We start from the raw sequence: 57671 nt of genomic DNA, 5'->3' as shown, positions 1-57671 counted from the left end.
AACCACCGCCGCATAAATATAGAAAAGAGCAACCTTGACATTCAGATAACTAATGGATTGTTTGTGTTTCAATTATTCGCACATTTTCTGAACAATAGATGTCCTGCAATTTCTTTTCTCTGATATTTCCTAATTGATACTCTTTCGTCTCCAATAATTTGCAAGCAAAGATATCGCCAACTGGATTAATCGCAAATTCGCCGAGCCCCAACCCGCATGATTCTTTTATAGTGAACGGCTTTAAAAAAGAAGAACGCCACTCATTTTTTTCTCCGCATTCTAAGCGCTTTCTTTCTTCAAAGGTCAATGAAACTTTCGACATACTTCCCCGACCAATTTCGCTAAACCCACCCAATTTATAAGAAATCCCATTCTTTTTGAAAAATTGAATAGTTTGTTCAACGGAATCTATATTATGATTCGTAATAGTCGTATTCACTGAAAGCTGAGAATAATTAAGCGCCAAAAGATGCTTAATTCCTCTCATAGCGATTGAGTAGCAGCCATTTCCACGATTTTTGTCATTTTCTTCTTTGTCGATTGAATCTAAACTAATGGTAATTGATTGACACTTTTCTGCTAAAAATTGCGCATTGCTTTTTTTCCCCAGCAAAGTACCATTTGTAATTATTCCCACTGCTAGACCAATTTGATGAGCATAATCAATATATTTTAATGAATCATGCGTTAATCCGATTTCTCCTCCAGTAAACACTACTTTTTTAACACCACAATCTTTTAATTGGTTTAATACATGAATCCACTCAATAAATGTAAGCTGATTAGGATAATCTTTTGCCATATCTGCTTCTGCATAACAATAAACACATGCTAAATTACATTGATGTGTCAACACTAGATAGACTGTTTGAGGAACACTTGCTTCAAATCTTGTTATATTTAACGGTTTATCTAAAAACAATTGAAATGTTTTAATTTTCTTTTTTGTTGTCTCGGATAATTCATCGTAGTTTTGTGATTGAATCATCTCAAATTCTTTTTTTGAAATGACTATCCAACTGCTTCGCAAAACATTATGTAAAATAAATTCGTCTAAATAAGGATATGCATATAAATTTTCCTTAATTTTCACTTTTAAATCACCTCTTTTACCAGTCTGAACAACAAGTGATTTTGTTTGTTGCATTTTAATTAGGGAAACAAAGCTGTCATTTTATAAACGTATCACAGGGGAGTTTGTACGACAACCTTATTTCCCAATCGTCATCGGAAGACTTTATTAAGAACCATTACCAATAAGTAATCCGCAAGAACATGGGGATAAGATACTTCCAGAAACTTTTTTTAGCACGGGTTTAACAAACATAATAAGTCTCCTTTCAAAACATTTAGGAAAATTTTACAATATATTCATCGTTTTTCCTAACATTAAGTATAAACTTTTAAATAAAATATTTCAATAATGTTTCTACTTAAAAAAATTAGGAACGTTAGTTATAAAATAAAAAATTTTAAAATAATGAGGATTTATTCATCGATTATATAACGAAACAAAAATTTAATAATAATTTCTTCTTTTTTCGTAGCATAAATTTAATTCTTTTGCTAAATTATTTAATTTTAATCTCTTTCAATGAATGCTTCATTTAGTTCAATTACCGTTATTTAAAATAACAATTTTTAATAAAAAATAATTATCAACCCAGTTATGATAACAAGATAAATATATACACATAACGTTTATTTATTAAACAAATCTATTTTTTTAGCGTTGTTTTTAGTATAATCTATTGGTAGAGTAGAAGAAATTACTTATTCATTTGCAGATTGCTTTGAAAACTATAGGAATTTTTTATCAATTCCATGCCTTTAGTTTCAAATGAATGGTTATCAGTTAGGAGGGAGCTATTGAAAGGGTATTATTCAGTGCAAGAATTAGCTGAACAGCTTGGTGTTACAACGCGGTCAATTAGAAACTATCTACGTGAAGGAAAATTAAAAGGAACAAAAGTCGGAGGAAAATGGAAATTTTCTGAACAAAATTTATTTGATTTTCTCTATGGTGGCAAAGAAAATGCAGTGATCAAAGAAGAGAAACAACTAGCATTTGATGCACCAGTCATCCTAAAATTTTCATTTGTTGTCAATGATTTCCACAAAATGAACGAATTAAAAGAAAAGATTCTTAATTACCATTTAGATGTATATGCAAACAAAAAAGATCGGTTACTTCAATACATTCATTTTAAAGAAAACGAATACGAAATTCTAATTGGTGGCAATTTTAACTATGTAACGAATTTTGGTACTTGGATCAATAATTTATTACAAAATCAAACAGCTGTTTCATTTAAAGATTAAATGACTTACCTAACACAAAACAAGACGAAAGAACAACTATCTATCGCCTTGTTTTGTCTGTATTTTTACCATTTTTCACCTTGAAAAGACAGATAAAGTTTCACTCCGCCATCAAAAAAACGTAATGCCTTAATCATCAGAAGCTAACCAAGCTGCTGCTATTTCATCTGATCGTCCAACGCGTCTAATAGGTATCATTTTTTCAATGAAAAGTATTCTTTACTTTTGTCCCCCAATCTTTAAATTATTTTTTCGAAATAATTTAAAGATTTTTTTATTCCTAAAAATACCCCAATTAGATTTACTTTTAAAAATTTTTTCCCATCTTCAAAAGGGCGTTTATGAGTTGAATGTTGATTTTCCATTCCAGCATCACCCAAAGAACTAATTTCCCAAATGTTTCAACAGCTTGCGTTAATAAACTTTCCATCCCTTCTTCTGTACTGATATCAGATTTTACTACAACTGCTTTTCTCCTTGTTTCTTCAATAGTTGCTACAGCTGCTTACGTTCCTTCTTTATAACTACAGCATTCATTTTTTCTTTACCTAAGCGTTAACAACTGGCTCTATCCCTTTTGCACCGCGAGTTACTAAAGCTGTTTATTTCTTAGTTTTTTGTATATTTGCTTTTCTTTTGTTTTCATTTGCTCTTTAGATTAAGGATACTACAGGTCCTCATAATTGAGACAAATAATACGATTTTCTTTTTTTATGGCTAATGAAAAGTCAAATATTTCCTTTTATTACTTAATAAATACCGTTATTGTCTTTTTCTTCAATATTTTATTCCTCTTTTTTAGATAAAACATCGACCTATAGCTGCTTTTAAACACTGACATAACTATACGAATATCTAACTACGTAACAAAAAAATTTCTCGTTATAATTAATTCATTCAACGCTAGAAAAATCTGCTTCAATCACTACCTTTTAGAAAAAATAAGCCCAGCTTTGCTCAATAGACTGAGGATGGACTTGTGAGTAAAAATACCGATATTATTTTATTAAGCAAAATAGTCGATAGTTGCTTTCTCATCTGATTTTAACTGTTCAATTAGCGTCTCCATGTTTGGAAACTTCACTTGATTTCTCAAAAAGTGATGCCAACGTACTTTTACGTGTTCGCCATAAATGTCTTGATCAAAATTTAAAATATATAACTCAACGGTTAATTCTCGATTTTCTCCGAACGTATCGTTATGACCAATCGATCCCATAGCTGGATACCAATTTTCACCAACCTTAATTTCCGATACATAAACACCTTCTTTAGGAAGATAGACTGTACTTTTTACCTTAATGTTTGCTGTAGGAAATCCTAAGAGACGACCGCGTGCATCTCCATGCACAACCACACCTTCTACTTCATAAGCAGCTCCTAATAAACATACGACTTTCTCAATGGCTCCTTCATCTAATAACCGGCGAATACGAGTGGAACTGATCTTTTCACCTTGATCTTCTTCTTTTGGTACGGTCACGATTTCAAACCTTTTTTTTGCATATATTGGCAAGTGTTCAACATTTGCAATTTCTTTTGGTCCATAGGTATAATCAAATCCAGAAACAGCAACTTTCGCATGGAGACCGACAATATATTGATCTACAAATTCTTGGGGAGTCAAATGAGCAAAAGAAGAAGTAAAATCAATTTCATAAAGGTAGTCAATTCCTAATGAAGCCATTTTTTTTTCTTTTTGCTCCAATGTTGTCAAATATTTTACTTGGCTGGGATTAATTTTTTTAAATACGATCGCAGGATGCTGGTTGAACGTCATTAAAGCTAGTTTTAGTCCTTTTTTTTTGGCAATTTCTTTCCCAGTATTTATTACCTGTTGATGCCCTAGATGTACCCCATCAAAAAATCCCAAGATGAGTACTACATTTTCTTGAGGGATTTGTTTCCTTTGATAAGGATGTCTCATTTTAATAATTTTCATTTTTATACCCCATTCCTCAGTACTTTGCTTGGTTTTAATTTGTTTTTTTCTTTAGGATTTGGTTGGTAAATACTCACTACTTTCCCTTGGTAAAATAAAGCAATTTCTTCTGTAGGCATTTCTTCTAAGGCAAATACTTCATAGGCCAATCTCATTCCATTTTTAACTTTTTTCCAAACTTGTTCATCAATATCTACTCTTTTAAAACGAGCTACTCCAATTTCTAAGGGTAATAAATATTTTTCAAAAGTTCCTGCCTCAAAATAATCTGCGACTTGCTGTAAAGTAATGGCTTGGTTTTTCTCCATTCCAGCACTAGCTAAACGAACCAAATCAGACATATGCGCTGGATATCCTAATTTTTTCCCCGTATCAACAGCTAAGGTCCTAACATAAGTCCCTTTCCCACAGGCCACTTCAAATCGCCAAGATAATAATCCTTTGTCTTTGTCCCAGTGAAGCTTACTGATTCTTTTAAAACGATAAATTTTTACTTTACGGACAGGACGTGTAACGATTTGATTGGTTCTAGCATATTCATAAAGACGCTTTCCATTTACTTTCACTGCGGAATACATGGGAGGTATTTGTGTGATTTCACCTACAAAGCTCTGCATAATCGAATCAATTTTTTCTTCAGTAAGTAATTTCTCTACTTTTTTACTTTCTACTTTTTCACCTGATTTATCCTCTGTCGTTGTGCTAAAACCTAAAGTAATCTCTCCTTCATATATTTTTCCTGAATCCGCTAAATATTCAATCACTTTTGTTGCTTTTCCAATACAAATGGGTAACACGCCCTCAACGTTGGGATCTAATGTACCACCATGCCCAATTTTTTTGGTATGTAAAATTTTTCTTAATTTAAATACACAATCATGGCTCGTCATTCCCCGTTCTTTCCATAAAGGTAATAATCCATCCATTCTTTTTCTCCTATCATTTAAAATATTAACTGTATAATTATAACACATATCAAAAAAATACTGATGTCCTTGAACATTTTTTCTGCGCTTCTTATGGTTCAGTAATAAAATAGTTAGAAACCTTTATTATCTATTAATACGAAACATCCATTTGTAATTGCTATAGCTAGAAAAACTATTTTTTCTCACCATTTCTATCGCTAATGGGGTCGCATTTTCAATGATAAATTTTCTTCTAATTTTAAACAAACTTTAAATAAATAAACCGACCCAACCATTAGCTATCCTAATTTTTGGGATCGGTTTTTTTCTCTTTTTACTCTTTATTCAAATTACGCAGCAGTTCATCAATATGATTGCCATACCCAACAGATTCATCTAATTCAAAGGTTAGCTCAGGTGTCTTATATATACTTAAATTATGTCCTAATTCTCTTCGAATCAATCCACTTGCTTTCGTCAATCCTTCTTTTGCCTTTTGTTTATCTGACGCTAAATCAGAAAGAATACTGTAATAAATTGTTGCTTGCTGTAAATCTCCGGTAACATGGACATCTGTAATTGTTACGTTTTCAACACGTGGATCACGAACTTTTTTACGTAAAATTTCGTTTACTTCTTTTAAAATTTCTTGACCAACTCGACGGTCTCGATAATTTGCCATGTTGAGTGGCCTCCTTAAAATTAATTATTTTTGATTTCTTCCATGATAAATCCTTCAATTATATCATCTACTTTAATATCATTGAATTTATCAATCATTGCCCCACATTCATAGCCCATTTTAACTTCCTTCACATCGTCTTTGAAACGTTTTAAGCTCGCAAGCTGCCCTTCATAAATGACAATACCATCACGAATCACTCGGACGCCGCTATCTCGACGAATAAAACCTTCTGTAACATAAGCACCCGCAATAGTACCAACTTTAGATACTTTAAATGTTTCACGTACTACCATTTGCCCTGTAATTTTTTCCTCAAACTCTGGATCAAGCAATCCTTTCATCGCTGTTTCTATTTCTTCAATTGCTTTATAAATAATACGATGCAAACGAATATCTACTTCTTCATTATCGGCTTGAACTTTTGCTTGCGGCGTTGGACGAACGTTAAAACCAATGATAATCGCATTACTTGCAGCTGCCAAAGTGACATCACTTTCGTTAATGGCACCAACTGCTGAATGGACGATTTTTACCCTTACGCCTTCTACATCAATTTTCTTTAATGAAGCTGCTAAAGCTTCCGCCGAACCTTGAACATCTGCTTTAATAATCACATTAACTTCTTTTAATTCGCCTTCTTTCAGACTTTCAAACAAGTTATCCAATGTCACACGGCTAGTTATCGCTCGATGTTCGAGTAACGCACGTTTGGCGCGTTCTTCTCCAGCTGCACGAGCTGTTTTTTCGTCTTCAAACACAACAAAACGATCTCCTGCTTGTGGAACTTCGTTTAACCCAGTAATTTCTACTGGTGTTGCTGGTCCCGCAGATTTTTCGCGACGGCCTAAATCATTAACCATCACACGAACACGACCATAGGTATTTCCTACTACAATAGGATCTCCCACATTCAAAGTCCCTTGTTGAACAAGTAATGTCGTCACAGGACCTTTTCCTTTATCAAGCCGAGCTTCAATCACTGTTCCAATTGCACGTTGTTTAGGATCGGCTTTTAAGTCTTCCACTTCTGCCACCAGCAAAATCATTTCTAGTAATTCATCAATATTTTGCCCGAATTTAGCAGAAATTTCAACAAAAATGGTTTCTCCACCCCAAGCTTCTGGAATCAATTCATATTCGCTTAACTCTTGCATGACATGTTGCGGATTTGCTCCCGGTTTATCAATTTTATTTACAGCAACAATAATTGGAACACCAGCAGCTTTGGCATGGTTGATTGCTTCTACAGTTTGCGGCATCACGCCATCATCCGCAGCTACTACTAAAATAGTGATATCGGTAATGCTGGCGCCACGCGCACGCATGCTTGTAAAAGCCGCATGTCCCGGTGTATCTAAGAAAGTAATCGGCTTTCCATCAATATCAATTTGATAAGCACCAATATGCTGTGTAATTCCTCCTGCTTCACCACTTGTAACACGTGAATGACGTAACGTGTCAAGCAAAGTAGTTTTCCCATGATCTACATGCCCCATAATTGTAACTACCGGCGGGCGAGAAATAAGATTTTCTGGATTTAATTCTTCAGATTCAAAAAATTTATCAATATCGGCTATATCGACTTGTACTTTTTCTTGCGGTTCCATTCCATAATCAGTAGCCAACAATTCAATGGTATCTTTATCCAGTGCTTGATTTTGATTAACTATGATCCCTAGCATGAATAGCTTTTTGATAATCTCAGCTGGCTCACGATGGATTTTCTTTGCAATATCCGCCACATTCATCCCTTCTGTATATTCTAATACATCCGGTAGCTCACGGAATTTACGCGGTGGTACTGCCGGTTTAGCTGTTGATTGCTGTTTTCCTTTTTTCCCTTTTTTGTTAAAACGGTTGCGGTTGTTGTTGAATTTTCCACGATTATTGTTATTGCTACGATTCTGGGTGCCACCTTGATTGGCTCCTTGACGACTTTGGTTATTGTTTCCCCCGTTTTTTCGATTTTGATTTGTTGGTTGTTTTTTTCCTTGATTCACTTGACCGCTCCCTTGACCGCGATCTTGATAGCTGCGGTTATTTTTTTGTTGTTTTGTTTCATTTTTATGTGGTTCATTTGGCTGTTTTCTGGCTGGTTCTCGGCTTACTTGCTGTGCTGTCTTTTTATTCGTTTGTGTTTGATTAAACGCTTGTTGCAACTTTTTAGTCTCGCTGTCTGTGAGTACTCCCATATGATTTTTTACATTAATGCCAAGTTGCTGCGCTTTTTCTACCACATCTTTACTAGGCTTTTTCCATTCTTTTGCTAGCTCATAAACTCGTTTATTGCTCATGCAATCACCTTCCTAACCTTCAATTAGCTCCTTAGTTTTTTTCGCAAAACCGTCATCTACGATTCCAAATACTTTGCGAGGTCTCCCAATCATCTGCGTGATTTCCGCTTCAGAAAATAGTTCAAAGCAAGGAACTTCATAATATGAACTCTTATCTTTAATCTTTTTCTTTGTATTCTCACTCGCATCATTTGCTACAAACACGATTTTCACTTTGTTTTTACGAATATCTTTAAGAGTCAATGCTTCACCAGTAATTAGTTTACCAGCACGCATTGCTAATCCAATGAGATTCATGGCCTTTTGCCGATTCGTTTCGTTCATTGTCCAAATAACTCTTTACGTGCTTTTTGATGCGTTACATAATCTAACAATTCTTGATAAAATTCATCGGTCAAAGTTGTTTCCAATGCTCGGTCAAGAATTTTCTTTTCCCAAGCTTGTCTCACTTCATCCGGCTCTAATGAGACATATGCCCCACGGCCTGGCATTTTCCCAGTAGGATCAATCGATACTTTACCTTCTTTTGAACGGGTAATTCGAATCATCTCTTTTTTAGGCTTCATTTCACCTGAAACTACAGATTTACGTAAAGGAATCTTCCTTTGTTTCACCTCTTCGCCCTCCTATTCGTTAAGCCTCTTGATCTGTTTCTTTAAGCTGCTCCTCATTAAATGCAATCGTTTCATATTCATCATTGGTTAAATCAGCAGGAAGACTTGATTCATCCTGTACAGCAGTTGCTAATTCTTCGTGATTTTGCGCTTGTTTTTCATAATATTCAGTCATATCTGACTCTGGTTTAATATCAATTTTATGGTTCGTCAACTTAGCAGCTAAGCGAGCATTTTGACCACGTTTTCCAATGGCTAAAGATAACTGATAATCTGGTACAACGACTGTACAAGCTTTAGGATTTTCTTCATCAAAAATTACATCAATCACTTGAGCTGGATTTAAAGCATTGGTAATAAATACCGCTGGATCTTCATTCCACTCAACGATGTCCATATTTTCACCTTTTAATTCATTGACGATCGCTTGAACGCGTTGCCCTTTAGGTCCCACACAAGTTCCCACTGCATCAATATTTTCATCATGTGAACGAACCGCCACTTTTGAACGATCCCCTGCTTCTCTGGCTATGCTGACAATTTCAACAATTCCATCATAAACTTCGGGAACTTCTTGCTCAAATAATCGGCGTAAAAGATCCGGATGACTACGGCTAACAAACACTTGAGGCCCTTTTGATGTATTTTCTACTCGAGAAACATACACTTTAATTCGGTCGTGTGGTTGATAAAATTCATTAGGCATTTGATCTTGCTTTGACAAAACTGCTTCAATTTTTCCAAGGTTCACATAAATATAGCGTTTATCTTGACGCTCAACGATCCCTTGCATGATATCTTTTTCATAGGCACTGAACTCATTATAAATAATTGTTCTTTCTGCTTCTCTTACACGTTGTAAAATAACTTGCTTTGCTGTTTGTGCAGCGATTCGTCCAAAGTCTTTTGGTGTCACTTCAAATCGAATCCTATCCCCAATCTCATAGGCTGGATTAATCAAAAGTGCTTCCTTTAACGAAACTTCTAGTTGTGAGTCCATCACTTCTTCTGTAACTTCCTTTACAGCATAAACGTGTATTTTCCCTTTTTTCTGATCAAATTCAACTTCGACATTTTGAGCCTGACCATAATGGCGTTTATATGCAGAAACTAAAGCCGCTTCTAAAGCATCAATCACGATTTCTTTTGAAATCCCTTTTTCCGCTTCCAAGGCATCTAACGCGTTTAGCATTTCTTTACTCATTTTTCTGTTTTCCTCTCCGTAATTAAAATTGGATTGCTAAGCGAGCTTTGGCAATATTTTTTCGGTCAAGAGTCAACTCTTTTTCCCTTGTTTTTATACGTATTTTCAATATAAGCTGGTCGGCATCAACTGATTGAAGAATCCCTTCAAAGTGCTTTTGTCCCTCTACTGGCTGATAAAAAGAAAGGTGAACGTATTCTCCAAGAGCTTTTTCATAATCTTTTTCTTTTTTCAACGGCCGTTCTGCTCCTGGGGATGATACCTCTAGAAAATAAGCTTGAGGTATAGGATCTGGCTCTGCTGTATCCAGTTGTTCACTCAGTCGTTCACTCACCCACGCACACTCTTCAATATCGATTCCACCCTCTTTATCAATGAATACTCGCAAAAACCAATTTTTCCCTTCTTTTACAAATTCAACTTCGACAAGTTCAAAATTTTGTTCATCTAAAATTGGAGTCACCATTTTTGTGACTGTTTCAACGACGCTACTCAAAAATTTCGCCTCCTTCATATTGGATCCGTCATTCCATTAAAAAGAGTGAGCGAAAATTCCGCTCACTCACAATTAGTATCATTACCTACGAATAACTATACCATATTTTTCTTGCCATGACAAGTCTCTCCCTTATGCCTTAAAACATATCAAAAAGCGAAAGTTGATTCTCATCCGGTAAATCTTTTAAAACGCCATTATCATTCATGTATTCAATCAATGTTTTAGAAACTTTTCCTCGTGTAGCAAGATCCTCCTTTGATAAGAAAGGTCCTTCTTTTCTTGCTTCAACAATTTGTTTTGCTACATTTATTCCCAAACTTGGAACTGCACGAAAAGGAGCAATTAATGTCTCTCCATCAATCACAAAATTCACCGCATCCGATTTATAAAGATCAATCATTCCAAAATGAAAGCCTCTTTCTAACATTTCATTTGCCAATTCTAATACTGTCAACTGGTTCTTCTCTTTTACTGAAGCGTCTAATCCTTTATCAGTAATGTCTTTCATTACTTGCTTGACTGCATCTTTTCCTTTACACATAGCAACTAAATCAAAGTCATCTGCACGGACTGAAAAATAAGCACAGTAATACAAAATAGGAAAATATACTTTGAAATAGGCTACACGTAAAGCCATTAATACATAAGCCGCGGCGTGTGCTTTAGGGAACATATACTTGATTTTAGAACAAGAATCAATATACCAATCCGGCACATTATTTTCTTTCATCGCAGCTAAATAGGTTTCTCGTAGTTCATCAGGAATTTTATTCCATTGACCTTTGCGAACCGTTTCCATGATTTTAAAAGCCATTCCGCTATCTAATCCTGCATGAATCAAATAAACCATGATATCATCCCGACAACCGATTACTTCTGCGAGCGTTGCATCACCGCGTTTAATCAATTCTTCTGCATTTCCTAACCAAACATCTGTCCCATGAGACAATCCTGAGATTTGCAACAGCTCAGCAAATGTTGTTGGATGAGTTTCTTCCAACATTCCTCGAACAAAACGCGTGCCAAATTCAGGAATGCCGAGAGTCCCCGTTTTAGAGTAAATCTGCTCACTTGTTACATTTAATACATCCGGTCCCGCAAAAATTCTCATTACTTCCGGATCATCCGTTGGAATGGTCTGCGGATCAATTCCAGACAAGTCTTGCAACATCCGAATAACAGTTGGGTCATCATGGCCAAGAATATCAAGTTTCAACACGTTATCGTGAATGGAATGAAAATCAAAATGCGTGGTCTTCCATTCTGACTCTTGATCATCTGCTGGATATTGAATAGGCGTAAAATCATAGACATCCATATAATCAGGAATAACGATAATTCCTCCCGGATGCTGTCCTGTCGTCCTTTTTACTCCCGTAGCTCCTTTAGCTAGTCGATCCACTTCTGCACTACGAAGCTGTAAATTGTAATCTCGTTCATATCCTTTCACAAAACCATAAGCCGTTTTATCCGCCACTGTACCGATCGTTCCTGCCCGATAAACATATTCTTCTCCAAACAAGACTTTCGTATAATTATGCGCTTCTGCTTGATAATCCCCCGAAAAGTTTAAGTCGATATCCGGTACTTTATCACCATGAAACCCTAAGAACGTTTCAAAAGGAATATCATGTCCATCTTTATTCAAACGTGCCCCACACTTTGGACATTTTTTTTCAGGCATATCAAATCCTGAACCATAAGTTCCATCTTCAAAGAATTCTGAATACTGACAATCTGGGCAATAATAGTGAGGAGCTAACGGATTCACTTCTGTAATTCCTGTCATCGTAGCCACAAAACTAGAACCAACCGAACCACGTGAACCAACTAAATAGCCATCTTTATTACTTTTATGCACGAGTTTTTGCGCAATTAAATAAATGACAGAAAAACCATTGCCGTTAATCGAATTCAATTCTTTTTCTAATCGTTTTTGGATGATTTCTGGTAACGGATCACCGTATAATTGTTTTGCCCGCTCGTAACTCAATTTAGAAATTTCTTCTTCTGCCCCCGGAATTTTTGGCGTATACAAGTCATCTTTGACAGGAATGACTTCTTCACAAAGATCGGCAATTTTGTTCGTATTTTCCACTACAATTTCTTTAGCCAACTCTTCACCCAAAAAGTTAAAAGCTGTCAACATTTCATCGGTCGTTCTAAAGTAAACATCGGGCAAGCTGTGACGATTCAATGGATTTGCTCCACCCATTGAATGAATCAAAATCTTACGATAAATTGCATCCTCTTCATTTATATAATGAACGTTACCCGTCGCTACTACAATTTTATTTAAATCTTGACCGATTTCAACTAAATTTCTGATAATTTCTTCTAGATCCTGTTCGTTTTTGACTAACTCCTGTTCAAGCAAAGGGGCATAAACTGCTTTTGGCATCACTTCAATATAATCATAAAATTTTGCTCGATTTCTTGCTTCTTCAATTCCTTTTTGCATCATCGCCTCAAATATTTCACCTTTATCACAGGCAGAGCCAATAAAGAGATTTGCCCGTAATTTCTTCAGTTGAGATCTTGGAATACGCGGAACACGTTCAAAATATTCAACATTTGACATAGAAATCAACTTAAACAAATCTTTTAAGCCAGCTTGATTTTTCGCTAAAATAGTCACATGAAACGGGCGAGCGCGTTTATACGAATCGCCTTCGCCAATATGAGCATTCAATTGATCATGAAAAAGCATTTCATGTTTTTCCATCGCTTCTTTGACAAAAATCCATGCCAAGTGACCAGTTGCTTCTGCATCGTAAATTGCTCGGTGATGTTGTTCAAGACTTACACCGAATTTTTTTGATAAAACCCCCAAACCGAAACGTTTAAACTGCGGATAGAGATATCTAGCTAATTCAAGCGTATCAATCACTGGATTTGTGGCTTCTGCGATTTTATATTTTGCATAACTGGTATTTAAGAAACCCATATCAAATGCCGCATTATGGGCAACGAGAATCGAATCTTTTGAAAATTCAAGAAACAAACGTAAAACTTCTTCTTCTGACTTAGAACCACGTACCATTTCATCCGTGATACCAGTCAATTCAACCGTTGTTCTTGAAAGAGGATGACCCGGATCAATGAATTCATCAAAACTTTCAATAACATTTCCTTTATACATCTTAACAGCCGCTAACTCAATAATCGTATCATAAACAGCAGACAATCCTGTCGTTTCTACGTCAAAAACAACATAAGTACCATCATTTAAGGAAACATGCGCATCGTTGTAAGCAATTGGCACACCATCATCTACAACATTAGCTTCTACACCATAAAGAATTTTCACGCCTGCTTTTTTCCCAGCATTATGTGCTTCTGGAAAGGCTTGTGCACCGCCATGATCGGTAATTGCGATCGCTTTATGTCCCCATTTTCCAGCTTGAGCTACAATATCAGAAATACTATTTGTAGCATCCATTGTACTCATGTTGCTGTGAACATGTAACTCTACACGTGTTAAACCTTCCGGGGCATAATCTTTACGAGGCGAATGTTTTACCTCTACAATATCTTGCGCATTCATAACAAGATCACGTACGAAAGTATCTTCTTGAATACTTCCTCTAACTTTTAACCAACTTCCTACACGAATCGCTTCAAAAATTTGCTCCTCTTTTTCGTTGTTGGAAAACTTTTTAACAATAAAAGAAGAAGTATAGTCCGTGATTTTTAGTGTTAAAATCTTTCGCTTGGAACGAAGCTCACGAACTTCTTTATTAAATACATACCCTTCAAGAGTCACTCGACGTTCTTCTTCAATGACATTAATCATCGGTATCGTTGGTTCATCGCTTGGAATATTTCGTCCAAGTTGAATCGGTCCTTCTAAAGCAGGTAACTGTTCCTTTTTTTCTTTTTTCTTTTGTTCATGAACAATTAGACTTTCTGCTGCTTGCTTCATAAAAGCTTCCGCTTGTTCTTGTTTACGTTCTTCAAATAGTTTTAGAACACGTGCCGCTTGTTCTTCATCAATTTCAGGTTCAATACGAAACTTAGGAAACCCATAACTTACAAATAAACTTTCAACTAAAGGTAAGTATTGTTGCTTTAAATACTGAATGGCGCCTTGACTATCTACCGGTAAAACAATTTTTTGTTCTTTCAATATAGGAAGTTGTGTTTTTAATACTTGTTGAGCTAAAGGAGTATCACATTGTTGACTTTCTAAGGACTGTGCCCAATAATCTTGTAATAATTTCTCATCAAAGCGTTGGTCGTCAGCTTTGACGTTTAATTTGACTTGTGCAATCTCATTAAAGGCTAACGTTAAATGCTGCGCCAGCGAACGATAAAGCATAATCGGTAAAATTTGAGAAAAATGCAAGGTGAATTCCCATATTCTTGACTTTCGATGAACGACTACACTTTCCATTTCACCAGTAGCGATCAGCGGATGATTTTCTTCCACTTCTTCTAGTTGAATTTGATCCAACAACCTTTCAAATAACTCACGTTTTTCTGACAAGATAATACGCCCTTTCTGACGAGGTACAAATAGTACTTGTTTTTTAGCCTCTTCTTTTTTTCCGTATCATCTAGTATACCTTTTTTTGTTTGATTTTACATTAAAAAATGAGAAAGAATAGCTAGATGATGACTAACACCAATTATTTATTTTTAAATATCAAGTAAACTAAACTATTTTTTAGAAAACTATACAGTATATCTGTTAGAAACTTTTTGTTGAGCAAACCTTCACTATAACAACAAAACCGCTTCACTTACTAAATAAGAGGATAAAACCATCAACAGATCGTTTTATCCTCTTATTTTCTAAATCAAGTCGTTCTTGCTCATTTTATTCAATCAATGATTCATTTTTTATTGATTGAACAAAATTGGTAAGGTATTAATCAACTCTTCTTTACGAACTTCTACCATTTCACCGGTTTTCTTGATTTTTACTTCAACAATTCCATCCACTGCTTTTTTTCCTACTGTAATTCTAATTGGACATCCAATTAAATCTGAGTCAGCAAATTTGACACCTGCACGCTCATTACGATCATCAACTAGTACTTGGTAACCAGCCTCTATCATTGTTTTTTCTATTTCATTGGTTAAGTTTATTTGGTACTCATCTTTTAAGTTCATTTGAACAACGTGTAAATCAAACGGAGCGATTCCTTTAGGCCAGTTGATGCCATTTTCATCTGAATTTTGCTCCACGATTGCTGCAAGCAAACGGCTCACACCAATGCCGTAGCAACCCATAATCACAGGTTTTTCACGACCGTTTTCATCTAAAACAGTTGCTCCCATAGATTCACTATAACGTGTACCTAATTTAAAAATATGGCCGATTTCGATTCCACGTGTAAAAGCTAACACGCCATGATTATCCGGTGATGGATCCCCTTCTTGCACAAATCGCAGGTCCTCATAAGCAATTACTGTAAAATCACGTTCTGGATTGACATTTACATAATGGAAATCCGTCTCATTTGCCCCAACAATCGCATTTGCAAGATCTTGGACGTGTCGATCCGCATAAACTTTTATTTCTTCTGATACACCGATTGGACCGATAGAACCGAAGTCCGCTCCTAAGTATTTTTTTGCATCTTCTGCTGTTGCTTCTTCTAAAAAGTCAACCGCTAAAAAGTTTTTCAATTTTACATCATTTACCTCATGATCGCCACGTACTAAGATAAGAACCGGTTCTTTATCTGCGATAAACAAAACGGATTTTATGATTTTTTGTGACTCCGTTTCGAAAAAGTGAGCAACTTCTTCAATGGTCTTCACTTCTGGCGTAGCTACTTTTTTTAGTTCAAGCTGCGTTTCGTGTGATTTCTTAGAAACATAATAACTCGTGGCCATCTCTAAATTCGCTGCATAATCACTTTTAGTTGAATAACAGATAGTATCTTCGCCAATTTCAGAGATCGCCATGAATTCTTTGGAATCTTTTCCTCCCATTGCACCGCCGTCTCCGATGATCGCACGAAATTCCAAGCCGCAACGTTTAAAAATTGCAGTATACGCTTTTTCATAATTCTTATAAGCTTCGTCTAAACTTTCTTCTGAAGCATGAAAAGAATAAGCATCTTTCATAATAAATTCTCGACCGCGCAGCAAACCAAAACGAGGTCGTTTTTCATCACGATATTTTGTTTGTATTTGATACAAATTTAACGGTAATTTTTTGTATGAACTTACTTCATTGCGAATCAATTCCGTAAAAGTTTCTTCATGAGTGGGGCCGAGGATCATTTTCCGTTCATTGCGATCATTTAGCCGATACAAATTAGGACCGTATGTTTCATAACGTCCAGATTCTTCCCACAATTCCGCTGGTAAAAGAGCAGGCATCAACATTTCAACCGCACCGATCTTTTCAAACTCTTCACGCATGATGGATTTTAGTTTTTCCAATACTCGATTAGCTAAAGGCAAGTAAGAATAAATTCCTGCTGAAACTTGACGGATGTAACCTGCTCTTAATAAAATCTGATGACTTAGTACTTCTGCATCATTTGGTACTTCACGTAATGTTGGAATCAACATTTTTGATTGTCTCATTCTGTATGCTCCTTCTTAATAAGAATTATCGTTTGTAGCTGTAATTAAAGGTAATGTTCTAAAAAAAGAACCGTTGAATATCATTCCATGTAACTAATATCATTAAAAGCATCAATAAGCCAAATCCTGCTAAAGTAATAAATCCTTCTCTTTCTTGGCTTAATGGTTTTCCACGAATACCTTCAATCACATTAAGAACCAGCTTCCCACCATCAAGTGCTGGAATTGGTAATAAATTAACAATTCCTAAGTTCATTGAAAGCACGGCCATCAAACTAATAATTGTGATTACACCTTGATTTGCAGCTTCTGAAGACAATTGGAACATCATAACAGGGCCACCAAGTTTATCAAGACTAAAACTTGTAAATAATGAACCTAACGCTTTAAAAATTTCTAGTGAACTACTAAATGCCCGCTGTGTTCCGCCTACAATTTTGTCTATAAAACCGGTTTTCAACGGAGCTTGAATTCCTAATTGTCCCATTTTTTTACCATTAGACTCGACTGTATTTGGTGTTACATTCATCGCTTGTTTTTTCCCTTGCCGCTCTACTTCAAAAGCTAATTTTTTTCCGGGATTTTTAGTAATCACGTTCGTTAAATCGTTCCACGAATGAATTGTTTGACCGTTCACTGCTAAAATATGGTCATTTTCTTTTAAGCCTGCTGCTTGGGCTGCACCATTGGGTAAGATTTTGCCGATTTGATTGGTATTCGTTACTTGGACACCACCTTGCATAAAAGCAAGGACAATGAATAAAAAGATTGCTAAAAGAAAATTATTCATAGGTCCAGCAAAATTTGTTAACATTCTTTGCCATAATTTGGCTGATTGAAATTGAACATCTTTTGGCGCAATTCTTAATTCCGTTCCATCTGATTCAATGATCGAAGCGTCATGTGCGACAAGGTAGGTGACTTCTTGTTCTTCATCTCCATTTATGAAACCAGTAATCGTTAACTTTTCTTCAAAGTCATAACGAATCAATTCCATTGGAATCGAATTTGTTAATTGAATTTTTTTACTTAAATTAATTTTCTCCACGATACCATCAGAATTTAACAAAAGAGATAACGGCATCCCAGGAGCCATTTCTGTTTCATCATCTCCGTTTCCTGCCATCCTCACATAACCCCCGATTGGCAATAAACGTAGTGTATAAGTAGTCCCATCCTTTGCTTGGTGACCATAAATCTTTGGTCCCATCCCAATTGCAAATTCCCGAACGAGAATTCCTGATCGTTTCGCAAAGAAGAAGTGTCCAAATTCATGAACTAGCACTAAAATGCCAAAAACAATGATAAACGTGATAATTGTTTTCATTTTACATTCTCCTTTACTATTTTCTTTTATATCAAATAAAACACTTTAATTTTATCATATTATCAATAATTCACCAATAGCGAAACTGTTTAAACGAAAAAGAGGACAAAACAAAAATATATTCCTCCTCATAAAATAACCTCAAATTAACAAAAGTAATTCACCCAATCTTGTTAGTCTCGCTAATTTTTGAAAAATACCTTTTGCTTTTACTAGCTTTTTAGAGCAAAATCAAACATTTTTTCTTTTTATTCCAAAAATTTAGTCGCTTTTTTATTTTTTACATAAAAAGCGACTAAATTTTTTCATTAAAAATACAGCTCTACAAAAACATTAAACAAATGCACTTAGCAATAACTTCCCATCACATTTTACTAAATAAGCCCAAACAAATGCATCATTGGAAAAACAAAAAACAGACTATCAAAGCGATCAAGTATTCCGCCATGTCCCGGCAAAATATTTCCGGAATCTTTCACCTCATAGTGCCGTTTAATCGATGATTCAACTAAATCACCAAACTGACCAACCATTGATAAAAGAATGGTAAGAAGGAACATAACGAACACGCTATGTCTAAATAATTCATTCACCGGGTAGAGTAAAAAATATAAAATAGCCACAACAAGCGCACTTACAATACCACCTAATGCCCCCTCGATCGTTTTGTTTGGCGAAATGTCGGGACTTAACTTATGTTTGCCGTACTTTCTACCAATCATGTAAGCCCCGATATCAGTGGCCCAAACAATCAATAAGCCAAAAATTAAAACAGCCAAGCCTTCGATTCTTGCATTAACAAAATTTTGAAATCCAATTCCTACGTATAAACTAACAATTACCGGAAATCCAGCTTCATCTATTGTATAGGTATTTTTTGAAATAACAGAGCTACCTAATAAAATCATGACAACAAAGTAAAATAAAATAAAAGTACTTGTCATTTCTGGTAGAAAGAAAAACCAGCGTTCTTTTGGCAACACCAAAATCACTGCACCAATTGCAGATAAGAGACCTTCAAAACTTAGCAGCGTCAAGCCCTTCATTTTAAACAGTTCATATACCCCAACTACTGCTAATACCGCAGCAACAAGCTCTAACAGCATTCCACCCATCCAGATGATCGGGATAAATAAGGCTAATGCCACAACCGCTGTAATCACGCGTTTTTTCATGATTAATCTCCTTCTTTCTTTAATTTCTTGACACCGCCAAAGCGCCGATCTCTATTTTGAAAGGCAGCAATAGCTGCTTCTAAATGCATACCATCAAAATCAGGCCACAAAGCCTTCGTAAAGTACAATTCACTATAAGCAAGCTGCCAAAGTAAAAAATTACTGATTCTCTCTTCACCACTTGTGCGAATAACGAGTTCCGGATCACGCAGCTCAGTTGGCAAAAAGCCGGTCATTAAATGATCAGCAATCATCGTATCATCAATGGCTTCAACCATTATTTCTTGCTTTCTTACCTCTTCTGCAATTTCTTTAACAGCAGTAATAATCTCTGCTCTACTCCCATAATTTAAAGCAAAATTGAGGATCATTCCCGTATTATCTTTTGTTTGTTCAATTGCTCTTCTAATCGCATTTTGTGTATGCTCAGGCAACACTTCTTCATACCCCATCACATGAACTTTCACATTTTCTCTGATCAATTCAGGAACAAACATGTCAAAAAAATCAACGGGAAGCTGCATCAAAAAACTGACTTCATCTTTTGGTCGCTTCCAATTTTCAGTTGAAAAAGCATAAAGCGTCAACACTTTAACCCCTAATTTAGAAGCTTTTTTCGTCACCTTTTTCACCGTCTCCATTCCCTCTTTATGACCCACTACACGAGGTAAGCGTCGGTTTTGAGCCCAACGACCATTTCCATCCATAATAATCGCTACATGCTGCGGTATAGCACCTTCCGCATCAAAATGAAAACTGCTTTTTTCTTGAATATATTTGTTTTTTTGCGGAAAAAAACGTAACATTCTTTTTCCTCCTATACTAAAAATTACCACTATCTTTGATATTATAGCAATTAAATACTTGATTTCCTATGATCTATTAATTTTTTTAGTTATTTTTCTACTTTTTTAATTTTTCCCAGCTACATACAGTTCGAGCAATTACATGTAACACCATTTTTCATCCCAACAATCCATTAACTTCCTTTTAGTTAGAAACAAAATTTCTTTTCCTTAAGTTTAAAAAAAGTGGGGAAAATCAGATTTTTTCTGATTGTCATCCCACACTTTAGCAATTCTATCCTCTTACTCTCAAACTTCTAATAATTCTTGTTCTTTTTCGCTAGCAATTTTATCTATTTCTTTGATTCCGTTATCCGTTAACGTTTGAACTTCTTTTTCTAACCCACGTAAATCGTCTTCTGTGATATCACCTTTCTTTTGTTGCTTCTTGTATTCGTCAATTGTATCACGACGAATATTGCGCACCGCAATCTTAGCATTTTCTGCTGCTTTTTTCACTTCTTTGGCCAATTCTTTCCGGCGTTCTTCTGTTAATTGTGGAATAACTAAACGAATCACATTTCCGTCATTCGTTGGACTAATGCCAATATCACTTGCCAATATCGCTTTTTCTACCTCTTGAAGAATACTTTTATCAAAAGGTGTAATCATCAATACCCGTGCTTCAGGAATTTGAATTGAAGCCATTTGATTCAATGGCGTTGGTGCACCGTAATAATTAACGGTGATTCGGTCAAGAAGACTTGCATTTGCACGTCCTGCACGAATTTGTCCAAGTTCACGTTGTAAACTTTGTGCTGCTTTTTTCATTTTTTCTTTTGCTTCTGTCATCACTGCATCTGTCATCTTTTATTTCCCCCTTACAGTTGTTCCAATATTTTCACCTAAAATGGCGCGTCGAATGTTTCCATGTTCATTTAAATTAAAGACCAGTAACGGGATATCATTATCCATGCTAAGTGAGCTAGCAGTAGAATCCATTACTTGTAATCCTTTTGCGATCACTTCCAAGTGTGTCAGTTCTTCAAATTTCACTGCATTCGCATCGACCTTTGGATCGGCTGAATAAACACCATCAACATTATTTTTAGCCATTAAAATAACATCAGCACCAATTTCAGCTGCACGTAACGCCGCAGTCGTATCCGTTGAAAAATAGGGATTGCCCGTTCCGCCGGCAAAAATAACAATACGTCCTTTTTCTAAATGACGTTCTGCTTTTCGTCGGATATACGGCTCAGCAATTTGCCGCATCTCAATTGATGTCTGCACCCGCGTTGGCACCCCTACGTTTTCTAAAGTATCTTGTAGCGCTAAAGCATTCATCACCGTAGCCAGCATTCCCATATAATCGGCTTGGGCACGTTCCATCCCCATTTGAGCACCGATTTGTCCACGCCAGATATTGCCACCACCTACAACGATTGCCATCTCAACGCCTAATTCGTGTACCTCTTTAATTTCTTTAATAATCTCTTTAATAACAGGCGGTTTAATTCCAAAACCTTCATTTCCAGCTAAGGCTTCTCCACTTAATTTTAAGACTACGCGCTGATATTTCGGTGTGACCATGTTCATTCCTCCAATATTTTCTATTGCTATTTTACCATATTCAGATAAATTAGCTACTAAAAGTCTAATTATTTGTCCCCACGCTTAAAAAAAAGAGCTGTGACATACGTCGCTGCTCCTTTTTTCATTTCAAATAAGCATCATCATTATTAGGATTCAAACTTAAAAAAGAAAGGCTGTTTGAATCAACAAGTGATAATCTATCAGAATTATTTTTTCACTTGACTCATTACTTCTTCAACAAAATTATCTTCGCGTTTTTCGATCCCTTCACCAACTTCAAAACGGACAAAACTTTTCACCGTTGCACCTTTAGAAGCAACATATTTTTCCACTGTCATATCCGGGTCTTTAACAAATGGTTGATCAACCAAAGCGATTTCTGCTTTAAATTTCTTCAAGCGACCTTCCACCATTTTTTCAACAATATTTGCTGGTTTACCTTCATTTAAAGCTTGTTCAGTTAAAACAGTTTTTTCATGCTCTAATTCAGCTTCTGGAATTTGTGTTTCATTTACATAACGAGGATTGATTGCTGCTACATGCATTGCAATATCTCTTGCCACAGATTCATCCGTCGTACCATCTAAAACAGTAACTACCGCAATACGTCCACCCATATGCAAATAACCGCCAAAAGCTGCATTATCGTCTTTTTCAATCACTTCGAAACGACGGAAACTGATTTTTTCTCCGATAACTTGTGTTGCTTCAATTAAATCAGATTCGATCGTTCCTTTTTCAGTTTTGATTTTCATTGCAGCATCCATATCCGCAGGTTTATTTTCTGCAACAAGTTCAGCAATTTCTCTAACTAAATCTTGGAACATTTCATTTTTAGAAACAAAGTCAGTCTCTGAGTTAACTTCAACAATTGCTGCCGTATTTCCCTTCACTGCAACAGAAGCTAATCCTTCAGCTGCAATGCGATCGTTTTTCTTTGCTGCTTTAGCCATCCCTTTTTCACGTAAAAGATCCACAGCTTTTTCCATGTCGCCTTCTACTTCAACTAATGCTTTTTTCGCATCCATCATACCTACGCCTGTCATTTCACGCAGTTCTTTTACCATTTTAGCTGTTACATCTGCCATTTTTTATCCCCCTATATTTTCATTTAAAAAAAAAGCTGTTTCAAAGGAGAGTGAGGCTTGTCGCCTAGCCTTTGAAACAGCTCCATCATTTAAAAGTTATTCTTCTGTAGTATTGTCGCCTTCTACAACGTCAACGATTTCTTCGATTGAAGTAGCATTGTTTTCTACAACAAAATCTTCTTCAACGACTTGGTCTTCTCCTTGATTTCCTTCGATAAACGCATCGGCCATTTTTGAAGTAATCAATTTAACCGCACGAATAGCATCGTCATTTGAAGGAATTACTACGTCAATTTCATCTGGATCACAGTTTGTATCAACCATCGCTACAATTGGGATATTTAATTTATGTGCTTCTTGAACAGCAATACGTTCTTTACGCGGATCCACGATGTACATAACATCCGGAATTCTTGGCATATCAGCGATACCACCCAAGAATTTTTCAAGACGTTCACGTTGTTTATTCAAACCAGCAACTTCTTTTTTAGGTAAAACTTCAAAAGTTCCGTCTTCTTCCATTGCATTAATTTGTTTTAAGCGATTGATACGCTTTTGAATAGTATCCCAGTTAGTCAATGTACCGCCCAACCAACGATGATTCACGTAATATTGTCCAGCACGTGTTGCTTCATCTTTAATTGCTTCTTGTGCTTGTTTTTTTGTACCTACAAATAAAGCTACGCCGCCTTCTTCTGCCACGTTTTTCATGTACTCATACGCTGCATCTACTAATTTAACTGTTTTTTGCAAGTCAATGATGTAGATGCCATTTCTTTCTGTAAAGATATATTTCTTCATTTTTGGATTCCAGCGACGAGTTTGGTGACCAAAGTGTACGCCGGCTTCTAGTAATTGTTTCATTGAAATTACTGCCATCTTTTATTTCCTCCGATTTGGTTTTTATTCTCCCTCTTCTTGTCTTTTACCTCGCTGACAAACTTTTTCAAGCACCTATCAACGATCCAACAAGAATGTGGATTTATTGAGACAAAAAACATGAAATTTTAGTCAACTCGCCACTTTCATAGCTTAGTACTTATTACATGTAGGTTTCTGCTCAACATTCAGTATTTTACCTGACTTACTATTAAATAGCAAGAAAAATCTTTTCTGTTTTACTCATTCTCTATTTTTCGTCGGATTTTTTCTAAAAAATGAAGCGAATATTTCCTAAAGTTATCTTGTAAAGCAGAATATTAATGGGCAAGTTGATTTTTTTTTGATATGATACATTTGAAATCTTTCGTAAAGGAGAAAGGCTATGCGTAAATCTGAGCGACATTTACTGATTAAGCAAGTAATTAAGGAGTTTACGGTCCGCACGCAAGAAGAATTATTGGCTAAATTGGAAGATTATGGTGTAACAGCAACACAGGCAACGATTTCTCGAGATATACGCGATTTAAAAATCGTAAAAGCACCGGATGAACAGGGCATTTCTCGCTTCGTTTTCTTTCAGGGAAAGAAAGAAAACGAAGCAAAAACAGACGATGAAAAACGACTAGTTCAAACAATTGAAGACATTGTTACCAAAGTAGAACGTGTTCATTTTTTAACAATCGTTCACACGTTACCAGACAATGCCCCTCTCTTTGCTTCTGTTTTAGACGAAATTAAACCACCGCACATTGTCAGTACGATTGCTGGCTTTGATACCACAATCGTCATTTCCCAAAATGATGAAGAAGCGAAATTGGTAGAAAAATTCTTACAAACTCCAAAGAAAACAACACTTTTTAAAAAACAATTCAATAGTAACATTGATAAAGTATAAGCTCTTTTCAAACTACTTCTTCTTTAAAAATAGACCGGCTATCATAATCTTCTTTTTTCAAGTCGTTGTGACAGCCGATTTATTTGTTAAAATTTAACACGCTCAACTTTGTTCTTACATTTTGTCAGGTGCATGTAAACCAAGCAGACGTAAATCTTCTTTTAATAATACTGAAACAGCATACACCAAAGCCAAACGAGCCTCTTTTTGTTCATCTTCTGCCAAAATTTTTGTCTGCGCATAATACTTGTTAAATGCTTGTGCTAACTTAATGGCATGTTTAGCAATGATTGAAGGTTCATATTTTTCACCTGCTTGTAAAACAGTTTCCGGATACTTTTTAACTAACTTAATTACTTCCCAGCTATTTTCATCAGACAAGGAATATTCTTGGTCTTCAGAAGGGCTAAAGCCATCTTTTTCTAATAAGCTCATCGCTCTAGCGTGTGTATATTGAACGTATGGACCTGTCTCTCCTTCAAAACGCACGACTTCTTCTAAATTGAAATCAAATGTATTTAAACGATCATTTTTTAAGTCATGGAAAATAACAGCGCCAACCCCCACTTGTTTTGCCACAAGGTCTTTGTTTGGTAAATCAGGATTTTTCTCGCTAATTTGCTCTTTTGCAGATTGAATTGCTTCATTAAGCACTTCTTCTAACAAAACAATTTTTCCTTTACGTGTGGATAATTTTTTTCCACCTTGAGTAATTAATCCAAATGGAATGTGGTGCATGTCATCGGACCAGTCAAACCCTAACTCTTTAAGGACTGCTTTGAGCTGTTTGAAGTGGTAACTTTGTTCATTTCCAACAACATATAAAGATTGACTAAAATGATAGGTTCGTTTTCGATAAAGTGCAGCTGCTAAGTCACGGGTAATGTAAAGTGTTGCACCATCAGATTTTTTAATCAGAGCTGGATTTAAATCGTAAGCAGACAAATCAACAATTTCCGCACCTTTATCTGCTTGTAATAAATGTTTTTCTTCTAAAAGCGTCACAATCTCGTCCATTTTATCATTATAGAAAGCTTCTCCGTTTAAGGAATCAAAATGAACTTCTAGTAGATCATAAATCTTGTTAAATTCCTTCATTGATTCATCTCGGAACCATTGCCACAATTCAATAGCTTCTTTGTCGCCTTCTTCTAAACGTTTAAACCATAACCGCGCTTCATCATTTAATTCCGGTTGTCCTTCAGCCACTTCATGAAATTGGACATAAAGACGCAACAGTTCGTTAATTGGTTCAGACTTAACAGCCTCTTTTGATCCCCATTTTTTATAAGCGACAATTAATTTACCAAATTGAGTCCCCCAATCTCCTAAGTGATTGATACGAATTGGTTTGTAGCCAATTTTTTCTAAAATAAAACCAATAGAGTTTCCAATTACAGTAGAACGTAAATGTCCCATAGAGATTGGTTTTGCGATATTAGGTGAGGACATATCAATAGGGACATTTCCTTTGTTGCCAATCGTACTGTCTCCATAATGTTCTTTTGTTTTTACAACAGAAGATAGCACTTCTTTACTTACCATAGCTTTATTCATGAAAAAATTTAAATATGGACCAACGACTTCGATTTTTTCAAAACGCATTGTATTGATTTTTTTTGCCAAGTCTGCTGCAATTTGTTGCGGCGCTTTTCGGTAAACTTTAGCCAACGAAAATGCAGGAAAAGCAACATCTCCATGGTCTGAAGATTTTGGATGTTCTAGTAATTGTTCCACTTGTTTCATGGTAAAATCGTCTTTCACGACATCATAGATTGCTTTAGCAACAATATCTTTGTTATTCATTTACATTCCTCCTAAATACTTTTATTTACAGAAAACAAAAAATCTCTAGTGATTATATATCTTCATATAATCACTAGAGACGAGATATCCCGCGGTACCACTCCAATTGTCCTATTTTTAGAACCAGCTTTATCTAATAACGGCAGATGACCGTCTGTTTTAAACAGAGTTCTCCAAGTGCGCTTCCTTGTACCTCTCTCGTTTGGCTTTCACCAATCCCAAACTCGCTTGTATCAAGTAAATACAATTACTCTCTTGTTCAGCAAACTGTAAATATATTCTATTTGTGTTGAATTATAGCAGAAAAAAAATCTACTGGCTAGGGATTTTTATAAAAAATGTTCAGTAAGTCTAAAAAAGAAAAAATACCGACTGGACATTTTTCACCATGCTTTATCCGACTATCTCCTTAATTGTCTGCAATGATGATTGTTCCTTCTTCAGACGCCAACAAATTTTCAATATTTTCTAAAGACGTAATAATTGCTTTAGCATCTGGTTTTGCTTCAACAAAGGCAATCGCCGCTTCCACTTTTGGCAACATGCTACCTGGAGCAAATTGATTTTCATCAATGTATTGTTTCATTTCAGAAATTGAAACTGTTTCTAATTTCTTTTGATCCGGTTTTTGATAATTTACATAAACATTGTCGACCCCTGTTAAAACAATCAATAAATCAGCATCAATTATTTCTGCTAATTTTTCAGAAGCAAAATCTTTGTCAATGACAGCTTCTCGTCCTTGCAGTCCTGTTGCTGTTTCTACGACAGGAATACCGCCACCACCGACAGAAATTGTAATCACACCTTGTTCCACTAAAGTTTCAATGACGCTAGCTTCTTTGATAGAAATTGGTTTAGGCGAAGCGACAACTTTACGCCAACCTCGACCAGCATCTTCTTTAAATGTCACTGTTGGATCATTTTCCATTTGTTTACGGGCTTCTTCTTCTGTAAAAAATGGTCCGACTGGTTTACTTGGCTTTTTAAATGATGGATCTTTTTCATCAACGAGAACTTGTGTCACTAAAGAAACGACCTGTTTATCAATTCCTCTTGCTTTTAACACTTCTCCCATTGCATTTTGCAACCAGTAACCAATCGAACCTTCCGTCATCGCCACACAAGTATCCAGCGGCATGGCTGGTGTTTTTTCTGAATTTGCTGCTTGTTGTTGAATCAACAAATTACCAACTTGCGGACCATTTCCATGAGAGATAATTAATTCATCTCCTTGTTCAACAAATTTTACTAGGTACTTAGCAGTCTTCTTTAATGCCTCTTGCTGTGCTTTTGCACTTGCATCCGTTGATAAAATCGCATTGCCACCTAATGCAACAACTACTTTACGTTTTGCCATGTTCGTCTTCCTTTCTTCGATAGGTGCTAAACTTTTTAATAACAAAACAAGCCAGCTCTTGACAACATTTCCTTAAAGCTGACTCGTTTTGTTCATGAAATCAATGTCGGTAAACGTTACACTCGAGGGATAAATAAATTACCAAGAGTGGCAGCCATAATGGCTTTGATTGAGTGCATTCGGTTTTCTGCTTGGTCAAATTGACGGGCGTATTTGCTGCGGAAGACTTCATCTGTTACTTCCATTTCAGTAATCCCAAAGCGTTCTTTCATTTGTTCTCCGTAAACGGTGTTTGTATCATGAAATGCTGGTAAGCAATGCAAGAAAATTAAACGGTCTGTATTATGTGTTTTTTCAACCATTTCCATATTAATTTGATAAGGTTTTAACAATTTAATACGTTCTTCAAATTTATCTTCTTCACCCATTGATACCCATACATCTGCATAAAGAACGTCTGCGCCATCTACCCCTTTATCGACATCATCTGTAATCATTAATTTTGCACCAGATTTAGCAGCAAATTCTTCTGCCATTTTCACAATTTCTTCTTCAGGTTGTAGTTCTTTTGGTGCGACAATACGCATATGGGCTCCTAAAATAGCACCTGTCACCAACAACGAATTTGCCATGTTGTTGCGACCATCGCCACAGTAAGCAACGGTAATTCCTTCAACTTTTCCAAAGTTTTCTTGAATGGTTAAGAAATCAGCGATCATTTGAGTTGGATGCCATTCATCTGTTAAGCCATTCCAAACAGGAACGCCTGAAAATTCTGCTAGTTCTTCCACCATTTTTTGGCTGAAACCACGAAATTCAATTCCATCAAACATTCGACCTAATACTTTTGCAGTATCTTCCGTTGATTCTTTTTTCCCTAATTGAATATCATTTGCACCTAAATATTCAGGATGTGCTCCTAAATCAATGGCCGCTGTAGTAAATGCCGAACGTGTACGTGTAGACGTTTTTTCAAATAAAAGGGCAATATTTTTTCCTTCTAAATAATGATGAGGAATGCCACGTTTTTTCAACTCTTTTAAGTGTTCAGAAAAATCAATTAAATATTGTAATTCTTCTTTTGTAAAATCTTTTTCTGCTAATAAACTTCTTCCTTGAAATACAGATTCTTTCATAACTAACGTTCTCCTTTAGTTTTTTTTCATTTTTTTTAAAGAAAAATCCATCAGCAGCTAACAGTTAAACTGCCGTTGAAAACTTCTGCTATTTTAAATCTTCACGTATCAACGGTTGGCTCATGCAACGAGGACCACCACGTCCGCGTGACAATTCACTTGAATTAATTTCCAACACTTTAATGCCGTAACTACGTAACAGCTCATTTGATACATAATTGCGGTTGTAAGTTACAACAACTCCAGGTGCGATAGCTAAAGTATTAGAACCATCATTCCATTGTTCACGAGGCGCTACAATAGCGTCACCGTTGCCAGTTGGGATCAATACAAGATCATCCAGTCCTAAAGCAGCTTTTAACGAAGCATGTAAATCGTTTGAATGAGAAATCTTAATCTCATCTCCAGCTTGTTCAATCGTAAAGACATCCATTTCTCCTTCTTTACTTTGGATCGCAGGATGAATCGTGAACTTGTCATAATCTACCATTGTAAACACTGTATCTAAGTGCATCATTGCTCGATTATTAGGAATCTTTATCGCTAAAATTTTTTCAAAACCTGCATTTTTAGTAAATAAATGATGAGCTAACTTTTCAATAGCTTTAGCACTTGTACGTTGTGAAATTCCAATCGCAACCACTTTATCACTTAAAATTAATTCATCTCCGCCTTCGATATGATCTGGATTTTCTCGATCTAGCCACACTTCAACGCCTTTATTTGCAAAACGGGGATGGTATTTTAAAATGTATTCTGTAAACATTGATTCACGACGTCGTGCCTCAAAAGTCATTTTATTGACAGTCATTCCATTGCCCATAGATGCGGATGGATCGCGCGTGAAATAAAGGTTTGGCATTGGATCCATATAAAACGGATAGTCGTCACTTGAAGATAAATCGTATAAACTGTTTGAACGTACATCGATATCTTTTGTACGAACGCCAGCCATGATTTTATCAATCATTTCTTGGGTTTCCATCGATAAAAGGAACTCATAAAGACCATCTCTTACAGCAGCAGATACAATATGAGATTCGTCTAACATTTTATTCAAGAATTGTTCTTTTACATTACCAGCATCAATTGCTTCCGCTGCTAATTTTTCTAGGTATAAAGTTTCAACGCCTTCATTTTGCAAAGTTTTGGCAAAATAGTCATGCTCTTCTTGCGCAATTGGTAGATAAGGGATATCGTCAAACAACAAACGGTCCATAATGTCCGGTGTTAGATTTTCCACTTCTTGTCCAGGTCGTTTTAATAAAACTGTCTTTAGCTTCCCTATCTCAGAGAAAACGTGAATCGGTTTATCCATGTGATGTTGCCTCCTTCATTTTGTTTACATTCATAGAATAGCGTCTTTGTGTAACCTCTTTCATAATTTCTTCTCATTCAAAAGGAGATTTTTTTCACATTATTAAAAGACAATTAAATAAATACACGTTTTTACATTTTTTATTAACTTTTATCTCTTTTTTTATACTGAAAACTCTCTCAAAAAAATATTTATTCATCAAAAAAATTTTTTTAAATAAATCATTTCATTTTCGTTTGGTACTGATATTAGCGCTATTTTTATGTATCTATATCGTTTTTTATACAATATATTCAATAATTAAAATATTTTATGCAGTTATTATGTATAATTTATACATGATAACAAAAAATTTTCCTACTTAAAAAAAAGAGGCCACTTTTCACATGTGTAAAAACTTTACATTTCTACTAAAAAAAGTCACAATATGATAGTAGAAGAAAGCAAGGAGTGGGAGTTTTATGCGTGTGAACAGAATTGATTTTCACTTTTCAAAATTGCGCTATCAACCAGATTTTGAAAACTTTACTGATGAGGAATTTGAGTTTATTAAAGAACATACCATCCTTCGTTCTTATAAAAAAGGACAAATTTTATTTGACGAAGGGGATGAACGGCAGCGCCTCTACATTTTAACAAAAGGGTTAGTTCGGTTAGAACGATATGATGAAAGTGCGACTTATTACTATTATGATTACGTGAATGCAAATAACCTTTTTCCAATGTCTGGCATCTTTGAAGAAGGAATCTATGCCTATACTGCCCAAGCAATGACCGACATTGAAACTTTCTCCTTTCCGGTCTCTTGCTACGAAAAAATTGCTAAAAATAATCCTAATCAATTACTTTATATGATTCATAAGCTATCAAAAGTAGTGGACATGCACGAATTACGTATTCAGATTGGCTTAACTTCCAGTGCTTTTGACAGAGTAAAACAAAATTTATTCGTATTAAAGGAAGAACTTGGCATCCCTACGAAAGATGGACACATAGAGATTCCTTATCCCATTACTTTAAAAGAATTAGCAGTTAATAGTGGAACGACAAGAGAAACAGCCGGACAAGTTATCAAACAGTTAAAAGATTCTGGGTTATTGGATTATCAAAAAAAGCGTTTTACTTTTTGTAAAACCGCTGTCACCCCTGCTTTAAGAAGCTGATAAATAAAACGTATCGTAAAAAAGTAAGTGATTACTTTTACGATACGTTTTATTGCCCTTTCAATATAATTGCTTCTCAAGAAAATGTTGATCGTTTCTTGCGATGTTTATGCCAAACGAATAGCGCTTTAGGAATCACTATGGCAACTAACGGCTTTAACACATAGACATAATTTATTTTAGCAACTTTCAGCTTCTTGAAATTTCTATACTTTAGACGACTTTCACCTAAGCGGTTTTTCCATGAAATTTTATTATAGTACGCTTCGTCTTGATAATAATAGACTAATTTTTCTTGCAGATTATAGCCTTTATATCCTTTAGCATACAACCGCATGTATAAATCATAGTCTTGTCCTCTGACTGTATCTTTCGAAACGCGATAACCACCGACAGATTCTAATACTTGTTTTTTAAACAGGACAGAAGGATTAATAAATGGACTCGTTTTCAATAAGTCTTTTATTTCAGGTTGTTGCTTGACAATTCGCTCCCCGTAAATCCCCGCTTGATCCCACAGATAAGCATTTGATCCAACAAAACTATATGCTTGATGATCCTGCAAAAATGTCAGTTGTTTTTCCATACGATCCACACGACAGTAGTCATCATCATCCAACTGCATAATATATTCTCCTCGAGCTTTTTTTATCGCTTGATTTCTAGTATACGCACTTTTAGAATTTCTATCATTTTGGTAAATCCTAATCCTATGATCCTTTTTTTGCAACCGATTTAAAATTTGCCAAGTATTATCAGTTGAACAATCATCAACAATAATGATTTCAAAATCCTGACAGCTTTGGCTTAATACAGAATTTACTGCACGTTCAATTGATTTTTCCGCATTAAACGTGGGAATGATCACACTAATCATTTCAGTTCTCCTTTTTTATTCAATATAACTAACGGCTCTTTGACTACAATTAAGTCGAACATCTCATGGTAATCCTACGTTTTAAAAGAAAACTCATCTTTTCAAGCTAGGAGAAATACCGCTCATTTTTTTGCCACGATCTATTCCCTCTTATAACTGATAGTAACAAAAACAATACTCTATTTCACTGCCATTGATTAAAAATTAGAAGCGTTATATCGCCAACAAATTTATTGCTGCCATAATTGACAAATAAAAACTCAATCTCTAGCATTTATTCATTTGAAGCATTCGCAAAAGCAACAATTTTTTTAGCTGCTTCATTTTCGTCTTCTGGTAAATACTCAATAAATTGGTTCACCTCTTCCAGTGAAAACCCTTTGACGTTTCCAACAAATATTTTTTCAAAAACTTGTTTTTCTTTTTTCTCCTTATCTAAAAGCAATTCTTCATATAATTTTTCTCCCGGACGAATTCCTGTCTCCACAATGGCAATTTCATCTTCTGTGTAACCGCTTAAATAGATCATGTTTTTCGCTAAATCAATAATTTTAATTGGATCGCTCATATCTAAGATAAAAATTTCTCCTCCTTTTGCTAAGGCACCTGATTGAATAACCAACCTACTCGCTTCAGGAATAGTCATAAAATAACGAGTCATACGAAAGTCAGTAACGGTAACCGGCCCGCCTTTCTTAATCTGTTCTTTAAACAAAGGAATCACACTTCCTCTAGATCCTAGAACGTTTCCAAACCGTACAGCCGAAAACTTAGTCTGTCCAGATTGATTAAGGCTTGTAACAAGCATTTCTGCCACCCTTTTAGTCGCCCCCATCACATTTGGCGGATGATTTGCTTTATCAGAAGAAATCATCACAAAATTTCTTACTTGGTTTTCTTTGGCCGCTTCTGCCACATTTTTTGTACCAATAATGTTGTTTTTTATTGCTTCTTTTGGATTGCATTCCATTAAGGGGACATGTTTGTGTGCTGCTGCATGATAAACAATCGTCGGACGATACGTTTTCATTAAATCAAAAATTCGTTCACGATCTTGTATATCAGCAATAATTGGAAATATTTCTGTTTTTGTGTGTTTATATTTGGCGCACAATTCGCGATGAATCAAATAAATTGAATTTTCTCCATGTCCAACTAAAAGAAGTTTAGCCGGCTTGAATGCTAAGACCTGTCGGCAAATTTCTGAGCCAATTGAACCGCCTGCCCCCGTCACTAAAATTGTTTGACCCTGTAATTGTTCGCTAATACTTTCTAAATCAATTTTTACTTCTTTTCTTCCCAATAAGTCAACCACATCAATTTCTTTCAACTGAGAAACGTTTATTTTTCCAGTTGCGATTTCTTCAATGGAGGGAATCTTATTGATTTTAACCTGCTTGTTCTCAATAGATTGAATAACTTGTTGGATTTTTTTGCTAGTCAATGAAGAAATGGCAATTGTCACCATGTTGATGTTTAAAGTTTGAATCAGTTGATTTAATTCCGTTGTTTCCCCAAGTACTTTTTTTCCTAATAAATAGGTACCGTATTTATCAGGATCATCATCAACAAATCCGACAATCTCTATATTGTTTACATTTTTTGATCCTAAAAAGCTTTGATATAACAACTGTCCACCTTTACCTGCTCCAATAATTAAAATACGTGTTTTTTTCTCATTTGAACAATTCTTTTTATTCCTATATTCGATAATTAATCGCCAAGTTAACCGACTACTAGCAATCAATACTAAAGACATAAGATATGTAAACAACACCAAGCGTATGCTCACTCGATGACTGACTTGTTGATTGATTAAATAGGTAAAAGGAAAAAGCGAAAATAATGTAAATGCAAGCGTAGCAAAAATTCCTAATAATTCATTTAAATTAGTGTACCGATTAATTCTTGTAAAAACTTTAAAAATCCAACCATAAAAAAGATAAAAAACAATAAATACGATGGCATTAATTACAAAATATTCCTTAATCAATTGGATAAATGGAGCCATAAATAAAAAAATGATTCCATGAGCCAAAATAATCAAAAAACTATCACATAGAATCAAGCTAACCATTTTGATTTTTCTAGTAATTTGAATCAATAAATCACCTTCTTTAATGCTTCATCTACAAATCATCTTCTTTCATGAAGCTTTCTTTAGTACAACCAAATGTCACTTGAGTTTTAATAATAATAACTAAAATCATTGTTTTCCTTAGCACCATTATAAATAACCCCTAAAATGTTAGCCTGTGCCATCGTCAACAATTTTTTTGCTTTGACTAATTCATGTTTTGACGTTTTACGCTCTCTTACTACCAGCAGCGTACCATCTGTTTTTGAGGCTAAAATTTGAGCATCTGTTACCGTTGCTACAGGCGGCATATCAAATATAACCAAGTCGAATTGCATTTTTAACCCCTCGATAATTTCTTTCATACGCATCGAATCCAGCATTTCAGAAGGATTAGATGGTTTTGGACCACTAGTCATAATCCACAAATGATCCATTCCGGTTTTATTCACATACGCCTCTAACGTCTTTTCCTTTTCTCCTAACAAATTCGTTAATCCTTTCGTATGAACGGAAAACTGGAAAGTATCAGCCACGCTCGGTTTTCTCAAATCTGCGTCTACTAACAATATTTTTTTTCCACTATTTGCAAATACGATGGCTAAATTAGCAGAAACGGTTGACTTTCCTTCTTCTGGTCCTGCCGAAGTAACAACAAGTGTTTTTACCGCCTGGTCAACGGAAATAAATTGAATATTTGAACGTATCGTACGGTATTGTTCAGCAATCATTGAAAATCGATCTAAGGCATTAATCAGTGGAACTAAACGGCTATTTTCTCTTCTTTTCATTAGCATTCCTTCTTAATTTTAGTTTTTCGTAAAACGTTTTCTTGAAATAATTGCGTTTCTTTTGTTGGCATAGTAGTTAAATTAGCCATTCGTTCTTTTTCTACTTCATTGTTGTTCATTTCACTAATTACTCCTAAAATCGGAAAACCAAGTTCTTCAGAAACAAACGATTCATCTTTCACTGTTTTATCGAATACTTCTAATAATAAGACCGTTCCGACTCCCACTAATAAACCTAACAGCATACCAATCACCATGTTTATCTGGTTATTAGGTGAGACAGGTACAGGATTACTTTGGGCGACTGACACAATCGTTACTTTACTTACATCCAAAACTTCAGAAACTTTTTCTTTGAATACATTTGCTACCGCATTTGAAATATTTGCAGATTTTTCCATATTTTCTGAAGTTACTTTGATATGAAACATTTGTGAATCTGGTGCTTGAACAACTTGGATCATGTTAGCCAATTGGGACTTCGTAATTTGATAAGAATAGATATTTTCTAGCTGTTCTTTAGTACTATTCAATACGATATCACTTAAAATCATATCTTTATATGTATTAATTAAAAGGACGTTTGCATGAACTTCTGATTGTAAACTCGCATTGACTCGTTCATTTTTCGATTGAACAATCAATTCAGTAGATGAACTGAACTTTGGCGCAATGAAAAAATGGCTAAATGCACCAGCAAAAATCATCCCAATAATTACAATAAAACTAAGTAATAATAGCCGTTTTTTTAATAATTGAAGCACTTCACTCAAACTAAAGAGTTCTTCCATTTTTTCCTCACTTTCGGTTCTTTATTTTCTTCGTTGAAGCAATTTTTTTCTAAAGCATTCACTAATAAAAAAAAGAAATAAACTAAAGAGAATACTATAGATACCATATTTAATAAACATCAACAAAAAATTATTTAAATAGGTTGTCAGAAACTGATACAAAGCTTCTGAATGGATTCCTAATCGCTTAATCATGTGGGTGCTGTAAAGATAAGCGGGTAAAGCTCCTATCATCCAGCCAGCACCGCCAATCATATATGCAAGGTAACGAATATTTAGATGAGAAAAAAATCGGTTAAAAGAAGCGATGGCAAAAAACAAAATAATTGATAGCATACTAGCAAAAATAAAAATAATCTGAAGTGTTTTCCTATAGCCAATTATTTTTTTAACGTATAATGCAAAATAGGGGATTTCAATGTATCGCTGTGCGGACTTAATACCAGCTTCTTTTAGTTTGCTTATCGTTTTTTTTATTTCTTCATTTATTGGAACATTTTTTTCCCGCACGTATTCTTCTACTTTATTTTGAATGGACTCTTCAATTTGTTTTGTATTTTTTATTTGAAATGTTGTATCATGATAAATACTATAGATATATTCTCTATTATTTTCCTTAACCCATGTTTTTGAGATTATATGGCTTAATACTTTAGGAGGAATATTTCCACTTCTTCCTAAATCACTGATTGCATGATTAATTTCTTTCGTAATTGTTTCTGCATAATTTGAGGATTCTGCAACATGTATCATAAACGCTTGATTAAATAAGGTTATTTGAATGACGCTCACAGACAAAACAGCAAATAAACTCAAAGAACAAATAAAAGTCAGGATCATTTTTGACGCTTTTTGCCAATTGCTTCTTTTTTTCATCATTATTTTTTACCAAAAAACTCAATTTATGCCAAATGCACCACTACTTTTCAATAAGATCAAGCTACTTAGAAAAAGTTTGAAAATAATTTTTCACTTCCAAAAGACTGCTTTTTGCTCAATCCAATATGTATATGTTTTTTTGGTAAATACACCTCTTTTCAAAACTTTTTTACTCCAAAAAATTGGATAACGTCCGTGAAATAAATTCTCACGTTTAATTATTCAGTTGAATCATCGGTCCTTTAATCAGATTGCACAAAATAAATAATCGTTGATTGGTTAAACCAATGCTATCTACTGGATAACAAGTATAAAGCACCAATTCGGCTTTCTTTTTTTGTGCCAGTAATTGACTGATACGATGATCGTCTTTATCTAAAACGGTTACATCGTAAACTTGATAGATATATTCTCCATAATTCGTGATGACGTTCACTTTATCTGTTACTTGAACCCCAATCATTTTTCCAAATTCTGCGGTGTTGTGTCCACCAATCAACGTTGTACCAAGTTCTCCCGGATATACAGAACCACTATAATGTCCGACACCTTTTCGCAAGATTTCCGCAGAATCCCCATAATATAAGAGCGCATCCAATTTCACCGAATCAATAGCTACTTTCCCATATTGATAACCACTTCTAGGGTAATTTATTTTACTGGAAGGGATGATATCGTTTTCAACACCAAGCGATTGTTTTTCCATTTTGCTATCATGAAATAAAATTTGCATTTTTCTTTCATGATTGGGCACATCTGAAAGCAAAAATAATTGCAAGGAAGTAGTTGCAAATTGAATGACAGGTCGCCCAATAATATACATTAGAGAATACCCCATCATTAAGAAAAGAATAGGAATCACCATTATTCCCCCTATTCTTTTTAATTTTTTATGCAAGGTTTGCTTTCTTTCCAATGATGAATGCCCCTGTTGCAGTCATCAATAAACAAACAATTGCAAGAAAACTTGTCCATGGCACTGTTCCTGTTTGTTTAATTGGTTTTTCTGAACTAAATACTGCTGAGAGCGTACCATCTGAATTTTGTGTTCCTAACTCAACATATCCTTGATTCCAGCTTAAAACGACCAATCCTAATGTCTCGGCTGTAGAAGAAACCAATTGCTGGATTTCCACCACCGTTTTTTGCGGAAGCTGCTTTAATAAATCGTCTATTGTATGTACAGAAGTTAAATCAATGCTTAAATTTCCAAGTTTTTTCTTTACTTTTTGGATATTTTGAATAACCGTCGTTGTTTGCGCTTTTGTTAACTCTCTTTGCTTTAAGTAATTTTCTGCCTGTGTAAGATATGTCGCTGGCAATTGAAATGCTTTGTCTTGGATCCTCACTTGTTGAGATAATTCTTCAATAATCAGTTGCTCATCTTCTGAAATTGCTCCAGCTGCATCTACAGAAAATGTAAAAAAGAAACTACCAGCAAATAAAACTATACACCTTATTATCCATTTCATTTTTTTACTCTCCTTTTTCATTTTCAATAAAAAATTAAAAATAACAAAATAATTACCCACAATACTTATATTATCATATGTTATTTCTTAATACAATCTATTGTAACATTATTATTTAAATAATAATTGTAATTAAAAAAATCATCCACCATAAAAAAATAACAAATTATCTTTTATAGATGAATGGACTTGCTTTTCATTTAACTAACGGGCAAAACAGGAAAATAATGCATAAAAAAAATTAGAACAACTAACTGTCCTAATTTTTAAAGTAAAATATGTTGCTGTTAAAACTCGTTTCTGTGAAAAAGTTATTTTCCGTCAATTTTTGCCAATAAAGAGGAATAACTATTATTTTATGAAATCCGTTACTATATGTTGTTATGTTGTATTGAAGAATATTTAATCAAAGAAGCTAATTTCATACAAAAATCCGGCCACTTTAAACGAATGACTTCGATTTATTTCTTAGCACATACATTAAACGCAAAAACATAGTAATTTACTATTGTATAACATTCATTTCCCAATTTTAGCTTGAATCTGGCAAGTATGAACATTCATCCATCATTACTCTTTCTCTTGACCTAGCACTAAGCTTGGTTCAGCATTTAGACACAGATTCGCACGTCGTCCTTTTTTTAATTCAACATGTGCAGCTGCGCCAATCATTGCAGCGTTGTCCCCACAAAGTTTTAAAGGCGGAATAAGTAGCTCCACATTTGGTAATTCTTCTTTTAAAGTCTTTTTAAGCATTTCACGTAATCCTCGATTCGCAGCAACTCCTCCTGCAACAACTAGCTGTTTCACAGGGTATTCTTTACATGCCCGCAAGGTTTTACTTACTAAAACTTCCACCACGCTTGCTTGAAAACTTGCGGCTAAATCATTTTTATTTAAACTTTCTCCTCGTTGTTTGGCATTATGAACAAGGTTAATAAATGCACTTTTCAAGCCACTAAAACTAAAATCGTAATTTTTTTCATGAATCATTGCTCTTTTAAAATGATAAACATCTTGGCCTAGATGAGCCAACTGGTCCAGTTCTTTTCCACTTGGATAGCTCAAGCCTAGCACACGACCGACTTTGTCATATGCTTCTCCAGCAGCATCATCTCTTGTTTCACCGATGATTTGATAATCGCCATCTTCTTTCATGTAAACTAGTTCCGTGTGTCCGCCGCTTACAAGTAGCGCCATTAAAGGAAATTCAAAAGGTTTTTGGAAACGAGCGGCATAAATATGCCCAGCCATATGATTAACTGGTAGTAGAGGTAACCGATGAGCCCATGCAAAAGCTTTTGCCGCAGAAATACCAATCAATAAAGAACCAACTAATCCTGGGCCATAAGTAACTGCTACAGCACTGAGCTGTTTAATTGAAATATTCGCTTCAAGTAAAGCCTCTTCTATACATAGCGTGATTTGTTCCACGTGGTGACGACTAGCCACTTCAGGAACGACTCCACCAAATCTTTTATGACTATTTATTTGTGAAGCAACGATATTTGCTAAAATTTCATCGCCATTTTTTACAATTGCTACGCTTGTTTCATCACAGCTTGATTCAATTGCAAGAATCCATTCTTCTTTCATTTTATCTTCTCCGTTTTTAGCATTGTACTCATAATAATTGCATCTTCAATTGGATTATGGTAATAGGATTTTCGTTTACCCAGCTCTCGGAACTTTTCTGAACGATAAAGTTGCCGCGCAGCTAAATTAGAAGGTCGAACTTCTAAATAGATGGTATATGTACCAGCATTTTTTTCTTGGTCTAATAAAAAACGCAATAGCTGCCGAGCATATCCCTTTTTTTGTAGTGATTTTGCGATTGCAATATTGGTGATCTCTGCTTCATCAATAATTTTGGAATAACCAACAAAGCCCTGAAGCATAAAATCTTCTACTAATAAATAGTATTGCGTGTGGGATTGATGAATGTCTGCCAAAAATTGTTCTTTTGTCCATGGAGAACCATGATCATATACATCTTCACAAAGTTCCCATAAACATTGGGCTAATTGTGCATCTTCAAAGTCATTTTTATTATAAATCAATTGATTCACTCATTTTCTAAAAATTTGATCATTTCTAATCCATCTTCATTTGTTTGGGTATAATACCCTTTTTTTACTTTCTTCGATTGAAATCCTAACTTTCGATAGAGTCGTTGGGCATCTTGATTACTCATTTTCACTTCTAAAGAAAGCGTCTCACAGCGATTCATTATAGCAAATTTTTCTATTTCGTCAATTAGCAACGTGCCAATGGTCTTCCGTTGATAAAAAGGTGTAATAGCAATATTGGTAATGTGACAGTCTAGCCCCAGTATTCTAGCTCCTATAAATCCAAACAATTTTTTTTCGTCAAAAATTCCTAAGTATAAATGTTGAAAAGGAGACTTTAATTCAGACAAAAAAGCACTCTTCGTCCATGGAAGCTCACCATTATACACTTCACGTTCGACAGATAATAAATCTTTAATATCTTTTGGTGTCAATTCTTTCAGTTGGTACAAACATTCTTGAACTTCAATGAACTTAGGAGAAAATTCCTGTGGTTCATAAAATAAACTTCTAGCATACGCTTTAAATTTTTTCAACATAGCTTTCGTCTCCGGGCGTATGTGTTTCCAACCATTTTTCTTCTGCTTCTACTTTCTTCAAGTAGCGTGGTAAAAAATTTTGGATATCCTTTACGGGTTTTCTTTTTGTCCCCAATGCAGCGACTGTAGCCCCATTTGGAAGATTCCATGCAGCAATTCGGTTGATTTTTGCATTAGGCAAAGCTTTCATAATTTCTGTCGTAAACTTTTGAGCATCTGTTCCTAAAAATAAAATAGGTTCAGAAAATGATGCGAGCTGTTCAAGCAGTTCTGTGATTGAAATATGTACATCTTCAAGAACTGTTTCTAAATTTCCTTTTGTTTGTCGATACACACCAGCATATACATTTTTTCTTCTTGCATCAATTAAAGGAACGAGAAGTCCTTTTATATGAACACAATTAGCAGCTAGCACTTGCAAACTTGAAACGCCAACTAATTCTTTCTTCAAAGTGTAAGCAAGTGTTTTTGCTGTTGTCACACCGATTCTTAACCCCGTATAGGATCCGGGTCCATCAGAAACTACGATTCGATCCACAGCAGCTGGCTCTATTTCAATTGCTAAAAACAATTGGTCAATTGCTGGCATTAAACGGACACTATGATTTTTTCTTTTATTGATTTGGAGTTGCCCTAAGATATTCTCGTCTTTCATCACACCAATTGCTAAAGGTTGATTCGCTGTGTCTATTCCTAATGTAATCATTTTGATTATCCTTTCTAGTAACTTCTATCGTTTTATATTGTAGCATACTTCTCGCGAAGAAAAAGAAAATTCATTACAGTAACAAAAGAAAAAAAGTTGGAATGATTCACAACTTTTTTCTCCAATCGTATTTACTCAAACACTTATTTACGCTTTGGTTGAACCACGCAAGATAAGTTCAGTTTCTACAATAATTTTTCTAGAAACAGGTGCTTTTTCATTTATCATTTGTAGCATCGTTTCTACTGCTAGTTCGCCCATCCATTCTGTGTACACTTTGATCGTAGAAAGAGGTGGCGAAACATATTTTGCTACACTAATATCATTAAAACCAATTAACGCAATATCCTCAGGAACTCTTTGCCCTTTTTCGCTAATGGCTCTTAAAGCACCAATAGCTAATGTATCATTTGCTGCAAATAACGCATCAAACGACTCTGAATGTTCGTCTAAATATTTTTTTACTTTTTGATAACCAGAAGCTACCGAAAACTCTGCTTCAATTATTTTTATCGGCAATCCTTTTGCCGACATGATTTGTTGAAAGGCTGTAATCCTTGGATCCCGTAGTCGTTGATGGCTCATTTTAGTATATTCCGTACCAGCAAGCATCACAATTGCAGTTGCTTGGTGACTTAGAAAGTAATCGATCACTTTTTGAATACTGGTCGAAAAATCAACAATTAAAGAGTTGATACTGTAAGCAGTTCCATCAAAATCAACAAGCAAAAGATTGGGCTGCGTATGCTTTAACTCAAGCAACTGTTGTTCATCAAATTTTCCTAAAGCAATTGTTGCGTCTGCCGGTTTTTTACTGATAGTATTCCAAGTTTCTTTTAACAAAATAATATTTGACTCTTCTGCCTTTTTTTCTATTCCCAAGCGAATAGATAGATAATAAAGATCCTCTAACTCTTCTTGATCATTGTACCACTGAATCAAACGTAACGTTTTTTTATTGGAAGCTGTATTTTTATGGTGTTTTGTGTAATTCAAATGCTCTGCAACTTCAAAAATTTTTCGCTTTGTTTCTATGCTTACAGATAACTCTTGATCATAATTCAATACTCTTGAAACTGTAGCAGGAGAAACCCCTGCCAACTTTGCAATATCTTTGATGGTTGCCACTTGTTTCTCCCTCCTGTTTTCTTCTTTCATTGACCGAGTGTTTCTATAAAACGTTTTAAAGCTGCTTGTCCTTTTTCATCGCGTTTAAATACCCCAGCATCTTCTAACACGCGCTCAAATACTTTTCCTAAGGCATGATAAATGACATGTGTCACTGTTTCTTCTGTTATTGTGGAATTTTCCATTTTCAACTGCTTCGCCCATTCGATATGATACTCTGCAATGGCATTTTCTTTTCCTAATAAATAGTTTTCTACTTCCGCAAGTTCATCTTTCAAGCGTGGAGGTAAAACAGCTAATCCCATCACTTCAATCAAACCAATATTTTCTTTTTTGATGTGTTGAACGTCTCGATGGGGATGAAAAATACCTTCTGGATGTTCTTTAGAAACATTGTTATCTCGTAAAACCAAATCAAGTTCAAAATAATGTTCATGCTTTCTAGCAATCGGTGTAATCGTATGATGCGGCGTTTTATCTGACGAAAAAGCGGAAATAGCAACCGATTGATCGGAATAATTTGCCCATTTTTCTAATACGTAATTAGCTGCCGCTGCTAAGAGTTCTTTATCTGTTGCCTGCAAACGAATAACAGACAGCGGCCATTTAACAATTCCAGCAATAACTTGAGGATAAGCAGTTAGTTTAAATAGCTTTTCTATCGGAGCCTTGGCCATTGGAAATTCATGACGCCCTGCTTGGTAATGATCATGCGCAAGAATCGATCCTCCCACAATCGGCAAATCTGCATTCGATCCAACAAAATAATGAGGCAAAACTTCAGTAATTTTAAGTAATCGTGCAAACGTTTCTTTTGTGATCTTCATTGGCCGATGCTCTTCTGACAAGATAATCGAATGTTCGTTATAATAAGCATAAGGAGAATATTGAAACCCCCAACTTTCACCATCTAAATTCATTCGAATGATTCGATGATTGGTCCGCGCTGGATAATTCAAACGTCCTTTATATCCTTCATTTGCCATGCAAAGCATGCACGTTGGATAATTTACTTTTTCCGCATTTTTTTCTGCAATAATTTGTTTAGGATCCTTTTCAGGTTTAGATAGATTAATCGTAATTTCCAACTCTCCATAAGAGGAGGGGTACGTATATTTAATATTTTTGGCAATTGCTCTCGTTTTGATATAGTCATTTCTTTGACTTAACTGATAAAAGTATGCAGTTGCTTCTTCTGGACTGTTGGCATAATGCTGTGCAAAAAAAGCATTTACTACAGAAGGTGGAGGTGTTAAAAAATCCATCAACTGTGCTTCAAAGATTTCTATTTCTGCCGGTAAATCAGAAAGCACCTTATTTTTTTGCGCCTGTTCAACTAATTGATCTAACAACACCAATGACTCTTGTTGAACAGAACGTATTTTCGTTGATTCTAAACTATTTTCACCAATCATTCCAAGAATTCTATTTTGTAAATAGATGCGATCCATTTCCATCCATCCGCCTGCTTCAATTGCTAACGTTGTAAAATCACAAATCGTTTGACTAATGGTCATCTTTTCTCTACTCCTCATAGCCATGGGGATGACTGACATGCCAATCCCAAGCAGTCTTGATGATTTCTTTTATATCCGTGTAAAACGGCTGCCAACCTAGTATTTCTTTTGCTTTACTACTAGAAGCAATTAATCGACTCGGATCCCCTGCTCGTCGAGGAGCAACTTTTGCTGGAATATCTCGTCCCGTTACTTCTCTAGCAGCTTCTAACATTTCCTTCACGGAATATCCTTTATTGCTTCCTAAATTAAAGAAATTACTTTCATTTCCAGCCTTTAGGTATTCTAAAGCTAAAACATGTGCAGCCACTAAATCTTCGACTTGAACATAGTCTCGAATACACGTACCATCCGGTGTATCATAATCGTTTCCATAAATAGCCAATGAATCGCGTTGGCCCAAAGCTACTTGAAGAATAATTGGAACTAGATGTGTTTCTGGCGTATGGTCTTCACCAATAGAAGCATCAGACTTTGCTCCTGCCACATTGAAATAGCGCAACGCCACATAACGCATGCCATACGCTTGATCACACCATTTCATCATTTTTTCCATCATCAACTTACTTTCCCCATAAGGATTTTTAGGCAATGTAGGTGTCTCTTCAGTAATTGGTGACTCTTTTGGCTCTCCATAAGTTGCAGCCGTAGAAGAAAAAACAATATTTTTCACATCAAATTCATGCATTACTTCTAATAAAATTTGCATTCCATAAACATTGTTATTAAAATATTTTAGCGGTTTTTCTACTGATTCTCCTACTAATGAACTAGCAGCAAAATGAATAACTCCTTCAATAGACTCTTTTTCAAATATCGTTCGTAAAAAAGATTTGTCTCGAACATCACCTTTATAAAATTGTGCTTTAGGATGAACAGCTGCTTTGTGCCCAGTTAACAGGTTATCAACTACAACTACTTGATCACCTTTACTAATTAATTGATCGACTGCATGCGAGCCAATGTATCCAGCCCCACCCAATACCAAGATTGCCATGAAACCACTCCTTTATTCATACAAAAACATCAAAAAAGTGTTGATCTTTTTGTTTCAACCTTTTAAATAAATGCTTTCGTCATTTAGTAAAATTATAATAAAACATTTAGTAAAATTTTTCAAGCAATAGCAGAAAAGAAAAATTAAACATTCGACTAGCCTTTTTTTATATTTTGTTTCATAATAGACATAACAACAAATAAATGAGGTGGAACAAATGAATAAATTTATATCTGGAATGGTAGTAGGCAGTCTGGCCACAGCAGCGGCAGTCGTCGGATTAGCCGCTTCTATTAAAAAAACAGTCATTGACCCTATCGATGAAAAAGAAGCCATGATTGAAGAAAACCGTAAAAAAGCTATGCGAAAGCGTGTTTCTCGTTAAATTGATAGAAGTATAGAAACTGGAACAAGCGATTCATCTTGCTCGTTCCAGTTTCTTTTCATACTTTTGAATGCAGATGAACCAATCGTCAGTAAACGCAAGATAGCAACTTCCATTGATAAGTTGATGGGCTAAGTTAAAAAATTGCCCCAGCTAAAACAAGTAAATCCTTTTTGCTGTAAAAAGCAAACCATCAATCACAAAAATTTGTAATTGATGGCTTATTTTTTAACATTAAACTCTGTAATTTTTTGCTTTATAAGCGCTCTTATGTGTATTATTTTAAACACGAAGAAATGCTGCTTTATTCACTAACTATTCGTGAAACACGCTGCTCCAATTATTTTTAGCTATACTTTTTTGCTTTTGATCTTTCCTGACCAGCCGTCATAACCACCTTTTAAAATATAAACCTCTTTATACCCAGCTTTTCTTAGTTTATTTGCTGTACGAATGCTTAAGCTTTTTCTTTGATCATAAATATAAACCGGTTGGTCTTTACGAATGGACCCTAATGAATTATTTAAAACAGTATAAGGAATATTTCTTGCACCCAAAATATGTCCTGCATCAAACGCATCTTTTTCGCGAACATCAATGACTTGGGCTTTTCGCATCCCCTCACGAAATTCATCTTCTTCAAGCGTTTTAGCAGAACGTTTTGCCATGACTCGTAAATAAACTTCCCAAAATATAATGGCAAGAACGATCAACAGCAAAATGATGTTAATTATCCACAAAACCATTTCATCCCTCCACTTTATTCAGCATATTTCAAGGCCAATGAAGCAGCACCAATCACGCCAGCTTCATTTCCTAACTCAGCTAATTTAATTTTTGTTGATTCTTTTACTTGAGGGAATGTGAACTGGTTAAAGTACTTTTCAACACGACTTCGTAAAAATTCTCCCGCAGCAGATACGCCACCGCCTAAAATAATACTGGAAGGATTCATTGTATTTCCTAAATTTCCACAAGCTAACCCTAAATAAAAGCAAACACGATCAACAACCATTAAGCCAAACGAATCATCTGCTTGCGCAAACTCAAAAATATCTTTACTGGTTACTTCTTCCCCGTTGTCAAGCATTGCTTTTAATTTTGAATCACCAGCATATCCTTCTGCCAAGAAACGTGCAACACGAACCACGCCAGTAGCACTAGAAACCGTTTCAAGACAGCCACGCTTCCCGCAAGTACATTCAAAACCTTCCGGATCAACTGTAATATGACCAATCTCGCCACCTGCACCAGCTACACCGTGAATCAAGTTTCCACTAGCAATGATCCCCCCACCTACACCAGTTCCTAGCGTAACAAAAATAACATCAGGATCATTTTCGCCAGCACCCTTCCAGCGTTCACCCAATGCAGCTACATTAGCATCATTATCAATGGCGAATTTGATTCCGGTGCCTTCTTCAATTTGTTTTTTCACATATTGACGTTCCGTCCAATTCAAATTGTAGGCACCAATTACTGTTCCTGCTTCGCTATCTACACTTCCTGGCGTTCCCATACCAACACCAATGAAATTTTCAGGCTGCATGTTATATAAATTTAATCGATGATTGATGGACTCAATGATTTCAGGAATAATATGCTTACCATCATCCAATATATTGGTATCGATGCTCCATTTTTGTTGAATCTCTCCTTCTGGTGTTAGAATTGCAAATTTTGCTGTTGTTCCACCTAAATCAATCCCAATGATTTTTTTATCCATTACCAGTTTCCTTTCTTTCGACTTTCTTCTACTCGGTGCTCTCTTTTTAGTATACGCCACGCTGTCATGTATGTATGATGATCAATCAAACGACTTTCATAAAGATTTTTTAATTCAATCGTCATTAACTCAATATCATAGATACGTGACCCAACATAGACGTAGATGCCAAATCGTTTGAACAGCTGTTGCACATCATATAAGCTCTCCATTTTTAAGCACTTCCTTCACATTATACAAGTAATCCGTAGTTTTTTAAACCCAATAAAACACATATTATTAAAAGAAACCCAAAAACAAGGAAAGAAAGGATCTTCTGATGAATCGAATAATTGGTAGCTTTTTGCGGCAATCCCAAAATATTTCCTAAAAGCAATCCACCGACTATCCCTCCTAAATGTCCCCAAACGTCCACTGAGGTATCTGCCAATCCAAAAATAAAACTTATGGCAATAAACACTAAATAATGTTGTATTAGTTGGCGTACTCGATAATTATTTTTGAAATGATAGCCTAAAATAAACAATGCACCAAATAATCCAAATAAAGAAGTACTTGCTCCACCAGATAAGACATCGGCATTATTGAAAGCAAGACTTGTTGCATTCCCTAAAATTCCACTAAACAAGTAGATAAGAAAAAATCGCCAGTGTCCATAAAGCACTTCAATTTGTTCTCCCATAAAATATAAAATCAAGGAATTCATAATAAAATGTGCCAGACCAAAGTGAATAAAAATAGGAGTAATAAGACGCCACCACTCATTCATATAAACAATAGAAGGACCAAACATTCCAAGATACGAAGGAATATTCAAAAAAGGAAATAATTCGATTGCTAGAAAAACAACGGTCTGAACGGCTAGAAAAAAATAAGTTAAGATGGGGCGGCTTAACAAAGCCTTTAATTTTATTTTCTGTTGATAATTCATAGAATCCTCCTCATTATTGTTCAATAAACAACCGCTGGACTTTTTTATCAAAAATTTCCGGCTGCCATTGATTGTTTAGCTGCTCATGAAAGACAAGGCTACAGGTCTGATTCGGATAATTTATTAAATAACGGTCATAATAACCTCCACCAAAGCCAATTCGATAGCCTTTTGGATGATAGATAATCCCAGGAATGATAAGCAAATCAATTTGCTCTGGCGCAAAATAGATCTCAGAGATCGGTTCAAAAATACCAAAATTCGTTCGTTTAAACTCCGTGGAATGAGTGATCTGAAAAAATTTCATTTGACGATCGGCAAAGGTTTTAGGAACAAGAACTGTTTTTCCCTGTTTCAAAGCGGATGCAATGATAGGTTTCGTGGAGATTTCTATTTTATTGGCTATCGTCAATCCAATCACCTGAGCTTGCTGCCATTGCGCACTTTGAAATAATTGAGAATAAATTTTTTGCTCTTTTTCGTATTTGTGCCCACTTTCTGCTATCTCTTTTAATTTTTGTATTCCGAACCTTCTTAACTTCATTTTTAGATGATCCAAACGATTCACCTGCCTCTCGTTAAAATGGTAGCGGAAAATGACCAAAATAGCAATTTAACTTTTTAAATAAACGAATTTTTTTATAATAAAAAGACAACTCTAAAAATAAAGGGGTTCTCCCAAAAGATTTGCCTCTCTTTTTTTCTAAACGATTGTACGTTTAGAAAATAATAAATATAAGAAATATGGTGCCCCCATAACAGCAATCAAAATGCCTGTAGGTACTTCACCGCTTGGCAAAATCACTCGAGCAAGAATATCTGCACTATTTACAAACAAAGCACCAAATAACCCACTTAAAAGCAACGACCAACCATTTTCTTTACAAACAATGAATTTTGCTGCATGCGGCGCCAACAGACCTACAAACGAAAGACTGCCGGCCACTGCCACACTACCGCAAGCTAATGCTACTGCAATCAACAACAATACTTTTTGGCTTGTTCCTACATCCAAGCCTAAACTTTGTGCTTTTTCTTGACCAAAAGACAACAAGCCGATCCGTTTACCATAAACGATAGCTAAAGGAATCAAAACGACGGCCCAAGAAAGTAATGAAAAAACATAGGACCAACTAGCTCCCCAAATTGAGCCAGCCAACCATGAGTTGACAAAATGATAATTTTCTTTTGCTAATTTAATGGTGCACAAAAGCATGAACGCTGAAAGACCGGCATTCACTGCGATACCAGCAAGCAAAATTCGATTCATCCCTAGGAAGCCATTTTTAGTATAGGCAATGAGATAAACAAGAAATGCTGCAAATAAACCGCCTAAAAAGGCAACTATCAGTAATAAAAAAGGCGAAGCATGGTCGGCATAAAAACCTAGATAAATCATCACTAAAAAACCAGCACCCGCATTTATTCCTAAGATACTGGAATCTGCCAGCTTGTTTCTAGTTACTCCCTGCAATAAAAAACCAGCTATTCCTAAACATAAACCGGCTAAAAGACTAATCAACAGTCGCGGTAATCGAAACTCATACACAATCAATTTGTGAATTGCCAACGCTTTTCCTTGAATGAATGCAAGTAATTGGGGAAAAGAAATAAATGGTATACCAGTCATTAAACTGATAATTGTACTTCCAACTAATAAAAATAGTAAAAAGAACATGACCTGCTTTCTTTTTTTCATGAAGGCTCTCTCCTTACTTGAAATAATAAAAATGGCACACCAATCAACGCAATCACCAACCCAAATGGCGTTTCAAATGGCGGATTCACCATTCGAGCAGCAAAATCAGCTAACATGACTAATCCGCCACCAAGTAAAAAAGAAGCCGGCAAAACATAACGATAATCCGAGCCAAATATTCCACGAACAATCGGCGGCACCATTAAACCAATGAATGAAACCGGCCCAACTAATGAAACAGCAAGTGCAGCTAATACTGCCACTAATCCAAAAGCAATCAATCTGATACGAGCTGGATGTCCGCCAAGAGCTAATGCATGAGCTTCGCTTAGATTAACGAGCGAAACGGAGCGCCCCAATAAGAAAGCACAGCAAGCCGCAAGAAAATACACAGGTCCTAAAATTGACAGTTGGTGCCAAGTAATATTAGCCGCCCCTCCAACAAACCAAAAAGCAAAATCTTGCTGTAAGTCAAACAGCTGCGTCAATGCTTGACTAATGGCTGTAAAAAAAGAATTAATAGCCACTCCCGCTAAAACCAATTGGATGGGGTTCATTCCCATTTTTGAAAAACTCAAGAAACCAAACACAAAGAGCGTAACTAACAATGAACCAAAGAAAGACCAAAGAAAGATAGCAGCAGAAGAAGCATCCGGCCAAAAAGCAAAACTAATTACCATTGCAAAAGAAGCTCCTGCATTTATTCCTAACAATCCTGAATCAGCTAAAGGATTTCTTGTTACTCCCTGCATCAATGCGCCGCTAAGTGCGAAACTACTACCGACTAAAAAAGCACCTAACACTCGTGGCAAACGAATCGTTCGGAGAATCAATTGCGTTTGATTTGATTCATCCAAACAAGATAAAGCGTGCCAAACATCTAAGACTGCAATATCCGCCGTTCCATTTGCAAGAACAAAGAAAAAAAGAGCCAAAACAAACAATGCAAGCAATATAAGAACCCTTAGCTTCTTCTTTTGTTTCATCGATCCCCCTCCTGACAATTTTTGAGCAAATCATACGATAAAAAAACGGGCTTTTTTGTCTTCGGTAAATGAACAATCTGAGCCTCTATTTCAAATATTTTCCGCATCCATTCAGCCGTAATCACTTCATCTGGAGTACCATAAACCAGCAACTGTCCCTCTTTCATCCCCATTAAGTAATCTGAAAATCGTGAAGCATGGTTGATATCATGAATAGACATTAAAATTGTTGTTTGTTTGATTCGATTAATCTCCGTTAACAATTGCAAAATTTCCAATTGATGTGCAGGATCTAAAAAGGTAGTTGGTTCATCCAAAATCATAATGTCTGCTTCTTGGGCCAAAGCCATCGCAATCCAAACCCTTTGTGCTTGTCCACCTGACAAACTAGTTAATTCTCTTGTTTTCAAATTCTTCAAGTGGGTTGCATCTAACGCCCAATCAATCGCCTGTTTATCTTCTTCATTTAATCCACCAAAAAATTTTTGGTAGGGATAACGACCATATGAAACAACTTCTTCCACAGTCATTCCTTCAGGTTGGTCATTGCTTTGCGCAAACAAAGCAATTCTTTTTGCTAAATTTTTTGGACTATAAATAGCTATTTCAGAACCATCCACAATAATTTTCCCCTTTTTTACAGGTAGGATTCGGGTAAAACTTTTTAATAGAGTTGATTTTCCACTGCCATTTGGACCAATCAAACTCGTTATTTTTCCTTCGGGTACTTTTACAGATAGTTTCTCAATGACTTGTTTATTTAAATAACCTGTCGTAACATCCACAGCTTCTAAAGTAGTCATTTTTTCACCCTTTCACTGAAAATCATTCTCAATTATGAAGCTCTTTCACAAATTCGTCAAGTCTTACTTTAAACGAATTGATTTATAAAAATAGTTGACATCACTTCTATTGTCAGGAATAATATTAATTGAGAATGATTATCAATTATTTAAGGAGAAAAAAATGAAACAAAAAATAAAATTATTCACAAGCATAGCTGCTGTTCTTCTAATTTGTTTATTAAGCGCCTGTACTTCATCAAAGCAGCAAACAAAAACAACCAATTCGTCCACTTCTTTTCGCCTAGTAACCGATTCTTTAGGTCACAAAGTGAAAATACCCAACCATCCTAAGCGGATTATCGGAAGTTATCTAGAAGACTATCTAATCGCTTTAGGAGAAATTCCAGTTGCACAGTGGTCCATTGGTAATGGCTCCGTTCAAACTTATTTACAGAAAAATCTCAAAAATGTACCACTTATTTCTTATGACCTGCCTTACGAAAAAGTTCTAAGTTTTGAACCAGATCTTTTATTGATGTCTTCTTCTGCCGCAGTAGAAGGCGGAAAATATGAACAATATAACAAAATTGCCCCAACATATGTTGTCAAAAATGGCAACGAAATAACATGGGAAGAACAGCTAAAAGAAATTGGAAAAGTTTTAAATAAAGAAATAAAGGCAGAAAAACTTATCGCTAACTATCAAAAACAAGTAAAAGAAACTAAAAACGAATTAGCAAACAAAATCAACGGAAAATCTGCTGCTGTCTTATGGGTAACTAACAACTCTGCCTTTATGGTAAGTCAAATGCGCTCAAGCGGACGCATCATCTATGAAGATCTAAAATTTAATGTTCCCAGTCTCGTAGCTAAAGTTTCTAAAAAAGCTACTTCTGATTGGTCGGCAATCTCTTCTGAAGAATTGGCTAAACTGGACGCTGATTACATTATTCTCATAAACAGCGATAAAACAGCAACGATATTTAATGAAGCAACTTGGAAAAACTTAAAAGCTGTAAAAGAGAATCATGTTTTAGAATTTGGAAAAAATTCCAGTTGGTTATATAATGGACCAATTGCTAGTCAAAATATGGTAAAAGATATTAAAAGTAACTTAAACTAACATTTTCTAAAATCAAAATTGAAACAAAAGAAGTTAATCTTAAAAATGAAGCTGTTTTTTCATCACATTCGAAAAAACAGCTTCATTTTAGTGTTTTGTTTGCGAAGTCCCCCTTAAAACATTTATTTTCTTTGCCATTTCTGAAAACGGTGAGGATATAAATTCTCTTGATTTACAATTCCTTCATGTTCTTCAACCAGCTCAAAATCTGAAAAATCTATTTCTCCGATAAACGTATCACCAGTAAATTCAGCATCAATCAACGTTCGCCAAATAATCCCCGTCTCTGGCAATAATTCTTGAAAAATCCGGCTTCCTCCTGATACATAAATATCTTCCGGAATATCCTTGGCATAAGCCAGTAATTCTTCAATCGAATGAAGAACTTCTGCATTTTTTTCTACTCTTAATTCTTTTTGAGCAGTCAAAACGATAATATGACGATAAGGTAACGATAGTTTCCCCATTCCCTCATAAGTTTTTCTACCCATCACTAAAATTTTATCCATAGTATGCTCTCTAAAAAAACGCATATCGTTTGGTAATTTCCAAGGAAGTAAGCCATCTTTTCCTATTAAGCCGTTTCGATCTTGTGCCCACATTGAAATAAACATCTGTCTCATCCTTTCAAAATTGCTAGCAAAAGCATATACACTGCTCAAAATCCGTCCTTAAATAAAAAAAGACCGGATTTCTTGAATATCCAGTCTTTTTATCAAATTTTAACCATAATAAATATAAAACAAAAACCGTTACTTTTTTCTTATTTTGTTTCACGGTGTAAAGTAACTTTGCGTTCGCGTGGGCAATATTTTTGTTTTTCCAAACGATCAGGATTGTTACGTTTGTTTTTGCTTGTTAAGTAATTACGTTCTTTACAAGAAGTACACTCTAAAGTAATGTTTACGCGCATGTTTTTCCCTCCCATTTTAACTAGAATCCTCTAAGATAACTCTCAGACTTGATCATTTTACCATGATTTCAAAAAGATTACTAGCTTTTCTATAAAATTTGTTAAGTAAAATTACTTGACGAATATTTTTTACTAATTCTACTCCACAAACAAAATCTTTTTCTTTTTCCTCTCTTACACGTACACTTATATAAATAAGAAAATTACACATTTAAGGAGGACACTTCAATGCCATGGAACATGTACGATTATCCATCTGCTATGAAAAACTTAGAAGAACTAGTTCGTAAAAAAGCAATCGATATTGCTAACGCGTTACTATCAGAAGGCTATTCTGATGATCGTGCCATTCCTATTGCCATTAAGCAAGCAAAAGAATGGTACAAAGACGCAGATTCTTCCGAAAAAAAAGAATTTTCAAAGGAAAAAAATCCCACCAAACACGATGCACACGATACAAATCCACGTACTTCAAAATTATTAAATGCAAACGTCATCGTAAAATTTGAAGAAAATAAGTGGATCGTTTTATCTGAAGGGGCAAAAAAAGCAAGCAATCGTTTTTCTACAAAAGACAAAGCCATTGAAAAAGGAAAAGAAATTGCACAACATAAAAAAACTACATTGATTATTTATAAAAAAGATGGCACAAAAGACAAAGAATTCAAAAATTAGCAAAAAAGCGAAGAATCACGAAAATAACCGACTTTTCTCGCGATTCTCCGCTTATTTTATAAAAGCAACCCCATTCATTGTCGGAGTCGAAATATAGCGCTGTTTTCTCGAAACTTTTCATTTAATCAAGCTTTTAAAAAATAACCTCTCCACTTTTACACCGTTACATAATTAATGGTTTCAGCCTTTGGAATTTCTTCATCAACGAAGAATACTTTATACCAAGTTAAAAAACTAAAAATTGTCCAAATTTTTCGCTGTTCTTGTCTACGCCCTTCATAATGATCCTTTAATAAGCGCATAATTTTTTCCTGTTCAAAGAATTCTTTTGTAAAATCAGCTTCAAATAATTCTTTGACTTGTTTATAGCCATGTTCTTCTTTCAACCAAGCTTTAATTGGTACAGGAAATCCTAATTTCACACGGTTTGACCATTCTTCTGGTAAATGTTTATTTGCCGCTTGTCGGAAGATATCTTTAGTATTGTTTTGATTTAGCAAGTATTTACTTGGAATTTGTTGGGCTAGCTTCATTACTTCAATATCTAAAAGCGGCACACGTACTTCTAAAGAGCTAGCCATGGAAAGCTTATCCGCTTTTAATAAAATATCTTTTGGCATCCATTGATGAAGGTCAACGTATTGCATTTTATTTACTTCATCTTTGATATTTTCTGTTTTTGTATAATGTTCTGCCATAATTTCATTTACAGATGGAGCATGTTGAAAATCTCTCGTCAAGAATGCCTTAGCCTCTGCTTCTTCAAATACTCGTGCATGACCAATAAAATATTCTTTTGCTGGTGCTAAAGATTCATACAAATGAATGCGCCCATGAAAGTTTTTCATTTTACCAATTTTACGTCCAAGATTATATCTTGTTCCTCTAGGTAATTTTTTCAATCCTTGGGCAATGACACGAATAAATTTTGAATTCGTATGAAACCCATAAGTTTGATAACCCGCAAATAATTCATCTGCTCCTTCGCCTGATTGTACGACTCTTACACTTTGCGAAGCTAAATTTGCTAAGAAATAAAGTGGAACACAAGAAGGATTAGAATCCGGTTCATCTAAATGATATTGAATTAAAGGAAAAGCTTTAAACGACATCTCTCCGTCAATGACTGCTGCCGTGTTATCTAAATCCAACAGTTCAGTTAATTTTCTCGCTTCAATTGCTTCATTATAGGTCTTATCGTCAAAACCAATTGAAAAGGAATGATCCGGTTTTAAAACAGAAGTAACATAACTTGAATCGACTCCACTTGATAAAAAGGAACCTACTTCCACGTCACTAATTGTATGAGCCTTGATAGACGATTGGACCGTTTCATCAATCTTGTCAATCCATTCTTTTCTTGAGTGGTTTTGTTTTGTTTCAAAGTTAGCATCCCAATATTGCTTAATTTCTAAACGTCCCTTTTTATAAGTAAAGTAATGACCTTCTGGCAGGCGATACACTCCCTTAAAGAAGGTTTCACCATTTAGCGGAGAATATTGGAACGTCATATAAGGTTTTAAAGCTAATTTATTCAATTCCTTATTAAAATCTGGATGCGGTAAAAAACTTTTAATTTCTGAGCCAAACATGAACGTTCCATTCATTTCGGCATAATAATAAGGTTTGATTCCAAAATGATCTCGCGCACCAAATAACTCATTTTTTTCATTGTCCCAAATAGCAAAAGCAAACATCCCACGAATCTTTTGCAAAAGCTCTGTTCCCCATTCTTCATAACCATGCAATAAAACTTCTGTATCGGCATGTGTTTGAAAAACATGTCCAGCCGCAATTAACTCTTCTTTAAGCGGTTGATAATTATAAATTTCACCATTGAAAATGATAATTTTTGTTCGATCTTCGTTATAAATAGGCTGTGTACCGCCTTCTAAATCAATGATACTTAGCCTTCTAAACCCTAAAGCAACATGTTGATCAATATAATCTCCAGAGCTGTTGGGACCTCGATGAACAATTCGATCCATCATCGCATTTACAATTGTTTTTTTATTGTCTTTGTCATTAACAAATCCTACAATTCCGCACATCAATTTTCACATCCTAAATAATAATTACTCTTCCATTTATTTCTGCTCATATGAATCTTATCATAGAGGTCATAAAGAGCTAAATAATATCTCTCTTACAGTTTCGTCACATAAAAAAAAATAAAAGGATTCATAGTTATCCATAAAAAATAGTTCTATTAATTAATTTACCATGTTTTTACTTGTGAAGCCATTTTATTTAACGAAGAATTGAAAAATATTAAAGATTATTTAGAAGACAACAAAACATAATAAACTTACTTCACTGTATCCATATTTATTTCATTTTTCAAAACAAAATATCTCTTCCATCATCATTCAATTTTAACTAAAACAAATATTCGTTCATGGTTTACAACATCCTAACGCCTCACTTTTTAAATCAAGTACTTCTCTAAAAGATACTTAAAATATTAGGACATACAAACAACAGCGAATAGCTACCTGCACATTATCGAAAATAAAAATAAGACCACTATTTCTAACTTTTCAAATTATATGAAAGGATGATTGGGATAAAATCAAAAAGGGGTACTCTTTTTTAAAAAGAGAGCTATCTAGCAAGCGCCAGATAGCTCATAAATGTTGACATATAAGGAAGGTACAGGATTTATATATGACTGGTAATAGAAGGAAATTACTAGCATATTTTAGCGATTTACCATAATTTTTACTTGTAGTTATAAAATATTAGCACTAACTAAATTTCAAAACGTAGTCAAAAACGTATTTAAAATTCTAATCGGGTAAGTGTTCAACTAAACTAGATTTAATTATGTACTGCTCCTCAACGAGGAGCTTTTTTTAATATGAAAGTGTCTGACCCGGATAAATCAAATTAGGATTGGATAATCCATTGCGCTGTGCCAACGCTTGATACGTTGTACCTAACCTAGATGCGATTGATGATAAATTATCGCCTGATCGAACAGTGTATGTTCTAGTAGTACTTACTTTTTCGTTTACTTTTAGAACTTGTCCAGCATAGATCATGTTTGGATTACTT

General features: G+C 35.2%; 55 protein-coding genes, 1 pseudogene and 1 other annotated feature (1 of these 57 running past the window's edge). Of the genes and pseudogenes, 6 read left to right on the top strand and 50 right to left on the bottom strand.

Annotated features, from left to right (window positions below):
• Together RV14_RS12680 and RV14_RS07165 are read right to left on the bottom strand one after the other, a co-directional pair.
• Positions 1-34 (bottom strand): annotated as a pseudogene (locus RV14_RS12680) (radical SAM/SPASM domain-containing protein) (its annotated part extends 110 nt beyond the left edge of the window); the annotation flags it as partial.
• A gap of 15 nt (positions 35-49) precedes the next feature.
• A complete protein-coding gene (locus RV14_RS07165; RefSeq protein WP_245785484.1) occupies positions 50-1093 on the bottom strand; it encodes a radical SAM protein in 1044 nt (347 codons plus the stop codon).
• A gap of 776 nt (positions 1094-1869) precedes the next feature.
• Between RV14_RS07165 and RV14_RS07160 the strand changes: the two genes are divergently transcribed.
• A complete protein-coding gene (locus tag RV14_RS07160; protein ID WP_071855610.1) occupies positions 1870-2322 on the top strand; it encodes a helix-turn-helix domain-containing protein in 453 nt (150 codons plus the stop codon).
• 239 nt (positions 2323-2561) lie between these two features.
• Here the strand turns inward: RV14_RS07160 and RV14_RS12860 are convergent, their stop codons facing one another.
• From RV14_RS12860 to rpsB, 18 genes are all read right to left on the bottom strand, one after another.
• Positions 2562-2687: a hypothetical protein gene (locus RV14_RS12860; protein ID WP_281245797.1), complete on the bottom strand. Its 126-nt coding sequence runs from the start codon at positions 2685-2687 to the stop codon at positions 2562-2564.
• 641 nt (positions 2688-3328) lie between these two features.
• Positions 3329-4264 carry a riboflavin biosynthesis protein RibF gene (gene ribF, locus RV14_RS07155; RefSeq protein WP_071855609.1) on the bottom strand — a complete coding sequence of 312 codons (936 nt, stop codon included), beginning with the start codon at positions 4262-4264 and terminating at the stop codon, positions 3329-3331.
• Positions 4265-4266: 2 nt separating this feature from the next.
• Positions 4267-5190, bottom strand: coding sequence for a tRNA pseudouridine(55) synthase TruB (truB, locus tag RV14_RS07150; protein ID WP_071855608.1), 924 nt, complete (start codon positions 5188-5190; stop codon positions 4267-4269).
• 316 nt (positions 5191-5506) lie between these two features.
• The gene (gene rbfA, locus RV14_RS07145) at positions 5507-5854 is read right to left on the bottom strand and encodes a 30S ribosome-binding factor RbfA (RefSeq protein ID WP_071855607.1); all 348 of its coding nucleotides are present in this window, start codon (positions 5852-5854) and stop codon (positions 5507-5509) included.
• Positions 5855-5874: 20 nt separating this feature from the next.
• Complete coding sequence (infB, locus tag RV14_RS07140; RefSeq protein WP_071855606.1) at positions 5875-8151, bottom strand: translation initiation factor IF-2; 2277 nt, start codon at positions 8149-8151, stop codon at positions 5875-5877.
• 12 nt (positions 8152-8163) lie between these two features.
• Positions 8164-8475: a YlxQ-related RNA-binding protein gene (locus RV14_RS07135; RefSeq protein WP_071855605.1), complete on the bottom strand. Its 312-nt coding sequence runs from the start codon at positions 8473-8475 to the stop codon at positions 8164-8166.
• Complete coding sequence (gene rnpM / locus RV14_RS07130) at positions 8472-8765, bottom strand: RNase P modulator RnpM (RefSeq protein WP_071855604.1); 294 nt, start codon at positions 8763-8765, stop codon at positions 8472-8474. The genes RV14_RS07135 and rnpM overlap by 4 nt, the downstream gene beginning before the upstream one ends.
• 19 nt (positions 8766-8784) lie before the next feature.
• Entirely contained in the window at positions 8785-9969 is a 1185-nt protein-coding gene (gene nusA / locus RV14_RS07125; protein WP_071855603.1) for a transcription termination factor NusA, read from the bottom strand.
• Between the two features lie 22 nt (positions 9970-9991).
• On the bottom strand, positions 9992-10465 hold the full coding sequence (gene rimP / locus RV14_RS07120; RefSeq protein ID WP_071855602.1) for a ribosome maturation factor RimP: 474 nt from the start codon (positions 10463-10465) through the stop codon (positions 9992-9994).
• A 139-nt stretch (positions 10466-10604) separates the two neighbouring features.
• Positions 10605-14957: a PolC-type DNA polymerase III gene (locus RV14_RS07115; RefSeq protein WP_071855601.1), complete on the bottom strand. Its 4353-nt coding sequence runs from the start codon at positions 14955-14957 to the stop codon at positions 10605-10607.
• Between the two features lie 356 nt (positions 14958-15313).
• Positions 15314-17017 carry a proline--tRNA ligase gene (locus RV14_RS07110; RefSeq protein WP_071855600.1) on the bottom strand — a complete coding sequence of 568 codons (1704 nt, stop codon included), beginning with the start codon at positions 17015-17017 and terminating at the stop codon, positions 15314-15316.
• 58 nt (positions 17018-17075) lie between these two features.
• Complete coding sequence (rseP, locus tag RV14_RS07105) at positions 17076-18344, bottom strand: RIP metalloprotease RseP (RefSeq protein ID WP_071855599.1); 1269 nt, start codon at positions 18342-18344, stop codon at positions 17076-17078.
• 374 nt (positions 18345-18718) lie between these two features.
• On the bottom strand, positions 18719-19519 hold the full coding sequence (locus RV14_RS07100) for a phosphatidate cytidylyltransferase (RefSeq protein WP_071855598.1): 801 nt from the start codon (positions 19517-19519) through the stop codon (positions 18719-18721).
• A 2-nt stretch (positions 19520-19521) separates the two neighbouring features.
• Positions 19522-20325, bottom strand: coding sequence for an undecaprenyl pyrophosphate synthase (locus RV14_RS07095; RefSeq protein WP_071855597.1), 804 nt, complete (start codon positions 20323-20325; stop codon positions 19522-19524).
• A 288-nt stretch (positions 20326-20613) separates the two neighbouring features.
• Entirely contained in the window at positions 20614-21171 is a 558-nt protein-coding gene (gene frr, locus RV14_RS07090) for a ribosome recycling factor (RefSeq protein WP_071855596.1), read from the bottom strand.
• Positions 21172-21174: 3 nt separating this feature from the next.
• Positions 21175-21897, bottom strand: coding sequence for a UMP kinase (gene pyrH, locus RV14_RS07085; protein WP_071855595.1), 723 nt, complete (start codon positions 21895-21897; stop codon positions 21175-21177).
• A 209-nt stretch (positions 21898-22106) separates the two neighbouring features.
• Positions 22107-22988: a translation elongation factor Ts gene (tsf, locus tag RV14_RS07080; protein ID WP_071855594.1), complete on the bottom strand. Its 882-nt coding sequence runs from the start codon at positions 22986-22988 to the stop codon at positions 22107-22109.
• Positions 22989-23084: 96 nt separating this feature from the next.
• Entirely contained in the window at positions 23085-23867 is a 783-nt protein-coding gene (gene rpsB, locus RV14_RS07075) for a 30S ribosomal protein S2 (protein WP_071855593.1), read from the bottom strand.
• 385 nt (positions 23868-24252) lie between these two features.
• Here rpsB and RV14_RS07070 point away from each other — a divergent pair, with 385 nt between their 5' ends.
• The gene (locus RV14_RS07070) at positions 24253-24765 is read left to right on the top strand and encodes an arginine repressor (protein ID WP_071855592.1); all 513 of its coding nucleotides are present in this window, start codon (positions 24253-24255) and stop codon (positions 24763-24765) included.
• A 114-nt stretch (positions 24766-24879) separates the two neighbouring features.
• Here RV14_RS07070 and argS read toward each other — a convergent pair whose 3' ends face one another.
• The 4 genes from argS to arcA form a co-directional block, all read right to left on the bottom strand.
• Positions 24880-26571, bottom strand: a complete 1692-nt coding sequence (gene argS / locus RV14_RS07065) for an arginine--tRNA ligase (RefSeq protein ID WP_071855591.1) — start codon at positions 26569-26571, stop codon at positions 24880-24882.
• 72 nt (positions 26572-26643) lie between these two features.
• Positions 26644-26843, bottom strand: a binding site (T-box leader).
• Positions 26844-26980: 137 nt separating this feature from the next.
• Positions 26981-27931: a carbamate kinase gene (arcC, locus tag RV14_RS07060; protein ID WP_071855590.1), complete on the bottom strand. Its 951-nt coding sequence runs from the start codon at positions 27929-27931 to the stop codon at positions 26981-26983.
• A 116-nt stretch (positions 27932-28047) separates the two neighbouring features.
• A complete protein-coding gene (gene argF / locus RV14_RS07055) occupies positions 28048-29067 on the bottom strand; it encodes an ornithine carbamoyltransferase (protein WP_071855589.1) in 1020 nt (339 codons plus the stop codon).
• Between the two features lie 88 nt (positions 29068-29155).
• A complete protein-coding gene (arcA, locus tag RV14_RS07050) occupies positions 29156-30385 on the bottom strand; it encodes an arginine deiminase (RefSeq protein ID WP_071855588.1) in 1230 nt (409 codons plus the stop codon).
• Positions 30386-30846: 461 nt separating this feature from the next.
• Here arcA and RV14_RS07045 point away from each other — a divergent pair, with 461 nt between their 5' ends.
• Complete coding sequence (locus RV14_RS07045; protein ID WP_071855587.1) at positions 30847-31548, top strand: Crp/Fnr family transcriptional regulator; 702 nt, start codon at positions 30847-30849, stop codon at positions 31546-31548.
• Positions 31549-31624: 76 nt separating this feature from the next.
• Here the strand turns inward: RV14_RS07045 and RV14_RS07040 are convergent, their stop codons facing one another.
• The 14 genes from RV14_RS07040 to galE form a co-directional block, all read right to left on the bottom strand.
• Positions 31625-32425 (bottom strand): glycosyltransferase family 2 protein, encoded by an 801-nt coding sequence (locus RV14_RS07040; protein WP_071855586.1) that lies wholly within the window; start codon positions 32423-32425, stop codon positions 31625-31627.
• Positions 32426-32699: 274 nt separating this feature from the next.
• Positions 32700-34529 (bottom strand): nucleoside-diphosphate sugar epimerase/dehydratase, encoded by a 1830-nt coding sequence (locus RV14_RS07035; RefSeq protein WP_071855585.1) that lies wholly within the window; start codon positions 34527-34529, stop codon positions 32700-32702.
• An 83-nt stretch (positions 34530-34612) separates the two neighbouring features.
• The gene (locus RV14_RS07030) at positions 34613-35293 is read right to left on the bottom strand and encodes a CpsD/CapB family tyrosine-protein kinase (protein WP_143139747.1); all 681 of its coding nucleotides are present in this window, start codon (positions 35291-35293) and stop codon (positions 34613-34615) included.
• The gene (locus tag RV14_RS07025; RefSeq protein ID WP_071855583.1) at positions 35293-36084 is read right to left on the bottom strand and encodes a YveK family protein; all 792 of its coding nucleotides are present in this window, start codon (positions 36082-36084) and stop codon (positions 35293-35295) included. Before RV14_RS07025 ends, RV14_RS07030 begins: the two co-directional genes overlap by 1 nt.
• Before the next feature lie 21 nt (positions 36085-36105).
• A complete protein-coding gene (locus tag RV14_RS07020) occupies positions 36106-36963 on the bottom strand; it encodes a hypothetical protein (RefSeq protein ID WP_245785483.1) in 858 nt (285 codons plus the stop codon).
• A gap of 214 nt (positions 36964-37177) precedes the next feature.
• Positions 37178-37879 (bottom strand): class D sortase, encoded by a 702-nt coding sequence (locus RV14_RS07015; protein WP_342714727.1) that lies wholly within the window; start codon positions 37877-37879, stop codon positions 37178-37180.
• Positions 37854-38435, bottom strand: a complete 582-nt coding sequence (locus RV14_RS07010) for a hypothetical protein (RefSeq protein WP_071855582.1) — start codon at positions 38433-38435, stop codon at positions 37854-37856. Before RV14_RS07010 ends, RV14_RS07015 begins: the two co-directional genes overlap by 26 nt.
• A gap of 570 nt (positions 38436-39005) precedes the next feature.
• Positions 39006-40031, bottom strand: a complete 1026-nt coding sequence (gene tsaD, locus RV14_RS07005; protein ID WP_071855581.1) for a tRNA (adenosine(37)-N6)-threonylcarbamoyltransferase complex transferase subunit TsaD — start codon at positions 40029-40031, stop codon at positions 39006-39008.
• Positions 40028-40495, bottom strand: a complete 468-nt coding sequence (rimI, locus tag RV14_RS07000; protein ID WP_071855580.1) for a ribosomal protein S18-alanine N-acetyltransferase — start codon at positions 40493-40495, stop codon at positions 40028-40030. Before rimI (RV14_RS07000) ends, tsaD begins: the two co-directional genes overlap by 4 nt.
• Before the next feature lie 5 nt (positions 40496-40500).
• Positions 40501-41043, bottom strand: coding sequence for a ribosomal protein S18-alanine N-acetyltransferase (gene rimI / locus RV14_RS06995; protein WP_071855635.1), 543 nt, complete (start codon positions 41041-41043; stop codon positions 40501-40503).
• Complete coding sequence (gene tsaB / locus RV14_RS06990; RefSeq protein WP_071855579.1) at positions 41027-41749, bottom strand: tRNA (adenosine(37)-N6)-threonylcarbamoyltransferase complex dimerization subunit type 1 TsaB; 723 nt, start codon at positions 41747-41749, stop codon at positions 41027-41029. Before tsaB ends, rimI (RV14_RS06995) begins: the two co-directional genes overlap by 17 nt.
• A 147-nt stretch (positions 41750-41896) precedes the next feature.
• Positions 41897-42877 carry a LacI family DNA-binding transcriptional regulator gene (locus tag RV14_RS06985; protein WP_071855578.1) on the bottom strand — a complete coding sequence of 327 codons (981 nt, stop codon included), beginning with the start codon at positions 42875-42877 and terminating at the stop codon, positions 41897-41899.
• Positions 42878-42903: 26 nt separating this feature from the next.
• A complete protein-coding gene (gene galT / locus RV14_RS06980; RefSeq protein WP_071855577.1) occupies positions 42904-44394 on the bottom strand; it encodes a UDP-glucose--hexose-1-phosphate uridylyltransferase in 1491 nt (496 codons plus the stop codon).
• 7 nt (positions 44395-44401) lie between these two features.
• On the bottom strand, positions 44402-45391 hold the full coding sequence (galE, locus tag RV14_RS06975; protein WP_071855576.1) for a UDP-glucose 4-epimerase GalE: 990 nt from the start codon (positions 45389-45391) through the stop codon (positions 44402-44404).
• Positions 45392-45608: 217 nt separating this feature from the next.
• On the opposite strand from galE, the gene RV14_RS06970 reads away from it, so the two are divergent.
• Positions 45609-45776 (top strand): DUF3042 family protein, encoded by a 168-nt coding sequence (locus RV14_RS06970; protein ID WP_071855575.1) that lies wholly within the window; start codon positions 45609-45611, stop codon positions 45774-45776.
• Positions 45777-46126: 350 nt separating this feature from the next.
• Here the strand turns inward: RV14_RS06970 and RV14_RS06965 are convergent, their stop codons facing one another.
• The 8 genes from RV14_RS06965 to RV14_RS06930 form a co-directional block, all read right to left on the bottom strand.
• Complete coding sequence (locus tag RV14_RS06965; RefSeq protein WP_071855574.1) at positions 46127-46522, bottom strand: rhodanese-like domain-containing protein; 396 nt, start codon at positions 46520-46522, stop codon at positions 46127-46129.
• A 14-nt stretch (positions 46523-46536) separates the two neighbouring features.
• Positions 46537-47502: an ROK family glucokinase gene (locus RV14_RS06960; protein WP_071855573.1), complete on the bottom strand. Its 966-nt coding sequence runs from the start codon at positions 47500-47502 to the stop codon at positions 46537-46539.
• Positions 47502-47714, bottom strand: coding sequence for a YqgQ family protein (locus RV14_RS06955; protein ID WP_071855572.1), 213 nt, complete (start codon positions 47712-47714; stop codon positions 47502-47504). Before RV14_RS06955 ends, RV14_RS06960 begins: the two co-directional genes overlap by 1 nt.
• Positions 47715-47734: 20 nt before the next feature.
• Entirely contained in the window at positions 47735-48433 is a 699-nt protein-coding gene (locus RV14_RS06950) for a rhomboid family intramembrane serine protease (protein ID WP_071855571.1), read from the bottom strand.
• A gap of 13 nt (positions 48434-48446) precedes the next feature.
• Positions 48447-48992 carry a 5-formyltetrahydrofolate cyclo-ligase gene (locus RV14_RS06945; RefSeq protein WP_071855570.1) on the bottom strand — a complete coding sequence of 182 codons (546 nt, stop codon included), beginning with the start codon at positions 48990-48992 and terminating at the stop codon, positions 48447-48449.
• 144 nt (positions 48993-49136) lie between these two features.
• On the bottom strand, positions 49137-50132 hold the full coding sequence (locus RV14_RS06940) for a FecCD family ABC transporter permease (protein WP_071855569.1): 996 nt from the start codon (positions 50130-50132) through the stop codon (positions 49137-49139).
• The gene (locus RV14_RS06935) at positions 50129-51118 is read right to left on the bottom strand and encodes a FecCD family ABC transporter permease (protein WP_071855568.1); all 990 of its coding nucleotides are present in this window, start codon (positions 51116-51118) and stop codon (positions 50129-50131) included. The genes RV14_RS06940 and RV14_RS06935 overlap by 4 nt, the downstream gene beginning before the upstream one ends.
• The gene (locus tag RV14_RS06930; RefSeq protein WP_071855567.1) at positions 51115-51921 is read right to left on the bottom strand and encodes an ABC transporter ATP-binding protein; all 807 of its coding nucleotides are present in this window, start codon (positions 51919-51921) and stop codon (positions 51115-51117) included. Before RV14_RS06930 ends, RV14_RS06935 begins: the two co-directional genes overlap by 4 nt.
• Positions 51922-52084: 163 nt before the next feature.
• On the opposite strand from RV14_RS06930, the gene RV14_RS06925 reads away from it, so the two are divergent.
• Complete coding sequence (locus RV14_RS06925) at positions 52085-53026, top strand: ABC transporter substrate-binding protein (protein WP_071855566.1); 942 nt, start codon at positions 52085-52087, stop codon at positions 53024-53026.
• Positions 53027-53148: 122 nt separating this feature from the next.
• Here the strand turns inward: RV14_RS06925 and RV14_RS06920 are convergent, their stop codons facing one another.
• Entirely contained in the window at positions 53149-53640 is a 492-nt protein-coding gene (locus RV14_RS06920; protein ID WP_071855565.1) for a dihydrofolate reductase, read from the bottom strand.
• A 149-nt stretch (positions 53641-53789) separates the two neighbouring features.
• Positions 53790-53954: a 50S ribosomal protein L33 gene (gene rpmG / locus RV14_RS06915; protein WP_002320810.1), complete on the bottom strand. Its 165-nt coding sequence runs from the start codon at positions 53952-53954 to the stop codon at positions 53790-53792.
• Between the two features lie 213 nt (positions 53955-54167).
• On the opposite strand from rpmG, the gene RV14_RS06910 reads away from it, so the two are divergent.
• Complete coding sequence (locus tag RV14_RS06910) at positions 54168-54614, top strand: DUF2188 domain-containing protein (protein WP_071855564.1); 447 nt, start codon at positions 54168-54170, stop codon at positions 54612-54614.
• Positions 54615-54769: 155 nt separating this feature from the next.
• Here RV14_RS06910 and asnB read toward each other — a convergent pair whose 3' ends face one another.
• Both asnB and RV14_RS06900 read right to left on the bottom strand, forming a co-directional pair.
• Positions 54770-56665: an asparagine synthase (glutamine-hydrolyzing) gene (gene asnB / locus RV14_RS06905; RefSeq protein ID WP_071855563.1), complete on the bottom strand. Its 1896-nt coding sequence runs from the start codon at positions 56663-56665 to the stop codon at positions 54770-54772.
• An 804-nt stretch (positions 56666-57469) separates the two neighbouring features.
• On the bottom strand, positions 57470-57671 hold a 202-nt coding region (locus RV14_RS06900), incomplete at its 5' end, for a LysM peptidoglycan-binding domain-containing protein (RefSeq protein ID WP_143139746.1).

Origin of the sequence: Enterococcus ratti, assembly GCF_001886195.1 — a bacterium.
Classification (GTDB): domain Bacteria; phylum Bacillota; class Bacilli; order Lactobacillales; family Enterococcaceae; genus Enterococcus_B; species Enterococcus_B ratti.
The sequence above is the reverse complement of the archived record's forward strand: the minus strand, read 5'-3'. Positions and strand labels throughout refer to the sequence as shown.

What these genes read in the sequence shown, in the direction of transcription:
- RV14_RS12860 (WP_281245797.1), bottom strand. Translation starts at nt 2,687, where the DNA reads ATGGAAAATCAACATTCAACTCATAAACGCCCTTTTGAAGATGGGAAA.
- ribF (WP_071855609.1), bottom strand. Translation starts at nt 4,264, where the DNA reads ATGAAAATTATTAAAATGAGACATCCTTATCAAAGGAAACAAATCCCT.
- truB (WP_071855608.1), bottom strand. Translation starts at nt 5,190, where the DNA reads ATGGATGGATTATTACCTTTATGGAAAGAACGGGGAATGACGAGCCAT.
- rbfA (WP_071855607.1), bottom strand. Translation starts at nt 5,854, where the DNA reads ATGGCAAATTATCGAGACCGTCGAGTTGGTCAAGAAATTTTAAAAGAA.
- infB (WP_071855606.1), bottom strand. Translation starts at nt 8,151, where the DNA reads ATGAGCAATAAACGAGTTTATGAGCTAGCAAAAGAATGGAAAAAGCCT.
- RV14_RS07135 (WP_071855605.1), bottom strand. Translation starts at nt 8,475, where the DNA reads ATGAACGAAACGAATCGGCAAAAGGCCATGAATCTCATTGGATTAGCA.
- nusA (WP_071855603.1), bottom strand. Translation starts at nt 9,969, where the DNA reads ATGAGTAAAGAAATGCTAAACGCGTTAGATGCCTTGGAAGCGGAAAAA.
- RV14_RS07110 (WP_071855600.1), bottom strand. Translation starts at nt 17,017, where the DNA reads ATGAGACAATCAAAAATGTTGATTCCAACATTACGTGAAGTACCAAAT.
- rseP (WP_071855599.1), bottom strand. Translation starts at nt 18,344, where the DNA reads ATGAAAACAATTATCACGTTTATCATTGTTTTTGGCATTTTAGTGCTA.
- RV14_RS07100 (WP_071855598.1), bottom strand. Translation starts at nt 19,519, where the DNA reads ATGAAAAAACGCGTGATTACAGCGGTTGTGGCATTAGCCTTATTTATC.
- RV14_RS07095 (WP_071855597.1), bottom strand. Translation starts at nt 20,325, where the DNA reads ATGTTACGTTTTTTTCCGCAAAAAAACAAATATATTCAAGAAAAAAGC.
- frr (WP_071855596.1), bottom strand. Translation starts at nt 21,171, where the DNA reads ATGACAGATGCAGTGATGACAGAAGCAAAAGAAAAAATGAAAAAAGCA.
- pyrH (WP_071855595.1), bottom strand. Translation starts at nt 21,897, where the DNA reads ATGGTCACACCGAAATATCAGCGCGTAGTCTTAAAATTAAGTGGAGAA.
- tsf (WP_071855594.1), bottom strand. Translation starts at nt 22,988, where the DNA reads ATGGCAGATGTAACAGCTAAAATGGTAAAAGAACTGCGTGAAATGACA.
- rpsB (WP_071855593.1), bottom strand. Translation starts at nt 23,867, where the DNA reads ATGGCAGTAATTTCAATGAAACAATTACTAGAAGCCGGCGTACACTTT.
- RV14_RS07070 (WP_071855592.1), top strand. Translation starts at nt 24,253, where the DNA reads ATGCGTAAATCTGAGCGACATTTACTGATTAAGCAAGTAATTAAGGAG.
- argS (WP_071855591.1), bottom strand. Translation starts at nt 26,571, where the DNA reads ATGAATAACAAAGATATTGTTGCTAAAGCAATCTATGATGTCGTGAAA.
- arcC (WP_071855590.1), bottom strand. Translation starts at nt 27,931, where the DNA reads ATGGCAAAACGTAAAGTAGTTGTTGCATTAGGTGGCAATGCGATTTTA.
- argF (WP_071855589.1), bottom strand. Translation starts at nt 29,067, where the DNA reads ATGAAAGAATCTGTATTTCAAGGAAGAAGTTTATTAGCAGAAAAAGAT.
- arcA (WP_071855588.1), bottom strand. Translation starts at nt 30,385, where the DNA reads ATGGATAAACCGATTCACGTTTTCTCTGAGATAGGGAAGCTAAAGACA.
- RV14_RS07045 (WP_071855587.1), top strand. Translation starts at nt 30,847, where the DNA reads ATGCGTGTGAACAGAATTGATTTTCACTTTTCAAAATTGCGCTATCAA.
- RV14_RS07040 (WP_071855586.1), bottom strand. Translation starts at nt 32,425, where the DNA reads ATGATTAGTGTGATCATTCCCACGTTTAATGCGGAAAAATCAATTGAA.
- RV14_RS07030 (WP_143139747.1), bottom strand. Translation starts at nt 35,293, where the DNA reads ATGAAAAGAAGAGAAAATAGCCGTTTAGTTCCACTGATTAATGCCTTA.
- RV14_RS07025 (WP_071855583.1), bottom strand. Translation starts at nt 36,084, where the DNA reads ATGGAAGAACTCTTTAGTTTGAGTGAAGTGCTTCAATTATTAAAAAAA.
- RV14_RS07020 (WP_245785483.1), bottom strand. Translation starts at nt 36,963, where the DNA reads ATGATGAAAAAAAGAAGCAATTGGCAAAAAGCGTCAAAAATGATCCTG.
- RV14_RS07010 (WP_071855582.1), bottom strand. Translation starts at nt 38,435, where the DNA reads ATGAAATGGATAATAAGGTGTATAGTTTTATTTGCTGGTAGTTTCTTT.
- tsaD (WP_071855581.1), bottom strand. Translation starts at nt 40,031, where the DNA reads ATGAAAGAAGAATGGATTCTTGCAATTGAATCAAGCTGTGATGAAACA.
- rimI (WP_071855635.1), bottom strand. Translation starts at nt 41,043, where the DNA reads ATGTTGAAAAAATTTAAAGCGTATGCTAGAAGTTTATTTTATGAACCA.
- tsaB (WP_071855579.1), bottom strand. Translation starts at nt 41,749, where the DNA reads ATGATTACATTAGGAATAGACACAGCGAATCAACCTTTAGCAATTGGT.
- galT (WP_071855577.1), bottom strand. Translation starts at nt 44,394, where the DNA reads ATGACCATTAGTCAAACGATTTGTGATTTTACAACGTTAGCAATTGAA.
- galE (WP_071855576.1), bottom strand. Translation starts at nt 45,391, where the DNA reads ATGGCAATCTTGGTATTGGGTGGGGCTGGATACATTGGCTCGCATGCA.
- RV14_RS06970 (WP_071855575.1), top strand. Translation starts at nt 45,609, where the DNA reads ATGAATAAATTTATATCTGGAATGGTAGTAGGCAGTCTGGCCACAGCA.
- RV14_RS06965 (WP_071855574.1), bottom strand. Translation starts at nt 46,522, where the DNA reads ATGGTTTTGTGGATAATTAACATCATTTTGCTGTTGATCGTTCTTGCC.
- RV14_RS06960 (WP_071855573.1), bottom strand. Translation starts at nt 47,502, where the DNA reads ATGGATAAAAAAATCATTGGGATTGATTTAGGTGGAACAACAGCAAAA.
- RV14_RS06955 (WP_071855572.1), bottom strand. Translation starts at nt 47,714, where the DNA reads ATGGAGAGCTTATATGATGTGCAACAGCTGTTCAAACGATTTGGCATC.
- RV14_RS06950 (WP_071855571.1), bottom strand. Translation starts at nt 48,433, where the DNA reads ATGAATTATCAACAGAAAATAAAATTAAAGGCTTTGTTAAGCCGCCCC.
- RV14_RS06940 (WP_071855569.1), bottom strand. Translation starts at nt 50,132, where the DNA reads ATGAAAAAAAGAAAGCAGGTCATGTTCTTTTTACTATTTTTATTAGTT.
- RV14_RS06935 (WP_071855568.1), bottom strand. Translation starts at nt 51,118, where the DNA reads ATGAAACAAAAGAAGAAGCTAAGGGTTCTTATATTGCTTGCATTGTTT.
- RV14_RS06930 (WP_071855567.1), bottom strand. Translation starts at nt 51,921, where the DNA reads ATGACTACTTTAGAAGCTGTGGATGTTACGACAGGTTATTTAAATAAA.
- RV14_RS06925 (WP_071855566.1), top strand. Translation starts at nt 52,085, where the DNA reads ATGAAACAAAAAATAAAATTATTCACAAGCATAGCTGCTGTTCTTCTA.
- RV14_RS06920 (WP_071855565.1), bottom strand. Translation starts at nt 53,640, where the DNA reads ATGTTTATTTCAATGTGGGCACAAGATCGAAACGGCTTAATAGGAAAA.
- rpmG (WP_002320810.1), bottom strand. Translation starts at nt 53,954, where the DNA reads ATGGGAGGGAAAAACATGCGCGTAAACATTACTTTAGAGTGTACTTCT.
- RV14_RS06910 (WP_071855564.1), top strand. Translation starts at nt 54,168, where the DNA reads ATGCCATGGAACATGTACGATTATCCATCTGCTATGAAAAACTTAGAA.
- asnB (WP_071855563.1), bottom strand. Translation starts at nt 56,665, where the DNA reads ATGTGCGGAATTGTAGGATTTGTTAATGACAAAGACAATAAAAAAACA.